The sequence below is a fragment of the Roseateles sp. FW301-B2 genome, from assembly GCF_058788955.1.
Genome location: NZ_JBYTBE010000020.1, coordinates 1 through 55,298, shown reverse-complemented (window position 1 = coordinate 55,298; position 55,298 = coordinate 1). Strand labels below are relative to the sequence as shown.

54 protein-coding genes (1 of these 54 running past the window's edge) are annotated in these 55,298 nt (G+C 68.7%); 27 read left to right on the top strand and 27 right to left on the bottom strand.

Going from position 1 to position 55,298, the window contains the following annotated elements:
- The 9 genes from AC3WQY_RS14815 to AC3WQY_RS14775 all read left to right on the top strand — a co-directional run.
- Positions 1-89 carry the 3' end of a COG3014 family protein gene (locus tag AC3WQY_RS14815; RefSeq protein WP_492709421.1) on the top strand. Its footprint begins 1,453 nt before the window's first position, so the window shows 89 of its 1,542 coding nt (coding positions 1,454-1,542); its start codon lies beyond the left edge, outside the window; it ends in the stop codon at positions 87-89.
- 16 nt (positions 90-105) lie between these two features.
- Positions 106-507: a YcfL family putative periplasmic lipoprotein gene (locus tag AC3WQY_RS14810; protein ID WP_285233330.1), complete on the top strand. Its 402-nt coding sequence runs from the start codon at positions 106-108 to the stop codon at positions 505-507.
- 40 nt (positions 508-547) lie between these two features.
- On the top strand, positions 548-1,165 hold the full coding sequence (gene lpoB, locus AC3WQY_RS14805) for a penicillin-binding protein activator LpoB (RefSeq protein WP_492709419.1): 618 nt from the start codon (positions 548-550) through the stop codon (positions 1,163-1,165).
- Positions 1,166-1,181: 16 nt separating this feature from the next.
- Positions 1,182-2,051 (top strand): hypothetical protein, encoded by an 870-nt coding sequence (locus AC3WQY_RS14800; RefSeq protein ID WP_285233328.1) that lies wholly within the window; start codon positions 1,182-1,184, stop codon positions 2,049-2,051.
- A gap of 29 nt (positions 2,052-2,080) precedes the next feature.
- On the top strand, positions 2,081-3,013 hold the full coding sequence (locus tag AC3WQY_RS14795; RefSeq protein ID WP_492709417.1) for an alpha/beta hydrolase: 933 nt from the start codon (positions 2,081-2,083) through the stop codon (positions 3,011-3,013).
- Between the two features lie 14 nt (positions 3,014-3,027).
- Positions 3,028-4,281 carry a class I SAM-dependent methyltransferase gene (locus AC3WQY_RS14790; RefSeq protein ID WP_285233326.1) on the top strand — a complete coding sequence of 418 codons (1,254 nt, stop codon included), beginning with the start codon at positions 3,028-3,030 and terminating at the stop codon, positions 4,279-4,281.
- Positions 4,282-4,373: 92 nt separating this feature from the next.
- Positions 4,374-5,582 carry a vanadium-dependent haloperoxidase gene (locus tag AC3WQY_RS14785; protein WP_492709415.1) on the top strand — a complete coding sequence of 403 codons (1,209 nt, stop codon included), beginning with the start codon at positions 4,374-4,376 and terminating at the stop codon, positions 5,580-5,582.
- A 400-nt stretch (positions 5,583-5,982) separates the two neighbouring features.
- On the top strand, positions 5,983-6,885 hold the full coding sequence (locus AC3WQY_RS14780; RefSeq protein ID WP_492709413.1) for a phosphate/phosphite/phosphonate ABC transporter substrate-binding protein: 903 nt from the start codon (positions 5,983-5,985) through the stop codon (positions 6,883-6,885).
- Entirely contained in the window at positions 6,882-9,743 is a 2,862-nt protein-coding gene (locus AC3WQY_RS14775; protein ID WP_492709411.1) for an EAL domain-containing protein, read from the top strand. The genes AC3WQY_RS14780 and AC3WQY_RS14775 overlap by 4 nt, the downstream gene beginning before the upstream one ends.
- Here AC3WQY_RS14775 and AC3WQY_RS14770 read toward each other — a convergent pair.
- The 10 genes from AC3WQY_RS14770 to AC3WQY_RS14725 form a co-directional block, all read right to left on the bottom strand.
- A complete protein-coding gene (locus AC3WQY_RS14770) occupies positions 9,697-10,215 on the bottom strand; it encodes a YcnI family copper-binding membrane protein (RefSeq protein WP_492709409.1) in 519 nt (172 codons plus the stop codon). The two genes, AC3WQY_RS14775 and AC3WQY_RS14770, sit on opposite strands and share 47 nt — an antisense overlap.
- 14 nt (positions 10,216-10,229) lie before the next feature.
- The gene (locus AC3WQY_RS14765) at positions 10,230-12,617 is read right to left on the bottom strand and encodes a TonB-dependent receptor (protein ID WP_492709407.1); all 2,388 of its coding nucleotides are present in this window, start codon (positions 12,615-12,617) and stop codon (positions 10,230-10,232) included.
- Positions 12,618-12,692: 75 nt separating this feature from the next.
- Positions 12,693-13,091 carry a DUF2946 domain-containing protein gene (locus AC3WQY_RS14760; protein WP_285233320.1) on the bottom strand — a complete coding sequence of 133 codons (399 nt, stop codon included), beginning with the start codon at positions 13,089-13,091 and terminating at the stop codon, positions 12,693-12,695.
- A 12-nt stretch (positions 13,092-13,103) separates the two neighbouring features.
- Positions 13,104-13,553, bottom strand: a complete 450-nt coding sequence (locus AC3WQY_RS14755) for a copper chaperone PCu(A)C (protein WP_492709405.1) — start codon at positions 13,551-13,553, stop codon at positions 13,104-13,106.
- Between the two features lie 96 nt (positions 13,554-13,649).
- Positions 13,650-14,060, bottom strand: coding sequence for a DUF2946 family protein (locus AC3WQY_RS14750; protein WP_492709403.1), 411 nt, complete (start codon positions 14,058-14,060; stop codon positions 13,650-13,652).
- 80 nt (positions 14,061-14,140) lie between these two features.
- On the bottom strand, positions 14,141-14,971 hold the full coding sequence (locus AC3WQY_RS14745; protein WP_492709401.1) for a substrate-binding periplasmic protein: 831 nt from the start codon (positions 14,969-14,971) through the stop codon (positions 14,141-14,143).
- 56 nt (positions 14,972-15,027) lie between these two features.
- Positions 15,028-16,260 (bottom strand): M20 family metallopeptidase, encoded by a 1,233-nt coding sequence (locus AC3WQY_RS14740; protein WP_285233316.1) that lies wholly within the window; start codon positions 16,258-16,260, stop codon positions 15,028-15,030.
- On the bottom strand, positions 16,257-18,032 hold the full coding sequence (gene uraD, locus AC3WQY_RS14735; protein WP_285233315.1) for a 2-oxo-4-hydroxy-4-carboxy-5-ureidoimidazoline decarboxylase: 1,776 nt from the start codon (positions 18,030-18,032) through the stop codon (positions 16,257-16,259). Before uraD ends, AC3WQY_RS14740 begins: the two co-directional genes overlap by 4 nt.
- Positions 18,023-18,970, bottom strand: coding sequence for an allantoinase PuuE (gene puuE / locus AC3WQY_RS14730; RefSeq protein ID WP_492709398.1), 948 nt, complete (start codon positions 18,968-18,970; stop codon positions 18,023-18,025). The genes uraD and puuE overlap by 10 nt, the downstream gene beginning before the upstream one ends.
- Positions 18,967-19,647: a GntR family transcriptional regulator gene (locus tag AC3WQY_RS14725; protein ID WP_492709396.1), complete on the bottom strand. Its 681-nt coding sequence runs from the start codon at positions 19,645-19,647 to the stop codon at positions 18,967-18,969. Before AC3WQY_RS14725 ends, puuE begins: the two co-directional genes overlap by 4 nt.
- Before the next feature lie 50 nt (positions 19,648-19,697).
- Here AC3WQY_RS14725 and uraH point away from each other — a divergent pair, with 50 nt between their 5' ends.
- Both uraH and xdhC read left to right on the top strand, forming a co-directional pair.
- Positions 19,698-20,054, top strand: coding sequence for a hydroxyisourate hydrolase (uraH, locus tag AC3WQY_RS14720; protein ID WP_492709394.1), 357 nt, complete (start codon positions 19,698-19,700; stop codon positions 20,052-20,054).
- Complete coding sequence (xdhC, locus tag AC3WQY_RS14715; RefSeq protein WP_492709392.1) at positions 20,054-20,881, top strand: xanthine dehydrogenase accessory protein XdhC; 828 nt, start codon at positions 20,054-20,056, stop codon at positions 20,879-20,881. Before uraH ends, xdhC begins: the two co-directional genes overlap by 1 nt.
- 15 nt (positions 20,882-20,896) lie before the next feature.
- Here the strand turns inward: xdhC and AC3WQY_RS14710 are convergent, their stop codons facing one another.
- From AC3WQY_RS14710 to AC3WQY_RS14685, 6 genes are all read right to left on the bottom strand, one after another.
- Positions 20,897-21,883: an NADPH:quinone reductase gene (locus tag AC3WQY_RS14710; RefSeq protein ID WP_492709390.1), complete on the bottom strand. Its 987-nt coding sequence runs from the start codon at positions 21,881-21,883 to the stop codon at positions 20,897-20,899.
- Between the two features lie 175 nt (positions 21,884-22,058).
- The gene (locus tag AC3WQY_RS14705) at positions 22,059-24,164 is read right to left on the bottom strand and encodes a copper-transporting P-type ATPase (protein WP_492709388.1); all 2,106 of its coding nucleotides are present in this window, start codon (positions 24,162-24,164) and stop codon (positions 22,059-22,061) included.
- Positions 24,161-24,826, bottom strand: a complete 666-nt coding sequence (locus AC3WQY_RS14700; protein WP_492709386.1) for a methyltransferase family protein — start codon at positions 24,824-24,826, stop codon at positions 24,161-24,163. The genes AC3WQY_RS14705 and AC3WQY_RS14700 overlap by 4 nt, the downstream gene beginning before the upstream one ends.
- Positions 24,823-25,068, bottom strand: a complete 246-nt coding sequence (locus tag AC3WQY_RS14695; RefSeq protein WP_492709384.1) for a DUF2933 domain-containing protein — start codon at positions 25,066-25,068, stop codon at positions 24,823-24,825. Before AC3WQY_RS14695 ends, AC3WQY_RS14700 begins: the two co-directional genes overlap by 4 nt.
- Positions 25,069-25,095: 27 nt before the next feature.
- Positions 25,096-25,644: a hypothetical protein gene (locus tag AC3WQY_RS14690; RefSeq protein ID WP_492709382.1), complete on the bottom strand. Its 549-nt coding sequence runs from the start codon at positions 25,642-25,644 to the stop codon at positions 25,096-25,098.
- 72 nt (positions 25,645-25,716) lie between these two features.
- Entirely contained in the window at positions 25,717-26,121 is a 405-nt protein-coding gene (locus tag AC3WQY_RS14685) for a hypothetical protein (RefSeq protein WP_492709380.1), read from the bottom strand.
- A gap of 306 nt (positions 26,122-26,427) precedes the next feature.
- Here AC3WQY_RS14685 and AC3WQY_RS14680 point away from each other — a divergent pair, with 306 nt between their 5' ends.
- Both AC3WQY_RS14680 and AC3WQY_RS14675 read left to right on the top strand, forming a co-directional pair.
- Positions 26,428-26,700, top strand: a complete 273-nt coding sequence (locus tag AC3WQY_RS14680) for a YkgJ family cysteine cluster protein (protein ID WP_285233305.1) — start codon at positions 26,428-26,430, stop codon at positions 26,698-26,700.
- Positions 26,701-26,754: 54 nt separating this feature from the next.
- Positions 26,755-27,195 (top strand): DUF2703 domain-containing protein, encoded by a 441-nt coding sequence (locus AC3WQY_RS14675; RefSeq protein WP_285233304.1) that lies wholly within the window; start codon positions 26,755-26,757, stop codon positions 27,193-27,195.
- Between the two features lie 177 nt (positions 27,196-27,372).
- Here AC3WQY_RS14675 and AC3WQY_RS14670 read toward each other — a convergent pair whose 3' ends face one another.
- On the bottom strand, positions 27,373-28,110 hold the full coding sequence (locus tag AC3WQY_RS14670) for a hypothetical protein (protein ID WP_492709377.1): 738 nt from the start codon (positions 28,108-28,110) through the stop codon (positions 27,373-27,375).
- Positions 28,111-28,395: 285 nt separating this feature from the next.
- Here AC3WQY_RS14670 and truD point away from each other — a divergent pair, with 285 nt between their 5' ends.
- Positions 28,396-29,421 (top strand): tRNA pseudouridine(13) synthase TruD, encoded by a 1,026-nt coding sequence (gene truD / locus AC3WQY_RS14665; RefSeq protein ID WP_285233302.1) that lies wholly within the window; start codon positions 28,396-28,398, stop codon positions 29,419-29,421.
- Between the two features lie 197 nt (positions 29,422-29,618).
- Here the strand turns inward: truD and AC3WQY_RS14660 are convergent, their stop codons facing one another.
- The 5 genes from AC3WQY_RS14660 to AC3WQY_RS14640 form a co-directional block, all read right to left on the bottom strand.
- Complete coding sequence (locus AC3WQY_RS14660; RefSeq protein ID WP_492709375.1) at positions 29,619-31,295, bottom strand: M28 family peptidase; 1,677 nt, start codon at positions 31,293-31,295, stop codon at positions 29,619-29,621.
- 73 nt (positions 31,296-31,368) lie between these two features.
- A complete protein-coding gene (locus AC3WQY_RS14655) occupies positions 31,369-32,406 on the bottom strand; it encodes a Cj0069 family protein (RefSeq protein WP_492709373.1) in 1,038 nt (345 codons plus the stop codon).
- 15 nt (positions 32,407-32,421) lie between these two features.
- A complete protein-coding gene (locus AC3WQY_RS14650) occupies positions 32,422-33,606 on the bottom strand; it encodes a chromate transporter (RefSeq protein ID WP_492709371.1) in 1,185 nt (394 codons plus the stop codon).
- Positions 33,603-34,523 carry a Fe-Mn family superoxide dismutase gene (locus AC3WQY_RS14645; RefSeq protein ID WP_285233300.1) on the bottom strand — a complete coding sequence of 307 codons (921 nt, stop codon included), beginning with the start codon at positions 34,521-34,523 and terminating at the stop codon, positions 33,603-33,605. Before AC3WQY_RS14645 ends, AC3WQY_RS14650 begins: the two co-directional genes overlap by 4 nt.
- Positions 34,520-35,464 carry a chromate resistance protein ChrB domain-containing protein gene (locus AC3WQY_RS14640; protein WP_285233299.1) on the bottom strand — a complete coding sequence of 315 codons (945 nt, stop codon included), beginning with the start codon at positions 35,462-35,464 and terminating at the stop codon, positions 34,520-34,522. The genes AC3WQY_RS14645 and AC3WQY_RS14640 overlap by 4 nt, the downstream gene beginning before the upstream one ends.
- Positions 35,465-35,685: 221 nt before the next feature.
- On the opposite strand from AC3WQY_RS14640, the gene AC3WQY_RS14635 reads away from it, so the two are divergent.
- Positions 35,686-36,867: a urate hydroxylase PuuD gene (locus AC3WQY_RS14635; RefSeq protein WP_285235511.1), complete on the top strand. Its 1,182-nt coding sequence runs from the start codon at positions 35,686-35,688 to the stop codon at positions 36,865-36,867.
- Here AC3WQY_RS14635 and AC3WQY_RS14630 read toward each other — a convergent pair.
- Both AC3WQY_RS14630 and AC3WQY_RS14625 read right to left on the bottom strand, forming a co-directional pair.
- Positions 36,860-37,744, bottom strand: a complete 885-nt coding sequence (locus AC3WQY_RS14630) for an SMP-30/gluconolactonase/LRE family protein (protein WP_285233298.1) — start codon at positions 37,742-37,744, stop codon at positions 36,860-36,862. The genes AC3WQY_RS14635 and AC3WQY_RS14630 overlap by 8 nt on opposite strands.
- Positions 37,741-38,562, bottom strand: a complete 822-nt coding sequence (locus tag AC3WQY_RS14625; RefSeq protein ID WP_285233297.1) for an NAD-dependent epimerase/dehydratase family protein — start codon at positions 38,560-38,562, stop codon at positions 37,741-37,743. Before AC3WQY_RS14625 ends, AC3WQY_RS14630 begins: the two co-directional genes overlap by 4 nt.
- A gap of 79 nt (positions 38,563-38,641) precedes the next feature.
- Here AC3WQY_RS14625 and AC3WQY_RS14620 point away from each other — a divergent pair, with 79 nt between their 5' ends.
- The gene (locus AC3WQY_RS14620) at positions 38,642-39,613 is read left to right on the top strand and encodes a sugar kinase (protein ID WP_285233296.1); all 972 of its coding nucleotides are present in this window, start codon (positions 38,642-38,644) and stop codon (positions 39,611-39,613) included.
- Positions 39,610-40,926, top strand: a complete 1,317-nt coding sequence (gene pelA, locus AC3WQY_RS14615) for a pectate lyase (protein WP_285233295.1) — start codon at positions 39,610-39,612, stop codon at positions 40,924-40,926. Before AC3WQY_RS14620 ends, pelA begins: the two co-directional genes overlap by 4 nt.
- Before the next feature lie 30 nt (positions 40,927-40,956).
- On the opposite strand, the gene AC3WQY_RS14610 is transcribed toward pelA, so the two are convergent.
- From AC3WQY_RS14610 to AC3WQY_RS14600, 3 genes are all read right to left on the bottom strand, one after another.
- The gene (locus AC3WQY_RS14610) at positions 40,957-41,661 is read right to left on the bottom strand and encodes a rhamnogalacturonan acetylesterase (protein WP_285233294.1); all 705 of its coding nucleotides are present in this window, start codon (positions 41,659-41,661) and stop codon (positions 40,957-40,959) included.
- Positions 41,662-41,666: 5 nt separating this feature from the next.
- Positions 41,667-44,603 (bottom strand): TonB-dependent receptor, encoded by a 2,937-nt coding sequence (locus AC3WQY_RS14605; protein ID WP_285233293.1) that lies wholly within the window; start codon positions 44,601-44,603, stop codon positions 41,667-41,669.
- A 151-nt stretch (positions 44,604-44,754) separates the two neighbouring features.
- Positions 44,755-45,087, bottom strand: coding sequence for a cupin domain-containing protein (locus AC3WQY_RS14600; RefSeq protein WP_285233292.1), 333 nt, complete (start codon positions 45,085-45,087; stop codon positions 44,755-44,757).
- Positions 45,088-45,273: 186 nt separating this feature from the next.
- Between AC3WQY_RS14600 and kduI the strand changes: the two genes are divergently transcribed.
- From kduI to AC3WQY_RS14550, 10 genes are all read left to right on the top strand, one after another.
- A complete protein-coding gene (gene kduI / locus AC3WQY_RS14595) occupies positions 45,274-46,110 on the top strand; it encodes a 5-dehydro-4-deoxy-D-glucuronate isomerase (protein ID WP_492709366.1) in 837 nt (278 codons plus the stop codon).
- 15 nt (positions 46,111-46,125) lie between these two features.
- Positions 46,126-46,887 carry a 2-dehydro-3-deoxy-D-gluconate 5-dehydrogenase KduD gene (gene kduD, locus AC3WQY_RS14590; RefSeq protein WP_492709364.1) on the top strand — a complete coding sequence of 254 codons (762 nt, stop codon included), beginning with the start codon at positions 46,126-46,128 and terminating at the stop codon, positions 46,885-46,887.
- A 33-nt stretch (positions 46,888-46,920) separates the two neighbouring features.
- Entirely contained in the window at positions 46,921-47,805 is an 885-nt protein-coding gene (locus tag AC3WQY_RS14585; protein ID WP_492709362.1) for a carbohydrate ABC transporter permease, read from the top strand.
- Positions 47,802-48,668 (top strand): carbohydrate ABC transporter permease, encoded by an 867-nt coding sequence (locus tag AC3WQY_RS14580; RefSeq protein WP_285233288.1) that lies wholly within the window; start codon positions 47,802-47,804, stop codon positions 48,666-48,668. The genes AC3WQY_RS14585 and AC3WQY_RS14580 overlap by 4 nt, the downstream gene beginning before the upstream one ends.
- 4 nt (positions 48,669-48,672) lie before the next feature.
- Positions 48,673-49,794, top strand: a complete 1,122-nt coding sequence (locus AC3WQY_RS14575) for an ABC transporter ATP-binding protein (RefSeq protein WP_285233287.1) — start codon at positions 48,673-48,675, stop codon at positions 49,792-49,794.
- Positions 49,791-51,077, top strand: a complete 1,287-nt coding sequence (locus AC3WQY_RS14570) for an ABC transporter substrate-binding protein (protein WP_492709360.1) — start codon at positions 49,791-49,793, stop codon at positions 51,075-51,077. The genes AC3WQY_RS14575 and AC3WQY_RS14570 overlap by 4 nt, the downstream gene beginning before the upstream one ends.
- A 9-nt stretch (positions 51,078-51,086) precedes the next feature.
- Positions 51,087-52,238 carry an oligogalacturonate lyase family protein gene (locus tag AC3WQY_RS14565; protein ID WP_492709358.1) on the top strand — a complete coding sequence of 384 codons (1,152 nt, stop codon included), beginning with the start codon at positions 51,087-51,089 and terminating at the stop codon, positions 52,236-52,238.
- A complete protein-coding gene (locus tag AC3WQY_RS14560; protein WP_492709356.1) occupies positions 52,238-53,338 on the top strand; it encodes a pectinesterase family protein in 1,101 nt (366 codons plus the stop codon). The genes AC3WQY_RS14565 and AC3WQY_RS14560 overlap by 1 nt, the downstream gene beginning before the upstream one ends.
- A 78-nt stretch (positions 53,339-53,416) precedes the next feature.
- Complete coding sequence (gene kdgR, locus AC3WQY_RS14555; RefSeq protein ID WP_285233283.1) at positions 53,417-54,247, top strand: DNA-binding transcriptional regulator KdgR; 831 nt, start codon at positions 53,417-53,419, stop codon at positions 54,245-54,247.
- Positions 54,244-55,298: glycerate kinase type-2 family protein (locus AC3WQY_RS14550; RefSeq protein WP_492709354.1), on the top strand; the 1,055-nt coding region annotated here is incomplete at its 3' end. The genes kdgR and AC3WQY_RS14550, both read left to right, overlap by 4 nt.

Genomic DNA, 55,298 nt, shown 5'->3' with positions numbered 1-55,298 from the left:
CCGCGGCCAAGCCGGCCGCCAAGCCCGTTGCCAAGCCGGCCGCCGCCAAGCCCGCGGCAGCCGCCACCGCCACGCCGACGAAGAACTGAAGTGAGGATCAAGAAGATGCAACGCAAGGCAATCAAACCCGTCAGCGCCGCCCTGTTCGCCCTGGGCCTGCTGCTCGGCACCGGCGCCCAGGCCCAGAAGGCCGACGAAACCTCGCCCGCCATCGCCGCCAAGCTGGACCTGCGCGGGTCGCCCAAGGGCATCAAGGTGGCCGAGATGCGCATTCAGCGCAAGAACGACACCCTGGTGGTGCAGGCCGATCTGCAGAACGTCGAGAACAAGGACCGCGTGGTGTTCCACCGCTTCCGCTGGCTCGACTCGGTGGGCAATCAAGTGGGCGATGGCGAGGGCTGGAAGCAGACCACCGTGCTGGGCCTGCAGACCGTCACCCTCAAGGGCGTGGCCCAGCATCCCTCGGCCGTGGACCTCAAGCTCGAGATGAGCGTGGAAAGCAAGTGAGCGCCCGGCGCGCACAGACAGAACAAGGAAGGACAAGAACATGAAGACCAAGCTCACGATCCGTACGACCCTCACGCTCGCCGCCCTGATGGCGAGCGCCGTCCTCGCCGGCTGCGAGACCCATGTTTCCTCACCGGTGGTGCGCTTCCAGCGCCAGGTGAACTATGGCGACTCCAAGGCGGTGGAACTGGTCACCAACGAGTTCGGCTCCACCGACCTGCAGATGATTGCCGAGAAGATGGTGGGCAGCCTGCTCGAGACCGGCATCTTCCAGGGCCGCCCCACGGTGACCATCTCGACGGTGAAGAACAAGACCAGCGAATACATCGACACCACCAATGTGATGAACTCGATCCAGACCGCCCTGGTCAAGTCGGGCAAGGTGCGCTTCACCCGCTCGATCAACGAGATGCAGCAGGGTGTGGACGAGTTGCAGCGCCAGAACCAGAGCGGCCTCTACAAGCAGAACACCACCGCCAAGGTGGGCCAGATGACGGCCGCCAAGTACAGCCTGGAAGGCGAGCTGACTTCCATCGTGAAGCAGAATTCGCAGACCAAGGACGTGTACTACAAGTTCACGCTGAAGATGTTCGATGTGCAGGAAGGCACGATCGAATGGCAGGAAGAAAAAGACATCCGCAAGACCAGCAAGCGCTGAGCAGGGAGAAGAGCATATGAACCGTCGCAACATCATCACCGGCGCCTGCCTGGCCGCGCTGGCCGCTCTGGCCGGCGTGGCCCAGGCCCAGCAGGGCCAGCCGCCCAAGGTGGCCGTCACCGACCTTGCCTACACCCAGGCGGTGGCCCAGTACTTCGAAGCCGGCACCGTCAAGAGCAGCGGTGGCGTCACGGCCAACCAGCATGGCATCGTCGCCACCCAGCAGAGCTCGGGCACCTATGTCTCGGGCACCTACAGCTATATGGAGCAGCGGGAGCTGGGCTCCTTCAGCAACGACATTCGCGGCGCCATGCTCAAGGGCGGCCAGTTCCGCCTGGTGCAGGGCAAGCGCTTCGATGCCGGTGACCCGCAGCCTACCAAGGCCGAACAGGCGCTCAACCAGATCCAGACCGGCAAGATGGCCAAGCCGGTGCGCCAGCCCGAGGTCAAGGACGTGATCGCGCGCATCAAGAAGGGTGAGTTCAACGGCGCCGACTATGTGCTGTTCGGCACCCTCACCAGCCTGGAGTTCCGCGATTCGCTCTCGCCCCTGCAGGGCACCACCAGCGCCTCCTACCAGTTCAGCCTGGACCTGGTGGCCGACTTCTCGCTCATCAGCACCAAGACCTACGAGATCAAGGCCTCGTTCTCGGCCCAGGGCGCCGGCAACGACACCAAGCTGCTCTCCAACCGCGGCGACGTGCAACCGCCCAACCGCGGCAAGGTGATACGCGAGACCTCCAAGAGCTTGGCCGAGAACGTCTACGAGCAGATGGCCGACCAGTTGGGCCTGCCGGGCCTGCCCGAGAGCGGCAACACGCCGCGCCGCAGCGGCAATGCGATGCCGCCGCCGGCCTCCAACGAGGGCACCGTGATCCTGAAGTGATCGTTGCGCGCGCATTGCGCCGGGCTTGCATGGCCTGGCTCCTGCTGCTGGGCACGCCCGGCTGGGGGGCCGGGCCTTCTGCTTTATTCACGCCGCTGGAATTGCCGACGGCGCGTGCGGCTCAGGTCTTGCTGGCCTGGCACCGGCCGGCCCTGCTGGCGCCGGCGCGCTACCAGGTGCTGGTGCTGCCCGGCTCGGGCTGCAGTGGCTGGGCGGCGGTGGCCGAGCCGATGTTCCGTGGCCTTGGCCATGCCGAGCTGCTGCTGCTGCACAAGCCCGGCGTGCAGCCCTGGGAGCGCCACGCTGCGGAGGATTGCCCCGCCGATTTCGTGCGGACCGATCGCCTGAGCACCTGGCTCGCCGACGCGCGCGCGGCCCTGCAGGCCTGGGTGCGCCGGCCCCAGTCCGAGTCTGGCCCCGCAGGCCTGCCGGTGCTGCTGATCGGCGTCTCCGAGGGGGCCGAGTTGCTGCCCGAGCTGGCGCCCGAGATTCCCGGGCTGCGCGGACTGGTGATGATTGGCGGCTCGGGCCTGGACCCGGCCGAGGCGGCCGAGCTGCAGGCTCGGCGCCTGGGCGAGGTGCGCGCCTGGGCCAGCCTGCGCGCCGCCGCACAAGGGCCGCTCGCTGACGCCACGCTGCGCGATGGCCGCAGCCTCGGCTACTGGCGCGACCTGCTGGCCTGGCGCGTGGCCGAACCCCTGCTGGCCGGCGACGCAGACCTGTTGCGTGCCTGGGGCGGCCACGACGCGCTGGTGCCGCCGCTGGCCTACCAGCGCTTTGCGGCGCTGGCCGCTGTGCGCCGTCCCGAGTCCTTCTGCGACTGGCCGGTGCCCGAGGGCGATCATGGCCTGCAGTCGCCGGGGGGCGACCATCTGCAGCGCCTGTGGGCCGGGCTGGAGCGCTGGGCGCGCGAGCCCGGGCAGCGCCTGTGCGCGATGGCGGACAATCGGGACCCGCCCTAGCACCAGCACCGCCCGTGTCCCCTTCCTTTTTCCAGCAACTCCTGCGCAGCGAAGCCCCTGCCGCCCCGGATGCCCTCCAGCGCTTCATGCATCTGCTGGCCCTGTCCCTGCAGACCGGCAGTTTCGGCAAGCTGATGCTGGGCAAGCCGCAGGGCGGCGATGCCGATCTGGAGCGCCTGCTGGTGCGCGAGGTGCAGCTGCGCGGCGAGCGCCAGCTCTCGATGGTGTGGCGCCATCGCACCAAGGACGTCACCAAGAACCACGGCTTCGACGAGGGCCTGGCGTTGCTGCATGGGCTGCTGGGCCGGCAGTTCCTGCATGCCCATCTGCTGACCCAGGGCGAGGACGTGCAGCTGAGCTTCAGCCGCAAGGGCAAGGCCAGCTTGCGGGTCGGCAAGCTCAGCGCAGCGGCCGATGCCAGTGCTGCCGAGGCCGGCACCGACGAACACAACCGCGACAAGCAGCGCTACCTGGATCTGCAGCGCCCGTTCTGGGCCGATCTCGGCCTCACCCATTCGGTCAAGGGCGATTTGCAGCTGGTGCCGGCGATGTCGCGCAAGTGGAAGCAGATCAACAAATTCATCGAGGTGTTCGCGGCCGCGCTGAAGGCCTCGCGCCTGGCGGACAGCCCGGACGTGCATGTGGCCGATTTCGGCTCGGGCAAGGGCTATCTGACCTTCGCCACCTACGACTATCTGCGCGGCCTGGGCAAGGACGCCCAGGTTACCGGTGTCGAGCTGCGCGACGACATGGTGAAGCTGTGCGGCGCGGCCGCGGCCCGCCATGGCCTCGCGGGCCTGCGCTTCGACCAGGGCGATGTGCGCAGCTACACGCCGGCGCGGCTCGACGTGATGATCGCCCTGCATGCCTGCGACATCGCCACCGATTACGCCATCCACCTGGGCCTGCGCGCCGGCGCCGCCATCATCATGTGCTCGCCCTGCTGCCACAAGCAGCTGCGCCCGCAGCTGAAGTCGCCCGCGCTGTTGCGGCCGTTGCTGCAGCATGGCATCCACATGGGCCAGGAGGCCGAGATGGTGACCGACGGCCTGCGCGCGCTGCTGCTCGAGGCCGAGGGTTACGACACCCAGGTGTTCGAGTTCATCTCGCTGGAGCACACCAGCAAGAACAAGATGATTCTGGCGGTCAAGCGCGCCGTGCCGCTGCCGGCGGCGCGGCGCCAGGAGCTGCTGGACCAGATCGCCGAGATCAAGCGCTTTTACGGCGTGCGCGAGCAGGCGCTGGAGAGCCTGCTGTGCGCGGCCTAGGCGGCGGGCGGCAGAAGAAGGGACAAGCAGGGTTTTGTCGCGACGCCGCCAGGGTTCCATGATCGAAGCTCCTTCGTAAACCGGGAGCGACCATGAACACCTTGCTGCGTCTGAGTGTTGTTGCCATGCCCGTCCTGCTGGCTGCGGGCGCGCGAGCCGATGTGGTGACGGACTGGAACCAGAGGGCCAGCGAGATCACCGTGGCCCACCAGGCCGGGCCCTGGGGCCAGGCGCCGATGGTGCTGATCCAGGCGGCGGTGTTCGAATCCGTGAATGCCATCACGCGGCGTTTTCCGCAGGCCGGCTACCTGAAGCTGGAGGCGCCGGCCGGGGCCTCGATCGACGCCGCCGTGGCCGCGGCCAACCGCGTCGTGCTGAACCGCATGGCGACGACGCAGACCGCGGCCATCGAGGCGGCCTACCAGGCGGCGCTGGCCGCGATCCCGGACGGGCCCGCCAAGGCGGACGGCATCGCGCTGGGTGAGAAGGCCGTGGCCGGCATCCTGGCGCTGCGGGCCCCCACGGGCGCGTCGCCGGTGTTCTACCGCCCCGTCACCGGCCCCGGCCAGTATGTGCCGACGGTGCTGCCGGTCATGGCCGACCTGCCGCCCGGGAAATGCTGGCTGCTCGAGCGGCCCGATCAGTTCCGCCCCGGGCCGCCCCCCGATCTGAAGAGCGCGGTCTGGGCGCGCGACTACAACGAGGTCAAGGCCTTCGGTGCGCGCACCGGCAGCCAGCGCGATGCCGAGCAGACCGAGATCGCCCGCTTCTGGGCCGCGACGACGCCGACCATCTACTACCCGATCGCCCGCTCGGTGGCGAACCAGCCCGGGCGCGAGCCGACGCAGAACGCGCGCCTGCTGGCTGCCAGCGGGCAGGCCATGGTGGACGCCATCGACGCCGTCTTCGACGCCAAGTACCACTACCACTTCTGGCGCCCCTTCACGGCGATCCGCAACGGCGACCGGGACGGCAACGACGCCACCGAGCGCGATGCCGGCTGGCTGCCCCTGATCGACACGCCCATGCACCCCGAGTACCCCTGCGCGCATTGCACCATCGCCGGCTCGCTGGGGGCGGTGCTGAAGGCCGAGATCGGCAACGGGCCGACGCCGCGCCTGTCCACCACCAGCCCGACCCTGCCCGGCGTGACGCGCTCATGGACCAGCATCGACGCCTTCATGCAGGAGGTCATCAATGCGCGCGTCTATGACGGCGTGCATTACCGCAACTCGGGCGAGGTCGGCCGCGCGCTGGGCAACAAGGTCGGCGAGTTGTCGGCGGCCAAGCTGCTGCGCTGAGCGCTGGCCAAGCAAAAGAAAGAAGGGCGGACCCGGTGAGGGGTCCGCCCAAATGCGCTGAATAAGACACCGCCCGTGGACATGGCAAAAGCCTGTGGGGCTGCGGTGTGGAGGCGAGCGCAAATGCGCAGGCAAGAGCGAGCCGCCGGGCGGCACGCGGCCCGGGCGCTATGAAATCAGTGGCATGGCCGGCACAGACGCCAGACCGCGACGTGGAGCGGGCCGGTGATACGGCACGCGGACGGGGGCGGGGCGGCTGTTGCGAAAGCGCATGAGGCTATCATCGGCCAAGGGCAAGCGGGGTATTGCGCCGAAGAAGGCACCACTATCGAGGCAATCTTGATGGTCTGTTTTTCCCGCTATTTCGACCGATCCTGACCAGAGGGGCGTGATTTTGCGGATGTGGACGAGGCGCGCCTGCCTGGCCGGCCTGACGAGCCTGGCGGCCTGCGGCCGCGATCCCGCGCCGGCCGGCGACTACCAGCCCAGCTATGCCGATGCGCCGGCGGGGGCCAAGGGCGAGCTGCTGTTCGCGGTCCATCCCCTGCACAACCCGGCCAAGCTGTTCGAGGTCTACGGGCCGCTGGTGGACTGGCTCAATCGCCAGCTGCCCGAGGCCAGGCTCAAGCTGCAGGCCTCGCGCAACTACGAGGAGTTCGAGCGCCAGCTGCAGCAGCGGCGCTTCGCCTTCGCCCTGCCCAATCCCTACCAGACCCTGCTGGCCAGCCGGCATGGCTATCGCGTGTTCGCCAAGATGGGCGACGACGAGTCCTTCCGCGGCATCCTGCTGCTGCGGCGCGACGGGCCGGTGCACGCGATTGCCGATCTGCGTGGCCGCGCCATCAGTTTCCCGGCGCGCAGCGCGCTGGCGGCGACCATGATGCCGCAGTACTTCCTGCACCGCCACGGCCTGCCGTTGGCCGCCTATGAGCAGCGTTACGTCGGCTCGCAGGAGTCGGCCATCATGAACACCGTGCTGGGCAACACCGCGGCGGCGTCGACCTGGCCGCTGCCCTGGCGCGCCTTCCAGCGCGAGCATCCCGACGAGGCCGCCCGGCTGGTGCAGGCCTGGCAGACCGACACCCTGCCCAACAACGCCCTGGTGGCGCGCGACGACGTGCCGCCCGTGCTGGTGGCGCGGCTGCGCCAGCTGCTGCTGGAGCTGCATCGTCACGCCGAGGGTCAGGTCTTGCTGGCGCGCATCCCGTTGACGCTGTTCGAGGGCGCCGACGAGGCGACCTATCGGCCGGTGCGCCAGTTCATGGACGAATTCGAGCGCTCGGTGCGCGGGGTGCAGGGATGATGCGACTGTTGCGGCCGCTGCTGGCCTGGTGGCGTGGCATCTCCATCCGCATGCAGCTGATGCTGGGCATGGCGGCCAGCCTGGCGCTGTGCGTGAGCCTGCTGGCCTGGCAGCAGCTGCGCACGCAGAGCGAGCTGCTGCGCGCGCAGCATCTGGCCCAGGCGCGCGACCTGGCCGGCGCGCTGGCGGTCAGCGCCGCGCCCTGGGTGATGGCGGACGACCTGGCGGGCATGCAGGAGGTGATTGCCTCGGTGGCCCAGGCCTCCGAGGTGCGCTATGCCATGCTGGTGTCGCTGCAGGGGCGCGTGATGGCGCACAGCCAGGCCGGCCATACCGGCCGCTTCATGAGCGACGCCGCCAGCCGGGCCTTGCTGGCGCAGCCGGCGCGGGTGCAGATCGTGGCGGCCAGCGAGACCTTCACCGACATGGCGGCGCCGGTGATGGCGGGCGCGCGCCAGCTTGGCTGGGCGCGCGTGGGCATGGGCAACGAGGCGGTGCAGCGCGGCGTCGAGCAGGCGCGCACCCAGGCCCTGTGGATGCTGCTGCTGGCCCTGCTGCTGGGCGGCGTGGTGGCGGTGCTGATCGCCGATGGGCTGACGCGCGGCCTGCAGCGCCTGGTGGATGCACTCGACCAGGTCAGCCTGGGCCAGCGCGGCTTCCGCCTCGGCGCGCAGCGCCATAACGAGCTGGGCCGCCTGGGCGAGGGCTTCGACAGCATGCTGGGCGCGCTGGAGCGCCGCGAGACCGAGAGCCTGGCCGCCGGTGCGGCGCTGGCCGAGAGCGAGCAGCGTTTTCGCGCGCTGTTCGAGCTCGCCGCCGTGGGCGTGGCGCAGACCGACGCGCAGGGGCGGGTGGAGCGCGTCAACCAGCGCTGCGCGCAGATCCTGGGCTGGAGCCAGGCGGACCTGTGCGGCAAGGCCTGGCGCGAGCTGGCCGACCCGCAGGACCTGGCGCGCCTGCAGCCGCAACTGGAAGCCCTGCGGGAGGGGCAGATCCACGAGTTCGAAACCGAGGCGCGCTTTGTGCGCGCCGATGGCACGACGATCTGGCTGTCGCTGACGGTGGCCAGCATGGGCGCCGAGGGCGTGCCCGCGCCCGGCATCGTGACGGTGATCCAGGACATCAGCAGCCGGCGCGCCGCCGAGGAAAAGCTGCGCCAGGCCGCGAGCGTGTTCGAGAGCACCAGCGAGGCCATCATGCTGACCGATGCGCAGGCCCGCATCGTCGCGGTGAACCCCGCCTTCACCCAGATCTCCGGCTACGCCGAGGCCGAGGTGCTGGGCCGCAATCCACGCCTGATGCAGTCGGGCCGCCAGTCGCCCGGCTTCTACCGCGAGCTCTGGACCAGCCTGCTCCACACCGGGCGCTGGCATGGCGAGATCTGGAACCGGCGCAAGAGCGGCGAGATCTTCCCGGCCTGGGTCACGCTGAGCGTGGTGAAGAACGAGCGCGGCGAGGTCACCAACTATGTGAGCGTGCTGAACGACCTCAGCCTGATGCGCGAGGCGCAGCAGCAGCTGGACTACCTGAGCGGCCACGACGCCCTCACCAGCCTGCCCAACCGCACCGTGTTCCGCGAGGGGCTGCAGCAGGCGATCGAGCGTGCCCGCCGCGACGGCCGGGTGCTGGCGATGATCTTCGTCGACCTCGACCGCTTCAAGAACGTCAACGACACGCTCGGCCATCCGCTCGGCGACGAGCTGCTGCGCTCCGCCAGCCAGCGCCTGCGCGCGCTGCTGCCGCCCACCACGCTGCTGGCGCGCCTGGGCGGCGACGAGTTCGGCCTGGTGCTGGACGACGATGCCAGCGTGCATGGCTGCCTGGCCTGCGCGCAGCGCCTGCTGCTCGATTTCGAGCGCGCCTTCCATATCGGTGGCCATGCCCTGGTGGTGACGCTGAGTCTGGGCATCAGCCTGTTCCCCGAGGACGCCAGCGACGCCGACACCCTGGTGCGGCATGCCGAACGCGCCATGTACGAGGCCAAGACCAAGGGGCGCAATGCCTACCAGTTCTTCGAGCCCGGCCTGGCCGCGGGGGTGCTGGAACGCCTGATGATGGAAACGGCGCTGCGCGGCGCCGCCGGGCGCGGCGAACTGCGGCTGCATTTCCAGCCCCAGATCGATCTGCGCAGCGGCGCCCTGGCCGGCGTGGAGGCACTGGTGCGCTGGCAGCACCCGCAGCTGGGCCTGGTGTCGCCGGCGCAGTTCATCGCGCTGGCCGAAGAGGTGGGCCTGATCAGCGAGATCGGCGACTGGGTGCTGCAGCAGGCCTGCGCGCAGATGGTGGCCTGGGAGGCCCAGGGCCTGCGCGTGCCGCGCATCGCCGTCAACCTCTCGGTGCAGCAGATCGAGGACCCGCAGCACATGGCGCGGGTGGCGCAGGCGCTGGCACACAGCGGCCTGGCCGGCGCGCGCCTGGAGCTGGAGGTCACCGAGTCGCTGATCATGCGCCAGCCCGAGCAGGCGCAGCGGCATCTGCAGGAGCTGCTGAGCCTGGGGGTCGAGTTCGCGATCGACGATTTCGGCACCGGCCATTCGAGCCTGGCCTATCTGCGCCGGCTGCCGCTGCACCGGCTCAAGATCGACCAGTCCTTTGTGCGCGACATCGGCGAAGACAGCGGCGGCGAGGCGATCGTGCACGCCGTCATCGCGCTGGCCCGCGCGCTGGGCCTGCACACGGTGGCCGAGGGCGTGGAGCAGCCGCACCAGGCCGAGTTCCTGCGCCAGGCCGGCTGCGACACCGTGCAGGGCTACCATTTCGGCCGGCCGATGCCGGCGGCGCAGCTGCTCGAGCGCTGGCTGGGCGCGCCCGCTAGGGCGCCGTCGGACGCAGCTCCAGCCGCACCGCCGGGGCCTTGAGGCCTTTGGTGCTACTGCCGCTGGCCGGTACCTCGCTCCAGTCCCATTCGCCCTTCACGCAGGTCTGCTTGACCTTGAACCAGAGCGTGCCGGGCGTGGCCGGCAGGCTGCCGCGCAGCGCGAACTCGTCGTACCAGTCGTCCTGCAGATAGGACTCCTCGCTGCTGGCGGTCCAGCTCACCTCGGCCAGCTCCTCGGTGACGCTGCGCCCATGGCTCTCGTAGGGCGTGGCGAGCTTTTCGCGGCGCAGCGCCAGCGTCCAGCCCGGCTTGGGGATGGGTTTGGCGCCGCGGAAGCCGGGCGGCAGGATCACGCTCACGCGCGTGGTGGCCGAGCCCTCGCAGCCATGGCCGATGCGCAGCACCGCCTTGTAGGGGCTGCCGGCCGGGGCCTCGGGCTGCTCCAGCGTGACATGGGCCTGGGCGGCGGCGCTCAGCAGCAGGGCGCTGAACAGGATGGGTTTGATTCGCATGGTGCTTGCTCCGTTCAAAGGCTGAAGCTCAGTTCCGCATGGAAGGTCCGCTGCGGATAGGGGTGGAAGTTCCAGTACTGGTAGTTGTTGAGGTTGTCGATGCCGCCGGCCAGGGTCCACTGCCTGTTGATCTGCCACTGCATGCGCAGGTCGGTGGTGAAGAACTTGGAGAAGCCCTGGTAGGCAAAGCCGTTGGGGTCGCTGTTGTTGAGCGTGCCGTACTGGCGGCCCGAGTAGCGCAGGCCGTAGGCGGCCGAGAGCGCCGGCGTCAGCGCGTAGCTCAGCAGCGCGGTGGCGCGCCACTTCGGCACGCGCGGCTGCTGCCGGCCGATGGTGTCGCCCGGCTGCGCGACGAAGCCCTCGTTGGCGAGGATCTTGGAGTCCGCGTAGGTCAGGCTGGCGGCCAGCTCCAGGCCTCGCGTGAACAGATCACTGCCCTGGTAGGACAGCTCCATGCCCAGCGTGCGCATGCGGCCGATGTTCTGCGTGCTGCTGACCGACCTGCCCTCGATCACAGCGGCCTGCGCGTACAGCGCGTCGCGCGTGTCCTCATGGAACAGCGTGCCGCGCAGCTGCTGCCGCGTGCCGTCCGACCAGCCCAGGCTGAGCTCGCTGGTCCAGCCCCGCTCGGGTTTCAGATCCGGGTTGGTGACGGGGTCGTTGGGCACATAGGCGCCGCCGGCGCTCACGCCGCCCTGGTAGAGCTCGCCCGCGGTGGGGAAGCGCACGGCCCGGCCGGTGGAGAGCTTGGCGGTCCAGTCGGCGTTGATCTCGACGCCCAGCGCGGCCTTGGGCGAGAGCGCGCGCGCCACGCGCGTGGCGAAGCCCAGGGTCTTGCCGTCCGAGGCCGGCGCTGCCGTCTTGCTGCCCTCGCTGGCGCGCCATTCCTCGGCGCGCAGGCCCAGCACGGCCTGCAGCGCCGGGCTCAGCTTCCAGGCATCCTGGGCGTAGGCGCTGCGCAGCTCGGTGCGGCCGCTGAAGGCGGTGAACAGCGCCGTGGGTGCGCCGCCGAGCCAGTCGGCCAGCTCGCTGACGCGCTGGCGCCAGCGGTAGCTGTCCTGCTGCAGGCCGAAGTCCAGCACATGCCCGGCGCCGGGGCGCAGCACGCCCTTGGCCGCCAGCGTGGACCAGCCGGTGCCGCCCTGGTCGGTGAGGCGGCCGCTGCCGCCTGCATCGGCGCCGGGGCGCGCCAGCAGCGGCGCGCGCGACTCGTCGCGGTCGTACTGGTAGGCGCTGGCGGCCAGCTCGAAGTCGAACGCGCCGCCGCCGTGGCTCTTGATCGAGAGGCCCTGCATCAGGTGCTGCAGCGCGTCGCGCGACTGGCCGAAATCGTTCGCACCCAGGCTGTAGCCCTTGCCATCGAGGCTGACGGGCGTGGCCTTGGCCGTGCCGCTGTTGGCGGCCGCGGCATAGAAGGGCATGCCGGCGGCGTCGCGCAGATAGCTGAGGCTCTGGTTGCGCGTCTCATTGCCCCACCAAGCCAGGGTGTAGCTGGCGCGCAGGCTCGGGCTCAGCGCGTAGGCGAGCTTGAGCTTGGCGTGCTGCTGCACCGTGTGCATCTGGGTGCCGGCGCCCAGCAGCAGCCAGGGCGTGTTGCTCTTGTCGGCGTTCAGGATGCTGCCGCTCAGTGGCGGGGCGCCGGCGGCCGGTGCGCTGCTGGAGAGCGGCTTGGTGATGAAGGTGAGCGGCTGGCCATCGCTGTCGAGGCGGTTCACATTGATCCACCAGGAGAAGGCGCCGGCGCGGTCGCCCAGCGAGGCGCTGGCATGCTGGCCACCGTAGGTGGCGTCGCTGCCGTAGAGCTTGAAGGGCTGGTGGAACAGGCCGAGCTTGGCATGGGCCTCGAAGGCCTTGGGGCTGCGCGTCTGGTAGTCCACCACTGCGCCCACCGAGTTGCCTGCATAGGCGGCCGAGAAGGGACCGTAGAGCACGTCCACGCGCGCGATCTCCTCCGGCGTCACCAGCCCCCAGCGCGGCGTGAAGCTGGCGCCGTTGCCGAGCAGGTTGGAGAGCTGGATGCCGTCGGCAAACACCAGCGAGCGCGCGCTGTTGCCGGTGCCCGAGGCGCGGGTGGAGAGCACGGCGTGGTTGTAGTCGCCGATATAGCGCTTGCGCACCAGCAGGCTGGGCAGGTACTTGAGGGCGTCCTGCGCATCGGTGGCGTTGATGCTGCGCGCGATTTCCTCGGCCGTGATGCCCTCCATGGTGGTGGGGATGTGGGTCGGCAGCGAGCTGGGCGCCTGGCCGACGATCATCACGATGCCGAGCTTGGCGGCGGGGGAGGCGGAGGGCGTGGCGGCAATTTCCACGGCGTCATCGCCGCAGTCTTCGCAGGCCTGGGCGGTGGACAGGGCGGCCGTGATTGCCAGGCACAAGAGCCTGGGCATGGAGGGAAACTTCATGGCGATTCGAATGTGCGTCGACCTATCGGCCGAGCGGATGTGGGCCCTGGCAACTTGCCAGGGATTGCTGGTGAATCAGGCCAGCAGAGACGGAGGCGCGCGCGATTGCGCCGGGCGCCAGGTGAAGGGGGTTCTTGGCGCGCTGTAGAAGCGTGCCGGCATCTCGAAGTGCAGCGGCAGCAGTTGCAGCGCCGGCAGCGCGGCCGCGGGTGGTGGTGCCAGGTCTTGCGCCTGCAGGCCGCAGAACGGGCAATGCGCCAGCAGCCCATGGGTGGGGTCCTGTTCGCGCGCGCCGGCAGGGTCGCGCTTCTCGGCGCGCGGCGCCACCACGCTGCTGCGGCAGACCTGGCTCCAGGCCAGCGCATCGCCGCGCGCCCAGGCCAGCGCCTGCGAGGCGGCCGGGGCCAGCATCGCGAACAGCAGGCACAGATTGACCAGCCAGCGGCTCGTCAACCCGGGGCGGCGCAGCAGCATGGGCTTACTTTTTCAGTGCGCGGGCATGCCCAGCTGGCGCGCCTCGGCCTGCACCTCGACGCTCTCGCGCTGCTTGCTGGCCTTGTCCTCGAACACCAGGGTCAGCACCAGCTTGTCGCCGGCCTTGATGGGCTGCTTCAGGTCCATCAGCATGACGTGCAGGCCGCCCGGCTTGAGCTCCACCAGCTGGCCGGCCGGCAGCTCCAGCGCCGGCACGGCGCGCATCTTCATGGTGCTGCCGTCCATCACCATCTCGTGCACCTCGACCACGCCGGCGGCCTTGCTGTGCGCCTCGACCAGGCGGCTGTCGCGCTTGGCCTTGAGCTGGAGAAAGGCGCCGGTGGCCTTTTGCTGGGCCACGGTGGCGCGCACCCAGGCCTGGCTGACGTCAACCTGAGCGAGCGCATGGCCGGCGAGGGCCAGGCTGGCGATGGCGAGCGAAATTTTGAAGATGGATTTCATGAGCGGAGGCTCCTGGCAAGCGAGAGGGGACTGAGCACTCGGAGGCGGGCGCGCCCGAGCGGAGCTTGCGGGCATGGACGCCCGCGCGAACGGATCTCAGACGCCTTGCGGTGGCGCACGCGCCGGCGCACTGGGCCAGGGAGCCGGCCGCATGGCCATGCCCAGGCCCAAGGCGGGCAGGGCCCCGCGCAGATCCTGGCGCAGGGTCAGGGCCGGCGCGGGCGGCGGCGGCAGGCTCAGGTCCTGCACATGCAGGCCGCACCAGGCGCAGCCGGCGAACAGGCCATGGGTGCCGGTTTGCGCATCCGGCTGGATGGCGGCGGCCGCGGGCTGGGCGCGCGGGCCCACCAGGCTGGCGCGGCACAGCTGCGTCCAGGGCGGCAGATCGCCGCGCTCGGCCGCCAGTGCCAGCGATACCGCGGGCACGCAGGCCGCCAGCCAGAAGGTCAGGACGACCAGCCAGCGTGACAGCAGCGATGCGGGGCGGTGGGAGCGGCGAGGGGGCACGGCGCGATTCTAGCGAGGCCCCGGCGCGCGGCCGCTTGACCAAGGTCATAGACGATGGGGGCCGCGCGGCGGCTTCGGCTTCAATGCGTTGGCGCCGTCATCACGACCGGCTTGCTGCGCCAGGCCTCGAGGTTGCTGCTCAGGATGCGCTCGGCGGCGCCGGTGCGCAGCAGCAGGCGCAGCTCGCGGTCGAAATCGAGCAGATGCACGGCGCAGGGGCTGGCCTTCACAAAGGGGGTGTAGTTGAAGGACTCCTGCAGATAGGGGCGCAGCGCCATGAAGTCGGCGCCGTCGGGGCGGGTCGACAGCGTCGCCAGGCCGGTGTAGAGCCCGGTGATGAAATAGTCGATGCGGCCCAGCTGCAGCTTGCGGAAATTGGCGGAGGCGTCCAGCGCCTGCTCGATCTTGAGTTCGTCCATCAGGCGCTGGCCCTCCGCGCCGGCCATGCGGTTGCCCGCCGCCATGCCACCGGCCCGGCCGCGCAGGTCCTCGGGCCCGTGGTAGCTGAAGCTGCGCGCCCGGTGCACGAACACCGCAATCGGATTCACGAACGCGGGCGTGGCCGGATAGCTGAGGAACTCGCGCCGCTCGGGGGTGTCCTTGAGCGTCACCACCATGTCGACCTCGCCGGCCTGGGCGGCGCGCATGACGCGGTTCAGCGGGCCCAGATAGCGCACCTCATAGGGCAGCTTGAGGCGCTGCAGCACCTCCACGGTGAGGTCGATGCTGGCGCCGCGCAGGGTCTGGCCGTCGTACCAATGCAGGGGCGGATAGGCCGGATCGGCCGTGATCAGCACGCGCTCGCATTCGCGCGCCGCCGCCGGCAGGCTCGCGCCCAGGCAGGCCAGCAGGCAGGCGGCCGCGCGCAGGGCATGCGCCAGCGCTGACAGCGGAGCCGGATGGATGGACATGGCTGGCTCAGCTTAGCGCCTTGCGGCGCGCTTGCGCGGCCGCGCCTTGCCTTTGCTCAAGCGTGCAACAAATCCAGCAGGGTGCGTGCCACCACCTGGGTGGCGCGGCGCAGGTCTTCCAGCACGAGGTGCTCGTCGGCCCGCTTGGCATTGCTTTCCAGCACGGTGCGCGGGCCGGCGCCGTAGATGGCGGCCGGGATGCCCTGCTCGCCATAGAGCCGCACATCGGTGTAGAGCGGCGTGCCCGAACTCGGGATGGGCTCGCCGAACAGCGCCTCGCCATGCTTTTGCAGCGCCGCCACCAGGGCCGCGTTGCCGGGCAGGGGGGTGAGGGCGCGCGCCAGCAGCAGGCGCTTGATCTCGACCGTGATGCCGGGCAGGGCGGCGGCGGCCTGCGCGATCACCTCGCGCAGCGCCGCCTCGACGGCTTCCGGCTGCTCCTCGGGGATCATGCGCCGGTCGAATTTGAAGCTGACCTTGCCGGGCACCACATTGGTATTGGTGCCGCCCTCGATGCGGCCCACGTTCAGATAGGGGTGGGTGATGCCGGCCACCTGGCTGCTCACTTGCCGGTACAGCTGGTTCTGCGCGTACAGCGCATTCAGGATCGCCACCGCGCCCTGCAGCGCGTCCACGCCGGTGTGCGGGATGGCGGCATGGGCCATGCGGCCATGCACCGTGACCTCCATCTGCAGGCAGCCGTTGTGCGCCGTCACCACCTGGTAGCTGAAGCCGGCTGCGAGCAGCAGATCGGGCTTGGTGAGGCCCTGCTGCAGCAGCCAGCCGGGGCCCAGCTCGCCGCCGAATTCCTCGTCGTAGGTGAAGTGCAACTCGACGCCGCCCTTCAGCGGCACGCCCAGCGATTCGAGCGCGCGCAGCGCGAAGGTGTAGGTGGCGAAGTCGCTCTTGCTGACGGCGGCGGCGCGGCCGTAGAGCCGGCCATGGTCCACCTCGCCGCCATAGGGGTCGTGACTCCAGCCCTCGCCGGGCGGCACCACGTCGCCATGGGCGTTGAGCGCGATCACCGGGCCGCCCGCCTGGAACTTTCGGCGCACGATCAGGTTGGTGATCGAGGCCATGCCCTGGGCCCTGACCGCATCGGCGGGCACCACATGCTTCTCGGTGGCCAGGCCCATGGCCTCCAGCAGCTCGGCGGTGCGCTCGGCATGCGGTGCGTTGTTGCCCGGCGGGGTGTCGGTGGGCACCTGCACCAGGGCCTGGAGAAAGCGCGTCTCGGCGTAGAAATGGGCGTCGATCCAGGCATCCAGCGCTGCGTAGGAGGAGTTCATCGGAGTGCTTCCAGAAGGTTCATGAAGGCCCGCACGCACAGCTCGGTGTCGTCGTTGCTGATGGCTTCCAGGGGGTTGTGGCTGATGCCGGCGTTGGCGCCGCGCATGAAGAGCATGGCCTGCGGCACGGCCTCGTGCAGCTTCATCGCGTCGTGGCCGGCGCCCGAGGGCATGCGATGCAGGGGCAGGCCCAGCGCCTGCACGGCGGCCTCCCAGCGCTGCTGCCAGGCCGGGTCGCTGGGCGCGGCATCGGCGGCCAGCGTGGGCGTGACGCTGCACTGCAGGCCGCGGCGCTCGCAGATCTCGTCCAGCCTGGCCAGCACATCGCGGCCCAGCGCATCGCGCGCGGCGTTGGTGGTGGCGCGCAGATCCAGGCTGAACTGGCAGCGCCCCGGCACCACATTGATGGAGCCGCCGGGCACCGTGAGCATGCCCACCGTGCCCACCACATCGGGCGCAGCGGAAGCGGCGCGCTGCTCCACGTAGAGGATCAGCTCGGCCACCGCAGCGGCGGCATCGCGGCGGCTGTCCATCGGCGTGGTGCCGGCATGGCTGGCCATGCCGCTGACCTCGCACAGATAGCGCAGGCTGCCGTTGATGGAGCTGACGATGCCCAGCGGCAGGTCCAGCGCATTCAGCACCGGCCCCTGCTCGATGTGCACCTCCACGAATGCGCGGTAGCGCGCCGGGTCGCGCCTGAGGGCCTGGATCGCGTCGAGGCTGCCGGGCAGGCCGGCGGCCCGCATGGCGTCCTGCATCGTGATGCCCTCGGCATCCTGCTGCGCCAGCCAGGCCGGATCGAAGCGGCCCACCAGCGCGCCCGAGCCCAGGAAGGTGGCGTTGTAGCGCTGGCCTTCCTCCTCGGCAAAGGCCACCAGCTCCAGGCCAAAAGGCAGGCGGCGGCCGGCGCGGTGCAGCTCGCGCACGCAGGCCATCGGCACCAGGATGCCCAGCCGGCCGTCGTACTTGCCGGCATTGCGCACGGTGTCGTAATGGCTGCCGGTGAGCAGGCGCGGCGCGCTCGCGTCACTGCCGTGATAGAGGGCCACCACATTGCCCACCGCGTCGATGTGGACCTCGTCGAAGCCGCAGTCCTGCCGCATCCAGCCCATCAGGCGCTGTGCCACGGTCTGGTGCGCCGGCGTGAGGTAGGTGACGGTGAGCTGGCCCTGCTCCTTGTAGCCGGGGTCGGAATGCACGGCCAGCTGCTCGGCCCAGTCCCACACCAGATTGCCCAGGCTGGGCGCGAGGCCGAACTTGTCGTTGAGCCGGATCTCGGCGATGCGGTGGATGTTGCGCAGGCATTCCGCCAGCTCGAAGTCCGGGTGGCCCTGCAGGCGGCGCGCAAAGGTCTCGATGATCTCGCCGCGCGTGAGACCCAGGCCGCGCGGGCCGCGCACCGCCAGGATGAAGGGCCAGCCGAAGCGCGCGTTGTAGTCGCGGTTGAGCTGCTGCAGGCGCTCGAACTCGGCGGCCGAGCAGTCCGTCAGGCCGGCCTTGCTCTGCTCGTTGCGGGACTCCTTGGTGAGCGTCTTGCTGACCATGGCCTTGCCCGCGAGTTCGGGGTGGGCGCGTATCAGGCCCAGCTGCTCCTCGCGCGTGGCGCTGCGCACCACCGTGGCGAGCGCATGTTTGAGCTGGGCCAGGCTGCTGAAGGGTTGCTGCGCCGCCGCGCGCGCGGCGATCCAGGGCGAGTGCTCGTAGACGCCGTCCAGCAGGGCGACGAAGCCGGCTGGGTCCGCCGCGTTGAGTTGTTCGATGCTCATTCCCATACGAAGGCCTTGCTTGCGTCGAAGGGATGGGTGGCGCGCCAGTGGCGCGCGATGTCCACGCGCCGGCACACCCAGACGCGCTCGTGCTTCTCGACATGGTCCAGAAAGCGTTGCAGCGCGCGCATCCGGCCGGGCCGGCCGAGCAGCCGGCAGTGCATGCCTATGCTCATCATCTTGGGGGCCTCATCACCCTCGGCATAGAGCACATCGAAGCTGTCGCGCAGGTACTCGTAGAACTCGTCGCCATGGCTGAAGCCCTGGGGCAGGGCAAAGCGCATGTCGTTGCAGTCCAGCGTGTAGGGCACCACCAGATGCGGGGCCAGCGCGCCATCGCTCTTGCGCACCTGCAGCCAGAAGGGCAGGTCGTCGCCGTAGTAGTCGCTGTCGTACTCGAAGCCGCCGTAGTCGGCCACCAGGCGGCGCGTGTTGGGGCTGTCGCGGCCGGTGTACCAACCCAAGGGGCGCTCGCCGGTGAGGCGCTGCATGATGTCCATGCCCGTCTCCATATGCTGGCGCTCCTGGTCCTCGTGCATGGACTGGTAGTGGATCCAGCGCCAGCCATGGCAGGCGATCTCGTGGTTCAGCTCCACCAGGGCCCGGGTCAGCTCGGGGTGGCGCTGCAGCGCCATCGCCACGCCAAACACCGTGAGCGGCAGGGCGCGCTTCTCGAACTCGCGCAGCAGCCGCCACACGCCCACGCGCGAACCGTATTCGTAGATGCTCTCCATGCTCAGGTGCCGCTCGGGGTAGGCCGTCGGGTTGAACAGCTCGGAGAGGAACTGCTCACTGCCGGCATCGCCATGCAGCACCGAGTTCTCGCCGCCCTCCTCGTAATTCAGCACGAACTGCAGCGCAATGCGTGCCTGGCCGGGCCATTGCGCATGCGGCGGGTGTTCGCCGTAGCCGATCAGGTCTCTGGGGTAGCGAGGGGTGTTCATGGCTTGAGTAGCGCTTTCAGGTCGTCCCGCAGGCGCGGCCTGAGCCGCAGATTGGATTCAACATGGCCCAGATGGGCCTGCATCAGCTTGAGCAGGGCGCGCTGATCGCCGGCCTCCAGCGCGTCGACGATGGCCTCGTGCTCGGCCTGCGACTCGGCCGCCGAATGGGCGCTCTGGTACATCAGCGCGATCAGCGAGCAGCGCGAGAGCAGCTCGTTGAGCAGCTGGGCCAGCACCTCGTTGCCCTGCAGGCGCGCCAGCAGCACGTGGAAGTCGGCCAGCAGGCGCGTGCGCCCGCTCACATCGGTGCGCGCCACCGCGGCACGCTCCTGCTTCAGGTGGGCGCGCAGCTGCTTGATCTGCGCCGGTGTGATGCTTTTGCAGAGGCTGGCCAGCATCTGCGTCTCCAGCATCTGGCGCACCTCGAAGACCTGGCGCGCCTCTTCCACGCTGGGTTCGGCCACATAGGCGCCGCGCGCCGGCGTGAGGGTGACGAGGCGGTCGCGGCTGAGCTGGTTGAGCGCCTGGCGCACCAGGGTGCGCGAGACCTGGAAGACATCGGCCAGCTTCTGCTCGGCCAGCTTGGTGCCGGGCATCAGGCGGCGCTCGACGATGGCCTCGGTGATGGAGGCGGCGATGCGGTCCGTGCTGCTGTCTGGCGTGGGGGCGGCGCTCATGATGTGTGCAGAAGTGTATACACTTTGTGCAAACCTGAATGGAATCCACCATGGGAAAACTCACCACCCACGTGCTCGACACCATGCATGGCAGCCCGGCCGCGGGCATGTCGGTCATGCTCTACCGGCTGGAAGCCGGCCAGGCCGGCCGGCTCATCAAGCAGCTCACGCTCAACCACGACGGCCGCGCCGATGCGCCGCTGCTGGAGGGCGAGGCCCTGCAGCCCGGCCGCTACCGCCTGGTGTTCGGCGTGGAGGCCTATTTCCGCGGGCGCGGCGTGGCCCTGCCGGAGCCGGCCTTTCTGGGCGAGGTGCCGCTGGACTTCGGCATTGCCGACGCGGCCTCGCATTACCACGTGCCGCTGCTGGCGAGCCCCTGGTCCTACTCGACCTACCGAGGCAGCTGATGCGCGATTGGCAGCGCCTGGCCGCCACGCTGGCGCGCGAACCCGCCGTGCTGGTGACGGTCGCCCAGGTGCAGGGCAGTGGCCCGCGCGAGGTGGGGGCCTGGATGGCCGTCACCGCGGCGGGCTTCATCGGCACCATCGGTGGCGGGCATCTGGAGTACGAGGGCCTGGCGCAGGCGCGCGCCCTGCTGGTGCGCGGCGCCGTCGGGCCGGCGGAGGAACAGCGCTATGCCCTGGGCCCCAGCCTGGGCCAATGCTGCGGCGGCGTGGTGCGGCTGCGCTACGAGTGGCTGGGCCCGGCCGACATTTCAAGCCTGCGCGAGCGCCTGGGCGGCGAGCAGCATTGGATGCCGGTGGCGCTGTTTGGCGGCGGCCATGTCGGGCGAGCGATCGTCGAGGTACTGGCGCGCCTGCCGATGCGGGTTCATTGGGTAGACAGCCGAGGTGATGAGGTCTTTCCGGCCGAGCTGCCCGAGAACTGCCGCGCCGAATACTCCGACCCGGTGCAGGCCGCCGTGCAAGACCTGACCCCCGGCTCGCATGTGCTGATCATGAGCTTCAGCCATGCCGAAGACCTGGACGTGGTGGCGGCCTGCCTCGCGCGCCAGCGCGAGCGCGGCGATCTGCCCTATGTGGGCCTGATCGGCAGCCAGAGCAAGTGGGCCAGCTTCCGCCAGCGCCTGCAGGCGCGCGGCTTCAGCGCGGCCGAGCTGGCGCACATCACCTCGCCGATCGGCGTGCCGGGCATCGCGGGCAAGCAGCCCGAGGTGATTGCGGTGGCGGTGGCGGCGCAGCTGCTGACGTTGATGGCGCCAGCGCGGCCGTAACCGCGCTCTGAGAGATCAGTCCAGCGTCACCACGACGTTGCCGATCAGGCGCCCGGCCTCGACGGCCTCATGCGCGGCCGCCATCTCGTCGAGCGCGAAGCGCGCGCCGATCGTGTGCGACAGCCGTCCGGCCGCCAGCAAGTCGCTCAAGCCATCGAGCGCCGCGCGCCGGTCCGGCGGCGTCAGCTCGTAGACCAGAAAGAAGCGCAGGCTCAGCGAGTTCCACAACAGCGGGCGAAATGGCACCGCAATGTCGCCATAGGCGTTCGAGCCATAGCAGACCAGCGTTCCGTGCGGCGCCAGCCCGTTGGCAGCAAGCAGTTGAACCGTGGTCGAGAAATCCATGTCAACGATCGCGTCCACGCCGCGGCCGGCCGTCAGCTGCCGCACGCGCTCCGCCACCGATTCCGTCTTGTAGTTGATCGTCGTCGCCACGCCCGCAGCGAGCGCATGGCGGGCCTTGGCCTCGGAGCCCACCGTGCCGATCACCTGCGCGCCCCGGAGGGCGGCGAGCTGCGCCGCATAGTGGCCGACGGCGGACGAGGCGCCGATCACCAGCACCGTCCTGCCGCCGATATCGCCCAGCAGGCGAATGGCGTGAAACGCCGTCATCGCCGGAATGCCGAGACAGGCGGCCGCGTCGAAATCGGTCGATGCGGGCAGCCTCACCGCTTGCGCCTGGGGCAGGGCGATGAACTGCGCCGCGGTGCCCATGGTGCGCTGCCATTGGCCATTCCAGATCCAGACCCGTTCGCCGATGCGCCCGGGCGACACGCCATCGCCCACCGCATCGATCACCCCGGCCCCGTCGCTGTGCGGGACGATGCGTTCGACGCCCTCGCCGAGCGGGCGCGCGCTGCGCGACTTGACATCGGAGGGGTTGACGCCCGAGACCGCGAGCCGGACGCGAACCTCACCCTCGCCGGGCGTCGGCGTGGGCAGTTCGCCGATGACCAGGACATCACGGGCGGCGCCATTCTTCGAATACCAACTCGCGCGCATCTCGACCTCGCTTTGCCGGCGGGCATGGTGGTGATGGTGACAAATGAGGCCCTGCCAGGCCCGCGCAGGTTACGCCCGCGCCGCAGCGCGGGCAAGCGCCCAGCCGGTCCGTGCCGTGCGCGCATGACCCTGCCGCCGCGCCTCGGCGCGGTATTGATCGCTGTAGCTCATCGCGTCAGCCGCGCCGCAGCCGCAGCGCGTTGCTGATGACGGAAGCGGAACTCAGGCTCATGGCCAGCGCCGCGATCATCGGCGAGAGCAGCCAACCGGTGAAGGGATACAGCAGGCCGGCCGCCACCGGGATGCCCAGCGCGTTGTAGAGGAAGGCGAACATCAGGTTCTGCTTCATATTGCCGACCGTCGCCTCTGACAGCGCGCGCGCTGTCGAGATGCCCCGCAGGTCGCCCTTGACCAGCGTGAGCTGGGCGCTGTTCATCGCCACATCGGTGCCCGTGCCCATGGCGATGCCGACATCGGCCTTGGCCAGCGCCGGTGCGTCGTTGATGCCGTCCCCGGCCATGGCGACGATGCGCCCTTCGGCCTGCAGCCGCGACACCAGGTCCAGCTTGTCCGCCGGCTTGACCTCGCCATGCACCTCGTCAATGCCCAGCCGGGCGCCGACGGCCTTGGCCGTGGTGAGGCCGTCGCCGGTGGCCATGATGATGCGGATGCCGGCGGCGCGCAGCGAGGCCAGGGCCTCGGGCGTGCTGGCCTTGACCGGATCGGACACGGCCAGCAGCCCGAGCAGCTGGCCATCGGCGGCCAGGTACATCACGCTGGCGCCCTCGGTGCGCAGGGTTTCGGCCTGGGGCAGCAGCGCGTCCGCCGCCACATCCAGCTGCCGCATCAGCGCCGTGTTGCCCAGTGCGAGACTGCGCCCGGCCACCACGCCGCGCACGCCGATACCGGTGCTGGACTCGAAGCCTTCGGGCTTGGCGAGCTGCAGGCCGCGCTCGCGTGCTGCCTTGACGATGGCCTCGGCCAAGGGGTGCTCGCTGCCCTGGTCCAGGCTGGCGGCCAGGCGCAGCAGCTCATCCGGCTCGACGCCGGGGGCCGGAACCACGCGCTCGAACACGGGCCGCCCTTCGGTCAGGGTGCCGGTCTTGTCGACGATCAGCGCATCCACCTTGCGCAGGTTTTCGATCGCGGCCGCATCGCGGAACAGCACGCCGCTGGTCGCCCCGCGGCCGGTGGCCACCATGATGGACATCGGCGTCGCCAGGCCCAGCGCGCAGGGGCAGGCAATGATGAGCACGGCCACCGCATTCACCAGGCCGTAGACCCAGCTCGGCGAGGGGCCGAAAAAGCCCCAGGCGAGCAGCGTCAGCACGGCAATGGCGACGACGGCGACGACGAAGTAGCCCGCCACCCGATCGGCCATGCGCTGCATCGGCGCGCGGGAGCGCTGGGCCTGCGCGACCATCTGGACGATCTGCGCCAGCATGGTGGCCGAGCCGACGCGCTCGGAGCGCACCACCAGCGCACCATTGGTATTCAGCGTCGCGCCGATCAGCTTGTCGCCGGGGCTCTTGACAACCGGCACCGGCTCGCCGGTCAGCATCGCCTCGTCGACCGCGCTGCGGCCCTCGACGACGACGCCGTCCACCGGCACCTTCTCGCCGGGGCGCACGCGCAGCAGGTCGCCCACATGCACATGAGCCAGCGGCACATCGCTTTCCTGGCCCTGCGCGTCGATGCGTCGCGCCGTCTTGGGCGCCAGGCCCAGCAGCGACTTGATCGCCGCCGAGGTCTGCGAGCGTGCCTTCAGCTCCAGCATCTGGCCGAGCAGGGTCAGCGAGATGATGACGGCCGCGGCCTCGAAATAGACGGCCACGCGGCCCATGGCGCGGAACGAGGCCGGGAAGGCCTGCGGCGCCACCGTGGCGACGACGCTGTAGACGAAGGCCGCGCCGGTGCCCAGGCCGATCAGCGTCCACATATTCGGGCTGCGGTGCAGCACCGACTGCGCGCCGCGCTGGAAGAACGGCAGGCCGGCCCACAGCACCACGGGCAGGGTCAGGGCCAGTTCGATCCAGCTCTGCGTGCCCATCTCGAACCATTGCAGCCGGTGGCCGGCCATGGCCAGCACGGTCACGAGCACGGTGAGCGGCAAGGTCCACCAGAAGCGCCGCTGGAAGTCTCGCAACTCGGGGTTCTCGTCCGCCTCCAGCTCGGGCAGCAGCGGTTCCAGCGTCATGCCGCATTTGGGGCAGTTGCCCGGCCGATCCTGGCGGATCTCCGGATGCATCGGGCAGGTGTAGAGCGTCGGCGTGTCCATCATCTGGCCTCCCGATTGGGACGGTCGGCGTTCGCCGACCGGCGCGGCAGGAAGCGCGGCGTGCGCTCGGCGTAATGCCGGTACTCGGCACCGAACTGACGGGCCATCTCGCGCTCCTCGTTGACGGCGAGACGGCCATACATCAGCAGCAGGACGGGGAACATCAGCAGGGTCAGCAGCGTCGGCCACTGCACGAGGAAGCCCAGCAGGATCAGCACGAAGGCGACGTACTGCGGATGGCGGATGCGCGCATAGGGCCCGACGGTGGCCAGGCCGCGGCGGCGTTGCGCGTGGTACAGCACATGCCAGGCGCTCGACAGCAGCCAGAAGCCACCGCCCAGCAGGATGTAGCTGGCGATGCGCAGGGCACCGAAATGCGGGTCGCCCTGCTCGCCCAGCAGCGTCGACCACAAGTGGCCGGCATTGTGAGTCAGCGGGTCGAGCCCGGGATAGCGCGTCTGCAACCAGCCGGACAGCAGATAGATGGTCAGCGGGAAGCCGTACATCTCGACGAACAGGGCCACGATGAAGGCGGCAAAGGCTCCGAAGCTGCGCCAGTCCCGCGCCGTCTGCGGCTTGAAGAAGCTGAACGCGAACATCAGGAACACGGCCGAGTTCAGGATCACCAGGGACCAGAGACCATAGGCCGGGGCGTCGTGTGTCATGGCCGATCTCCTTCGCCGTGCTCGTCCCGATGGGACGGGTGGCCGCCGCCATGATGGTGCCTACGATGCATGAACACATGCATCAGCGGGCAGGCCAGCAGGAACGCGTAGGGCAGGAAGCCCAGCAGATGGGCGCGGTGCTCCTCCCAGAGGAACCAGCCTGCCACGGCTGCCATGACGATCCAGCCGATGCCGAAACGCGAGCGCCAGAAGGGCGGGTGTTGCGGGTCGCGATGATCCATGATGATCTCCCGATGCAGCTGAGCGGCTCACTTGCCGCCCTGGGCAGGCGCGGCCGGCATCCGATCCAGCATCATTTCCATCATCGTCTGCATCATGTCCATGCGCTGCTCCAGCGCCTGCATGCGGGCCTTGGGGTCGGCCGGCATGCCCTTCATGCCGCCAGCGCCGCCCGCGGGCTGTTCGGACATCTGCTTCATCGTGCCCATGCCGGCCTGCATGGCCTTCATGTGCTCGGCCATCAGAGCCTGACGCTCCTCGGGCGTCTTCGCGGCCATCATCTTCTGGTGCATGTCCTTCATGGCCTTCATGCTGGCCGCGACTGCGCCGGCCTTGACGGGTGCATTCAGGGGTGCCTTGACGGGTGCCTTGACGATGGCGGCCGAGGCCGCGCCGTCCGGGTGATGGGCCTGGTGATCTTCTTCATCCTTGGACTGGGCGGTGGCGATGCCGGCTGCGATGAGCAGCGCGGAAGCAGTGACGACGAGCTTGTTCATGGTGCGCTCCGATGGGCTGCGGCGAAGAGAAGGAAAGAACCTGCAAATTCCAGGTCGAATGCACGCGCGCTGTTTCGCCATCCAGCACGCGCCTGCACGGGCGTGCGATACCGGCAGCTCCGGGCGCGGCCCGGCGTGCCCGGTGGATGGTTGCTAAATCGTCAGTCTCAGGAAGCGGATCGGGATAGGCGGCCCCATCTCACGCACCGGCATCGCACGGGCAGGGGCCGCCGGCGCCAGGACCTGTTCCGACGTCCAGACCAAGGTGGTCGACTCGAACAGCAGCGGGAGCATGCTGGCCGGGCTGCCCAGGTCCTTGGAGAGTGGATTCAGCGTCGACCATTCGTCGTCGCAGAAGCGCTGGCAGGCATCCTCGTGATCGCTTGAGCGCGGGGCGGTGGAACCCGCCGCGCCGTGGTCATCATGCTCATGCACGCCGGCCGCGTCGTTGTGGCGATAGGTCGCCGTGATCGGGCTGCTCTCGAGGGGACTCCCCTTGCCGAGGGCGCAAGCATTGGCCATGCCGCTGACCAGCGCAAACATCCAGACGAACAGCATGGCTGTGGCTAGGCCTTGCCTGGTGGTTCGTCTCAGCATCGTGGTCATGATGGGCTCGCGCTGCCCGGCCCCGGTGGGGCGTGCAAGTCCATCTTGCGACTCGAGGGCAAGGCAAACCTTGATCCCCGTCAAACTGACGATGCGCCGCGACGCTCGTCGGCAGCACGGCCCGCCTGTCGATTTTTCTAGAATCTGCCCGCCAGGTGTGTGGACGCCTGATGAGGCCGGCGTCAAGGGCGCGGCCAACGCTTGCTCATGGCTGATGCGAACGCTTGCCGCCCCCTTGCCGCTGCCGTCAATCCCTGCATGAGTTGCGGCGCCTGCTGCGCCAGCTTCCGTGTCTCGTTCTACTGGGCCGAGGCGTCGGACCTGCCGGATGCGCTCACCGAGCGCGTGAGCCCGCTCTACAGCTGCATGGCGGGCACCCACAGCAAGGCGCCGCGCTGTGCCGCCCTGCAAGGCGAGATCGGCGGCGCGGTGGCCTGCAGCGTCTACGCGCAGCGCCCCTCGCCCTGCCGCGAGGTGGTGGCCGGCGATGCCAAATGCCTGGCGGCGCGCCAGCGCCATGGGCTACCCTAGCGGCGGGGCCTTGCGCTTATGCTGGGGGTCGATCGCACGCAGCGGGAGTCTCAGATGCAGCCATTGCCCATCGTATGGAAGCGCCTCGTCACCGAGGGCGAAACCTGCCCGCGCTGCGGATCCACGCAGCAGAACCTGGCCGCGGCGATGACCAAGCTGCAGGCCGCACTCGGCCCGCTGGGGATCGCGCCGGCGCTTGAAACCCAGACCCTGGACGAGGCGGCGTTCCGCGCCCATCCGGCCGAGTCGAACCGGATCTGGATCGGCGGCAAGCCCATGGAGGAATGGCTGGGTGCCCGCGCCGGCAGCAGCCCCTGCTGCGAGGTCTGCGGCGACCTGCCCTGCCGCACCATGGAGGTCGATGGCGTCAGCTTCGAGGCCATTCCCGAAGCGCTCATCGTCAAGGCAGGCATCATCGCGGCGTCGACGCTGCTGGGGCAGGGCGCAGGCGCCACGGAGTCGGGGTGTTGCGCGGCGGGAGGGCGCTGCTGCTGAGGGGCGCGACTGGACTGCCAGTGTCGAGGGCACGGGGTCGGCCAGGAGCCGACCCTCGGCCCAGTCAGTTGGGTGACTGGCTCCTGAGGCCGGTCCGCACGATCGTGGGACCCATGGTGCTTCGCCTCACTGTAGGAGGGCGGAGCCTCTCCTCTGTGCCGTGCCCTGATATGGGTTTCACGGTCGAACCCATTCGAACGGAACCGCCATGTTGGCCTTCTTAGTCACGAACGTGCCGACGAGCCGCTGTTCATCTTGCGACAGTCGCATCGTCACAGTCCCTACCATGGTTCGCTCTGCGACAACGAAGGTCTTGTTCCCTGGCTGCGTCGGCTCTATGAAATACATGCCTTCGACATTGCCCTCCGCGACAACGGCATCAATGGAGCCGGTCGGCTGACCAAATCGGTTGTACTCGATTGAATGAAAATCTCGGCCGCGAACGACGACATTTATGAAGACCTTATCGTCCGTGCCGTCGCGCCATCGGCCAGCCATCCTGGCTGCGGACGCACTTGGGGCTTGCGCCGGTAGCAGGCGATTCCCTAGCAGTTCCAAAACCGCCATTCGACAACGGTTCGTGTCCTGATACGCGGCGGCAAGGTCCTTTTGCAGGACACCTTCTGTATTTGTGTCGATGTACTTGCCGCCGCCGCCGATTTCGAGGCCCACTATCTTGCTGATTACGGCGTTGAGCTTGACCTTCGCATCACCAGAGAGCTCCACAGAGGTGCTGCGGGAGGTCGAATCGGCGGAGAGGCAAAACTCTCGCGCAAAACCGGAAATTGTCGCAAGCGCCTCATTGGATGTAGCACCGCTATCAGCCTGCGCAACGGCCGCACCCGCTTGGAAAAGCAGCAAACAAAGCAGTGAGAATGAAGTGCGAATGTCGACACGTACCATGTTGACCTCCATTCAGTTGGCAAGTAGGCCAGGTAGGGCATGCTCAGAGGCGGTGAACCACCGAGGTTGGGCACGGGTACCATCGAAGCGACCGGACGCCCCGGGGTCATCCTACGTCTTTCGGGGACGCATCGACCAACAGCCTTCCCGGTACCTCGATGGCGTGGCGGGCATCGCCTAAGCGGTCAGGCCTGACGCTCATCAAGGCATGCGGGCAGGGCGAGAATCACGGTCTGGACTGCCCCTGGTCGGTTTGACAGCCTGTCCCGACCTACAACTGCTGCCCTCAGACCGCTCATGACCGACGCTTATCAATACACGACCTTGCCGCAGTGGCCCCACGCTTATCCGGCCAGCGGCGCCAGCGCCACCCTGAAAGGCCACAACGAGGATTTCGGCGTGACCGAACTGCCGCTGCAGCTGCCCTCCGGTGCGGGCGAACACATCTGGCTGGAGATCGAAAAGAACGGCGCCAACACCGCCTTCGTCGCCCAGCAGCTGGCCGAGGCCGCCGGCGTGCAGGAATGGGACGTGGGCTATGCCGGCCTCAAGGACCGCTACGCCATCACCCGTCAGTGGTTCAGCATCTATTTTCCGAAGGGCGAGACGCCCGACCTGACCCTGCTTCAGCATCCGGAATTCAAGGTGTTGAGCCAGAGCCGCCATGTGAAGAAGCTGCGCCCCGGTGATCTGCAGGGCAACCGGTTTCGCATCGTGCTGCGTGAGCTGAGCGGCGGCCCCGATGCCATTGCCGCCATCGAGGCCAATCTGAAGGCTATTTCGTCACAGGGTGTGCCCAACTACTTCGGCGCCCAGCGTTTCGGCTTTGAGGGCGGCAACGTCGAGCAGGGCCGCGCCATGCTGGCGCGCGAGATCCGCGTGCGCAACCCGAAGAAGAAGGGCATCTACCTGTCGGCGGTGCGCTCCTTCGTCTTCAATGAAGTGCTGGCGCTGCGCATTCAGCAGGGACTCTGGGGCAAGACCCTGCCCGGTGACGTGATGGACGAGGCGGGCCGACCCACCGGGCCGCTCTGGGGCCGTGGCCGCGTGATCACCACCGATCAAGCGCAGGCTCTGGAGAACGGCGTGGCTGAACGTCACGCCACCCTGTGCGACGGCATGGAACACGCCGGCCTGGATCAGGAGCGCCGCGCCCTGGTGGCGAGCCCGGTGGACATGTCATGGGAATGGCCGCAAGCCGATCAACTGGTGCTCACGTTCTCCTTGCCCGCCGGGACTTACGCCACGTCCGTACTGAATGAAATCCTCCGCACCACGGAGCCTGAGCGGCACACGGAGAACGAGCCTGCGGCAGTCGAATGACGCGATCCACCAGATGGACGTCGGCGTCGGACGCCCACTAGAAATAACGCTCCGGATATTCGGTCGTGGGCTCGCCCAACATGAAGTCGCAGTTCCACAGCATCGGCGCACAGCGTTAGCGTTCCCACCAATCGGCCAGTCGCGACATTTGGCGTCAACGGACCCCGGCCGAAGGGGCATGCACATGGCAATGGTGTCTACTTGCCACGGACGGCAGGCGCTGGCGGCCAAGCCCCAATGCGCATGCGCTGTTCGTCATCGCCATCGTCGCGGCTGGCGCCACGGCCAAAGGTCTCGCCGAAGAAGTTGCCTGGTTTCCATTGCGGACGTGTCGGCGTGTTCGCCAATTCGACGAGCATGGCCGCGGTCAGGTCGGCGAATCTGGCAGCTGCGTCGTAGTTGATGGGCAGGGTGCTGTCGTCGCTGACGCGGTGATAGTGTTTGGACTCTATCTCGTCGCGGGCGCGTTGGCCGGCGCCTTGTTCGCTGCGCGAGTGCAGGCCGGTGTTGAGGAAGGCGGCCGGGATGCCTGCCTTGACGAAGGAGTACTGGTCCGAGCGCGTGAATCGGCGCCGCTCCGGTTTGGGGTCCAGCGAGACCGGTACACCATGTGATTGCGCGACGCTGAGCAGCAACTCGCCCATGCTCGAGTGCTCCGCGCCAAAGGCGCAGACGTCGAGGAAGTCATAGGTCAGTATCGGCATGTCGACATTGAGATTGGCCACCAGCGTCAGCCCTGCCGCCTGCGCCTGGTTCACGAAGTACTCGGAACCCAGCAGGCCGGCCTCCTCTGCGGTGCTCGCGACAAACAGGATTGAGCGCCGTGGCCGGGCCGGCAGGGCGGCGATCAGGCGGGCGGCCTCGCTGATCACGGCCACACCCGTGGCGTTGTCCAGCGCGCCGTTGTAAACCTTGTCACCCGTCGCGCCGGGCGCCGTGCCCAGATGGTCCAGGTGCGCCGTCACGACCACATGCTCGTGCTTGAGCAGCGCGTCGCTGCCTTCGATGCGGCCCAGCACATTGGCGCTGGCCATGTCCTGCAGCTGGCTCTTGCGCGCGATGCGGAGCTTGGCGCCAAACGCCAGACGTGGCGGGGGCAGGCCCTGGTCGGCGCGCGCGATCAGCTCCGCCAGCCGCATGCCCGCGCGGTTCAGCAGCTTTTCGGCCCCGGTGACAGACAGCGTCGCCAGGTGCGGCACGGCGGTGGCGCCGCCCTGCGGCTTGCCGCTGGCGTCCAACCAGGCGTAGGAACGGAAGTCCTGCAGCGTCCGCAGCAGTTGCGCGAAACCAAACTGCGCTTCGTTGGCCGGGGTCTGCAGCGTGATGAGACCGATGGCGCCGTGTGCGGCGGCGAGCGCCTGCTTCAGTCGCGGGCTCGCGAAGTGGGCCGCCTGGTCGCCCGACATCAGGCGTGGGCTGCCTGCCAGGACCAGCACAAACTTGCCCTTGGCATCCAGCCCGGCATAGTCGTCCAGGCCCAGATGGGGCGCCACGATGCCATGCCCGGCATAGACGATGTCGGCGCTGGCGTCGGTGCTGCCGGCATCACGGCTGGGGAGCGGCACAAAGTCTGCACCGTAGCTGTAGCGCTGCGGCTCGCCCGGCCCGGCCAGTTCGAATTCGGCCGCGTCCGGCAGCAGCCGCGTGGCGCGCAATCGCAGGCGCTGCAGAAAGCCGCCCGCGTCGCCAGCCGGCAGCAGCCCGCTGCGGGCAAACTGGCTCGCCACATAACGCGCCGCAATGTCGTGGCCACGCGTGCCCGCCTCACGGCCTTCCAGCAGGTCGTCTGCCAGGAACTCGACATGCGACCGGATCGCGAGCGCGTCCGCGCCGGTGGGGGCAGCCACGGCGCTGGCCGCCAGGGTGACGGCCATCAAGCAGCCAGACAGGCTGGCAAGCAGGCATGCCAGCGGGCGTGAGCTCGGGTGAGTGCGCATCGCGGCAGCCTCAGCGCGGGGCCCTGGCGAGCCTTGCCTTGACGGCCGCCACCAGCGGTGCAATCGCCGATGGCGGGAAGGGCGACACGCTGCTCACATTGATCTCGCAGAGCACGTAACGCTCCGGCTGCTCGGCCGTGGGCTCGCCAAGCATGAAGTCGCAGTCCCACAGCATCGGCAGCTGCTCGCGCGCCAGCCCGACGCAGGCGCGCAGCTGTTCGACCCATCCGGCCTCCAGCAGGTGCCGCAGCGGCTGGAATTGCGGCAGGTCGGCCGGGTGGTAGATGCGCGGGCCGGGCGTGGGCGCGGGCTCGCCGGGCTTGCCCGGGTAGAGCGCATTGATGGCTTGGTGGCCAAAACCCGCGACGCGGTCTTCGACCAGGTAGGCGCGCACCATGCCCTCCACCAGGCGCGGCTGCCAGGCCTGGTCGATCATGTGGCCGCCGTTCTCGGGCTCGAAGTAGCCGGCCAGCCGCTGCAGCAGGGTGGCGAGGTCGAGCTGCTCTTCCTCGCTGCCGCGCAGCGCGTGCCTGACCTGCAGCAGCGACGAGCCCGCCGGCTGCTCGACGCGCTCGACACGCCAGATGCCCATGCCGCTGTGCCCGCGGTACTGCTTCAGCACGCGCGCGCCGCGCTGCAGGCGCGTCGGCAGCTCGGCGGCCAGCTGGGCGAGGCTGTCCACGCGCACCGCATCGCTGCCGAAGGGCAGCTCGCGCACGTCCAGCAGCACATCCTTGGTGCCCAGTTTCAGGATGGTGTCCGGGTGCGTGCTGACGAAGACGCCGGCCGCGGCGGCCTCCCTCAGCAGGGCGTCGAGGCGCTCCCGCCGGTGCCCCGACTCGATCGGATTGCACCAGACCAGCACGCCGTCGACCCCGCGCAGCTGCGCGGCGACCTCGGCTGCGAACTCGTCGCTGTAGACCGCCGGCTGCGCCGCGACACCGGCCTTGGCGAAGGCCTCGAAGAGCGCGGCGAAGCGGCTCTCCTTGGGGGCGCTGCGATCCCGTGCGGCGCGGTCCCCGGGGTAGAGCAAGGCGATGGATGGCATGGCGGACTCCTGGTTTCAGGCATGACTCAGCGGGTACAGCAGCAGCCCGGCCACGGCGGCGACCAAGACGATCAGCGGCTCGGGCAGCTGCTTGAAGCGCCAGAGCAAGGCGACGGTGAGGATCGCCAGCGCGGCGGTCGGCCCATCGGTGATCGAGCGCTGGCCGATCACGATGACGGCGCCGGCGATGGCGCCGATGGCCGCGGCCGTCACCCCATCGACGAAGGCGACGATGCCGGGCCGCTTGCCATGCTTCTTGAAATACGGCGCCGGCAGGATCGTGAACAGATAGCAGGGCACGAAGGTGGCCAGCGCGGCCACCACCGCACCCCAGAAACCCGCCACCAGATAGCCGATGAAACCGGTGGTGATAACGACAGGGCCGGGCGTGATCATGGCAACGGCCACCGCATCGACGAACTGCCGGTCATTCAGCCAATGGTGTTCCTGCACCACGCCGCCGTAGAGAAAGGGCACGATGGCCAGGCCGCTGCCGAACACGAAGCTGCCCGCGTAGGCGAAGAAGGCGCCGAGCTCGACCAGCTTGGGCCAGTCCGCGCCGGCGAGCAGTGCGGCGCCGGCCATCGGGGCCGAGGCCGCCCAGCCGTTGAGCCGACCGGTGAACCGGGGCGGCGCGCGCAGCAGCCAGACCAGCACGCCGGCGCCGAGGAACAGCCACACCAGCTCCGACTTGGTGATGACCGTGACGCCGGCGCTGAGCAGGAAGATCGCCCATAGCAGGCCGTCCTTGCCGATGTTCCTGCTCGTCAGCTTGTAGGCGCTCATCGCGATGATGCCGATGACGGCGGCGCCAACGCCGTAGAACACCGCCTGCATCCAGCCGATGCCGCCAAAGGCCCTGTACGCGGCACCCAGCGCCAGCACCATGCAGAAGGAGGGCAGCACAAAGGCCAGCCCGGCCGCCGTGGCGCCCAGCACGCGGTAATGCACATAGCCGAGGTAGATGGCCAGCTGCGCCGCCAGGGGCCCCGGCATCAGCTGCGCCAGGGCCAGGCCCTCCTTGTAGTCGGCCTCGCCTATCCATTGCCGGCGCTCGACGAGGTCGCGGTACATGAAGCCGACCAGGGCCACCGGGCCGCCGAAGCCCCAGCTGCCCAGGCCCAGCATGTAGGCGAGCAACTGCCACAGCGTGTAGCGCGGTGAAGAGGGCGCAGCGCCGCCCGGCTGTGCGTCGCTCATGCCGCGGGCTCCTTGGCCTGCAGGGGCTTGCCGGCCGTGGCCCAGGCGTCGATGCCGCCGGGCAGGTAGCTGGCCTTGAGGCCCAGCGCGCGCAGCTTCAGCGCGGTGGCGCGGCCGACCTCGTGGCCATAGATGCAATAGACCAGCACCTCGGCGTCGCGCGGCAGCTCGTCGGCCCAGTCGGCCACGCTGGCCGGATCGCGCCAGCGCGCGCCGGGCAGCATGGTCTGCGCCTGCTCGAACATGGCGTCGCGCCGCACGTCGATGACGACGAGCCGGCCCAGCTCCAGCCCTGCCAGGTCGGCGGCGCAGGCCGCGCTGCCGGCGTGGACGGCCTGCTGGTAACGCTGGTAGACCTTGCCCCAGTCGATCTGCGCCATGAAGGCGTCGACGTAGGCGCCCGCCGCCGCGCCGTGGTCCAGGTGGTAGGCATGCTCGTACATGTCCAGCGCCAGCACGGGCGTGCCGCCGGCCAGCGCATGGCCGTGATCGGACGCCCATTGGTTCACCAGCGTGCCCTCGCGCGGCTGAAAGCTCAGCAGCACCCAGCCCGAGCCGCCGCCCAGCGCCTTGCCCATGGCCACGAACTCCTCGCGCCAGCGTTCGACGCTGCCGAAGCTGCCGGCCAGGGCCAGCGCCATCGCGGGCGCCATCGGCTGACCCGCCGCGCCCAGGCTGTCGAAGTAGAGCTCGTGCAGCAGCATCGAGTTGCTGGCGATCAGCTCCTCGCGCTTCAGGCCATTGAGCTGGAAGCCGGCCATGGCACCGGGCCGCGCCTGCCGCAGCTCGGCGCGGATGGCATTGAGCCGCTTGACGGCGCCGCCGTAGTTGTTCTGGTGATGGCTGCGCAGCAAATGCTCCGACAGGCCCTGCAACTGGCTGGGGTCGAAGGGGAGGTCCTTGGGCAGGGCGTTCATGTCTTGTCCTCTGTTTGCTTGAAGGCGGTCAGCAGCCCCTCGAAGACGCCCGCGGCCACCAGCAGCAGCTGGTCGTCGTCGGTGATCGCCTCCCGCATGCCGGCGAGCACGCGCTCGACGCCGGCCGCCTCGGGGGGCTGCACCCCGCCGGCGTCCAGGCTGTGCACCAGCAGGCCCAGACGCAGCAGGGCCGGCGTCTCCAGGCCGAAGCTGGCCAGCAGCGTCTCGAAGGTCACCCGCGGGCCCACGTGGGTGAATGTGGCGCCATCGAAGTCGAAGCCCAGCGCCTTCCTGGGGCAGTCCGCCGGCGCCTTGAGCCAGAGAAACCGGGCGTCGGGGTCGATGAAGCGCCGGATCAGCCAGGCACTGGCAAGGCGATCCACCCAGGGGCGCGCGCGCGTGGCCCAGGTGCGGCCGCGATAGTCCTCGATGTTCAGCAGGGCAATGCCTTGCTGCGTGCTGTGGGGCTCGTCGGGGGAGAGCACGCGCATGGCGTCGTGCTCCAGCGCCTGCAGGGCGGCGTCGGCCTGCCGCTGTGCCTCGCCCGGAAAGAAATCGATGGCCACCCACTGCTCCAGGCTCTTGCGCAGCTTGCGGCATTGCTTGAGCACATCGAGCGCGCTGCCGTCGTCGTCCTGCTTCAGCCCGGCCCGGCATGTGGCGATCTGCTCGAACAGTGCGCCGAACTCGGCGCTGCGGTCGAACAAGGCCTTGAACTCGGGCTCCTCGCTCTGCGTGGGCAGCAGGTGCGCGGTGCCGGCGTTGTTGCGCAGATCCTCGGCAATCGCGGCCAGCGTGGCCGCGTGCTCGCCCTGCTCGGGCAGCAGATAGACGCCGTCGCGCAGCACCGCCGCGCCGCAGGCCTTGAGCGCGCGCCAGCAGCGCATGCGCGCGGTGGCGTTCTCGGTGGGGAGCGAAAGAATCAGTAGCAGCCATTTCATGAAGTAGATATTACTACGTCATGTAGCAATATCAACCAAATTGCCGGCGCTGACACCCGAGGGCCGGACGCAGCCCGCATCGCCCGCCTGCCTGCTTGCTTGCGGCAAAACTGTATACACTTTGCCCGTCGCAGCGGCGCCCGCGTCCAGCACCGGGAAGGCGCGACCCCTACCGCAGCCCACAGCGCCCGCCTGTGGTGGGCCGCATGGAAAGGATGCGCTTGGAAGCCTATCTGTTCGACTGGGCCAATCTGCTGCTGCGCTGGCTGCACCTCGTCACCGTGATCGCCTGGATCGGCGCGTCGTTCTATTTCGTCTGGCTGGACAACCACCTCACCAAGCCCGAGGCGCCCGACCTGAAGGCACGCGGCGTGGACGGCGAGCTGTGGGCCGTGCACGGCGGCGGGTTCTACAACCCGCAGAAGTACATGGTGGCGCCGGCCAATCTGCCGCAGCACCTGCACTGGTTCTACTGGGAAAGCTACTGGACCTGGATGAGCGGCTTTGCGCTCTTCGTGGTGCTCTATCTCTTCAATGCGGAGAGCTTTCTGATCGACCGCCGCGTGCACGACTGGAGCGCGCCGGCCGCGGTGGCCGGGGCGCTGGGCTTCCTCGCCGCGGGCTGGATCTTCTACGACCAGATCTGCCGCCGCTTCGGCCACACCAAGAACGGGCAGATCGGCAACGACGGCCTGGTGCTGGGCCTGATCTCTGCCTTCGTGGCCGCCGCCACCTGGGGCGCCTGCCAGCTGTTTGCCGGCCGCGCCGCCTTCCTGCTGATGGGCGCCATGATCGCGACCATCATGAGCGCCAATGTGTTCTTCTGGATCATCCCCGGCCAGAAGCAGGTGATTGCCGACATGCGCGTCGGCCGGCCGGTGAACCCGATGTTCGGCCAGCGCGGCAAGCAGCGCAGCGTGCACAACACCTACTTCGGCCTGCCGGTGCTGATCGCGATGCTGAGCAACCACTACGGCATGCTCTTCAACCACCCCCAGAACTGGTTAACGCTGATCGTGCTGATGGCGGTGGGCGTGCTGGTGCGCACCTGGTTCGTCAAGCGTCACAAGGGCGTCAACGCCTGGGGCCTGATCGTCGCCGCGCTGGCGCTGCTGGCCGGGCTGATCGCCTGGATGGCGCCGGCACCGCGGCCGGCCGTGGCGGCGGCGCCCAGCCTGGCCCAGGTACAGGCCATCGTGCAGCAGCGCTGCGTGCTGTGCCACAACGAGCAGCTGGCGCAGAAGGGCATGCAACTGCACACGGCCGCGCTGATCGAACGCAACGCCGCCGCGCTCTACCAGCAGGCGGTGCTGCAGAAGACCATGCCGCTGGGCAATGCCACCGGCATCACCGAGGATGAGCGGGCCCTGCTGGGCCGCTGGTTCGAGGCACGCGTCAGATAGCGCTGGCCTCGGGCAGGCCGCACACGCCTGGCCGCAGCGCGCATAGGCGGCCATCGTGCTCCGAACCGGGCCCGCACGCGGGTCGCATCGAGGTGATCAGCAAGGTCGCCAGGTCATGGCCGCCAAAGGCACACATGGTGGGCTTGGCCATGGGCAGCGCGATGCGCCGGTCCAGTTGGCCATCGGGGGTGTAGCGCAGCACGGCCGCGCCATCGTTGGCGCAGATCCAGTAGCCGCCTTCGGCGTCGACGGCGGCGCCGTCCGGGCGGCCTGCGGGCAGGCGTTCGATGAAGCGGCGTGGCGGGCCGGCCTGGCCGCTCTCTACCGCGTACTCGCAGACCCAGACGATGGCTTGCGAGGCATGTGAGTCGCTGAAGTAGAGGCGTCGCCCGTCAGGGCTGAAGGCCAGGCCATTGGGTACGCGCAGATCGCCGCGCAAGGGGGGCTGCCATTGGCCGCCGGCTTCGCTCGCGCTGCTGAGCCGGGCCAGGCTGCCGAGGGGCGCGGCGGCCCCGCTGCTGTCGTCCATGCTGCCGACCCAGAAGCGACCCTGACGATCGCAACGCCCGTCGTTGAAGCGCAGGCCCGGGCCGTGGCGCGCGGCGGCGATCCGTTCGGCATGGTGGCTGCCGTCGTCCTGCAGGCGCAGCGCATAGACGCCGTCGCGCAGCGCCGCGAGCAGGCCGCCGCCGGTGCGCAGGGCGATGCAGCCCACCGCTTGGTCCAGTTGCCAGCAGCGCGCCGGGCGCGTCGAGCCATCATGGCGCCAGATCTGGCCGCGCTCGATGTCCACCCAGTAGAAGGCCGCTTCGGCCGGCGCCCAGAGCGGGCTCTCGGCGAGGTCGGCCCGGCCGGACCAGAAGCGCTCGATCCTCATGGCTCACGCGGGAAGGGTCCCAGGCCGAGAAAGCTGCCGCCCTGCAGGCGCGCCATCGGTGAGTCGGGCGCTGGGGTCAGGTCTTGCAGGGTCGCGCGCCAGGGCTCGGCGCTGTCCTGCGGCGCGTAGCCCAGCTGCGCCCAGCCCGCCTCGCTCCACCAGCGGCCAGGGTTGGCCGAGACGCCATAGACGGTGAGGCAAGCCACCGCGGGCGCCTGCAGTGCGGCGCGCACCAGGCGCAGCAGATCGCCATGGCTGAGCCAGGTGGCGAGTGCGCGCCTGTCCTCGGGCCGGGCCGTCACCGAGCCCAGCCGCAGGCACACGCTTTCGATGCCGTAGCGGTCCCAGTAGAGCTGCGCCATGGCCTCGCCGAACAGCTTGCTGACGCCGTAGAACCCGTCGGGCCGTGGTGGGCTGGACGGGTCCAGCATGTCGCCCTGTGGGTAGCAGCCGGTCACATGGTTGGAACTGGCGAACACGATGCGGCGCGTGCCGGCCAGGCGTGCCGCCTCGTACAAATGGAACACGCCGCGGATATTGGCATCGCAGATGCCATCGAAGGGGCTCTCCAGCGCCACCCCGCCCAGGTGCACGACCGCGGCCACGCCTTGCAGCAGCTGCTCGGTGGCGGCGCGCTCGCCGAGGTCACAGCGCTGCCATCCGGGCGTGGCGGCTTCAGCGCCCAGATCGCTCAGGCGCAGGCCGGCATAGCGCTGTGCCGGCCCGCACAGCGTGGCCAGCGGCTCGCGCAGGAGACGGCCCAGGCTGCCGGCGGCACCGGTGAGCAGCAGCAGGCCAGGGGCGGGTGAGGTGGGCATCAGGGTCACTACCGTTTCGGAAAATCCGCTGGGAAAAATAGAATAACGAAACAGTGTTTCAAAACAACTAGGTGATTGCATGGAGGCAGGCATCCCAGCCGATCGCGTCAAGCAGGTGGCCCTGGTGGGCGAGTGCATGCTGGAGCTGCAGGGCCAGGCCCTGGGCACGCTCACACAAAGCTATGGCGGCGACACCTTCAACACCGCGGTCTACCTGGCGCGCTGTGGTGCCGCTGCCGGCCTGCGCTGCCACTACGCCACCGCGCTGGGCGACGATCCCCTCAGCGCCAAGCTGCTGCAGCGCTGGGCCGGCGATGGACTGGCCCTGGATCTGGTGTTGCAGATTCCCGGCCGCCTGCCAGGCCAGTACCTGATCGAGGTGGACGAGCGCGGCGAACGCAGCTTCAGCTACTGGCGCGAGCACAGCGCCGCCAAGGCCTACTTTGACGGCGGCATCACGCCGCTGGAGCAGGGGCTGTACCACTGGGATGCGCTCTACCTCAGCGGCATCAGCCTGGCCATCCTGCCGCCAGCCGGGCGCGAGCGCCTGTTCATGCTGATGCAGGCGCTGCGTGAGCGCGGCGCCGCGGTGGTGTTCGACAACAACTACCGGCCGCGGCTCTGGCCCGATGCGGCGCAGGCGCGCGCGGCCTTCGCTCGCGCCTTCGAGCTGGCCAGCATCGCGCTGGTCACGGCCGACGACCACCAGGCCCTGTTCGGCCTGCCCAACCTGGAGACTGCCGTGGCAGCCGCGCAAACGCTGCCCAGCCCCGAACTGCTGATCAAGCGCGGTGCTGCCGCCACCTTGGTGCGCGGCGCTGCGGATGCCGGCTGGCAGCAAGCTGCCACCGAACCGGTGGCCCAGGTGGTGGACACCACCGCCGCGGGCGATTCCTTCGCCGCCGGCTACCTGAGTCGGCGCTTGCTGGGGCGTTCGGCACTGGAGGCCGCCCGGTTCGGTAACCGCCTGGCTGCGCGCGTCATCCAGCACCGTGGCGCCGTGATTCCCCTCGCGGCGATGAGCGACCTGATGCAGGAGGCTTTGACATGAGGGCTGCGCGCCTGGTGCTTGCGGGCCTGTTCGGCCTGAGCCTGTTGCAGGTGGGCGCGGTGCGGGCCGCCGTCATCGGCATCAATGTGCCCGCGAACTCGCTGACGGTGGCGCGCGTCGAAGCGGCGCTGGCGCCTGATCAGCGTGCGCCCTGGCTGGACTATCTGGCGCGCTCGCAGCAGCAGCGCGAGGCCGACCGTGCGGCGCTGGCCGCCGAGCGCGCCGCCTTGCCGAGCGGCACCCCGGTGCCGCCCGCACCCGAGGGTGGCCATGCTGACAAGAGCATGCCGCTGAACCAAAGCCCGGACTGGTACGCCAGCGCCGCGGCGCGCCAGGTGGCGGACAACATCGTGAGCTTCCAGACCCCGGCGGGCGGTTGGGGCAAGAACCAGCCGCGCGACCGAGCGCCGCGCCTGCCCGGCCAGGACTACGTGGCCGACAACAACTCGCTGCGTGCGCTGTCAGGCGATTTCGATCTGGCCGAGAACCCGCGCTGGAGCTATGTGGGCACCATCGACAACGACGCCACCATCAGCGAGATCCGCTTCCTGGCCAAGGTGGCGGCACAATTGCCCGATGCGGCCGCTGCAGCCGCCTATCGGGCCAGCGCGCTCAAGGGTCTGACCTACCTGCTGGCAGCCCAGTTCCCCAACGGCGGCTGGCCGCAGGTCTGGCCCCTGCAAGGCGGCTACCACGACGCCATCACCCTGAACGACAACGCCGTGGTGGAGGTGGCCGAGTTGCTGGGCGAGGCCGGGCAGGGGGCGGCCGAGTGGCGCTTTGTGCCAGGCGCGCTGCGCGCGCAGGCGCTGGCTGCCGAGCAGCGTGCCATCGCCTTGCTGCTGGCGGCGCAAGTGCGCGGCCAGCGCCGCAAGCTGATCTGGGCACAGCAGTACGATGCCCTGAGCCTGGCGCCAGTGGCAGCGCGCAACTACGAGCCTGCCTCCTTGTGCAGCGGCGAGAGCGCCGATGTGCTGCTCTACCTGATGCGCCAACCGCAACCGTCGCCCGAGTTGAAGCAGGCCGTCGAGGCCGGCATCGCCAGTTTGCGTGAGCTGGCGCTTGCCGATGTGCAGTGGGCCCGGCAGGACGACAGCCAGGGCAGGCGCCTCAGCCACAAGTCGGGCGCCAGCCCGCTGTGGGCACGCTATTACGACGCCAGCACGCTCAAGCCGGTGTTCGGCGACCGCGACAAGACCCTGCACGACGACGTCAACGAGATCAGCGCGGAGCGCCGCAATGGCTATGCCTGGTTCGGCACCTGGCCGCTGAAGGCCTTGGCGGCCTACGAACGCTGGTCGTCGCGGCACTGAGGCGGATGGCGCGCGGTGGGTGGCTGGCGCTCACGGCGCCGTGCTGAGCGCCGCCCGCAACTCGGGATGCAAAGCCAGCAGGGCCTGCAACACCTGCTCGGCGAACAGGGCGGAGCCCTGCCTGCCCAGATGGGTGCGGTCGAACTGCGGCGGCGCCATTGCCAGTGCGTCGGCGCCGGCCTGCCCCAAGGCCTCGACGGCGGCGGCGCTGACTGCGTTCAGGTCGATCACGGGAACATCGAGCTCTGCCGCCACGCGCAGGCAGGCTTCGGCCCAGGGGCGCAAGTCGTTCTGCAACACGCCCTGGGCAAAACTGCGCCGTGTGAGCGGCGTCAGCAGCACCGGATGGGCGCCCAGGGCGCGCACTTCCTGCACATAGGCGGCCAGGTTGGGGCCGAACTCGGTGGCCAGATCGGTCGAGCGACCGGGCTTGCCGGCTTGATCGTTGTGGCCGAACTGGATCAGCACGAGATCGCGCTGCCCGCCGTCGCGCAGCAAGGTGAGCACGGCGCCCCACAGGCCCTCGGCGCGGTAGCTCTTGCTGCTGCGGCCACCGCGCGCGAGGTTGAGGCAGGCGAGCTGGTCCAGGCTTTGGCACAGCGCATTGCCGTAGCCGCTGCGCGGCGCCATGGTGGAGTCGCCCACCAGGAGGATGCGCAGCCCCAGCGTCTGCGCGTGGGCGGGAAGCGCCACGCTGCAGAGCAGGGCCGCGGAGAGTGCCAGCCTGCGGATCACGCGGCTCAGAACTTGTAGCGCAGGCCGATCAGGTACTCGCGCCCGGTGACGTTGTTGACCACCACGCTGTCGCGGGCCCGGCTGATGAACTGGTCGTTCGGCTGGTTGGTCAGGTTCACGCCCTCCAGGGTCACGTCCAGCTGCGGTGTCACCTTGTAGGAGATCGAGAAGTCGACGTTGAAGGTTTTGTTCTTGCCTTCGACATCGTTGTTGTTCTGGCCCGGCACGCGGGTCAGATAACTCGATCGTTGCGAGCCCGACAGGCGCGCGCTCAAGGTGCCGTCGTCGTAGTACAGCGTGGCGTTGTAGGACTTGGGCGAGAGGTTGATGAGATCGTCGGTGATGGTGGTGTTGCTGGTGGGCGATACCACGTACTGGATCTTGGACTTCACATAGGTGTAGTTCAGCAGCGCACCGAAGTTCTTGCCCCAGCCCGGCAGGAAGCTGAAGGGTTGCTGCACGTTCAGCTCATAGCCGCTGAGCTTGCCGCCATCGGTGTTGATCGGGGCCGAGACCTGGAACACCTCCTCACCCGTGAAGCCGGGCGGCAGCAGGGCCATCGGCAGGCCGGTCTGGCTGTAGGGGATGTTGGTGCGCAGGGTCTGGATATAGGTCTTGATGTTCTTCTGGAACAGGCCAAGGCCGACGAAGGCATTCTTCGCGTGGTACCACTCCAGGCTGGTGTCGTAGGTGGTGGCGCGAAAGGGCTTGAGCAGGGGGTTGCCGCCGGTGTAGGAAAGCGTGCCGGTGGTGTTGAGCGTGCCGCCCGGGCTCAGATTGCCCAGCTGCGGCCGCGACATCACCTTGGCCACCGCGCCGCGCAGGATCAGGTCCTTGCTCAGCGTGGCGGCCACATTCACCGCAGGCAGCACGTCGCTGTAGCTGTTCTCGGCGGTGACGGCGGTGCCGCCTGCGGTGGCCAGGTAGCCATCGGCCGTCATATTGGTCTTCACATAGCGCACGCCGGCATTGCCGCGCAGCGGCACGCCGGCCAGGCTGGTGTTGAAGTCGGCCTGCAGGAAGCCACCGGTGTCCGTCTCCACCACGGCGCGGTTGTTGCCGCGCGCGTTGCCGTTGGTGATGGAGGTGAGAGTGAAGTCGCCCGGGCCGCCGGCCGCACCGGTCTTGAGGCAGTTGCAGTAGATGTCGTAGGCGGCGGCGATGGCATTCAGGTCGGGGATCAGCCAGGCCGTGGCGGTGCCGGCCGGCAGGCTCTGGCCCTTGCCGAAACCGTTGAGTGCGGTGACCAGGCTGGCCTGGCTGACGCCGGCCGGCAGGGTGTTCATGGTCTCCACCGTGCGGCGCGACTCGAAGGTCGTGAAGCTGAACTTCTTGTAGTCGGCGCCGCCCTTCAGGGTGAGCCGGTCGGGGATCAGCTCCCAGGCCAGGTCCAGGTGCGCGATGTCGTTGATATTGGTGGCACCTTGGGGCCGGATGCGGATCTCGCTGGGGGTGAAATTGGTGATGCTGCTGGAGCCCACCGGCACGCCCAGGATCTTCAGCGGGCCGTTCGGATCGGTGGGGCTGAAGGGATAGGTGATGGACGGCGCGCGGTCATTGGCGCGGAAGTCGATCTCGTAGCCATTCACGTTCGCCGCATCCAGGGTGGTGGTGGTCTGGATCGGGTTGCTGAACTTCGAGGTCGCGCGGCCCACGCGGGCGGTGAGCTTGAGCGAATCACCGATGTCCTGCTCGAGCGTGAGCGTGGGCTGGGTGAAGGTGGTGGAGAGCTCGTCGAAGCGCGATTCCGAGCGGATGTCCACGCCGTTGTACTTGCCATAGAGCAACTCGCCGTTCGGGCCGTATTCCGTGGCCAGCACGCTGGTCTGTGGCTTGCCGCCCTGCGAGAGCGTGCGGCTGAAGGAGATCGCTTCCAGGAAGTCTTCCTGCCGCGTCGCCTTGAGCTTGGAGTACAGCATGTCCAGCGTCAGCAGGGTGCCCTCGGCCGGCTTGACCTGGATCGCACCGGTCAGGCCCAGGCGGTCCTGGTCGTGGGTGAGGCGGCCATAGCGTGGCAGGCGCGGGTGGAAGTTCTCTGCCTTGCTGGCGGCGTTGAAGGCGGCGATGTTCTCCGGCGTGTTCGGCAGGCGTGTCACGCCTTGGGCGGCCGGGCCGCAGGTGGTGGCGGTGGAGCCGGCCGGCAAGCCTGTGGTGATGCCTTGCGGCGGGCACCAGCCTCCCGAGGAGGGGCCGTTGTCCCAGCGCACCGTGCTGAAGCCTTCTTCCAGCAACTGGCGCTTGGATGACGCACCCGAGAGCAGCACGCCCACCTTGTTGTCGGCGAAGGTGTTGGAGACCAGGAAGGACGCCTTGGGATTGGTCTTGCCCGAGAGATCGTTGTACACGCCCTTCAGCGACACCGCGGCGGTGAAGCCTTTCAGGTCGAAGGGGCGGGCGGTCTGCAGGTCGACCGTCGCACCCAGCGAACCTTCGTCCACATCGGCCGAGCTGCTCTTGCGCACCGTCAGCGAACTGAACAGATCGGCGGCGAACACATTGAAATCGAAGCCGCGCGAACGGTTGGCGCCACCCGAGCTGTCGGTGCCGCCGGTGGTGGCCAGGGCCTCCACCCCGTTGATGCGCACGCGGGTGAAGTCCTGCCCCAGGCCGCGCACCGTGATGCTGCGGCCCTCGCCGGCATCCCGGTCGATCACCACGCCGGGCACACGCTGCAGCGATTCGGCCAGGTTGGTGTCCGGAAACTTGCCCATGTCCTCGGCCTTGATGACATCGACGATGCCGCTGTCATCGCGCTTGGTGCGCAGGGCGCTTTCCAGCGAGGCGCGCAGGCCGGTGACGACCACCTGGTCCAGCGCAGCAGGTTCGCTCTTGGCGGTCTGCTGGGCCTGTGCGGCGGACGCGATCAGCAGGCTGCTGCCGGCCAGCAGGCAGGCGTTCAGTTTGGAAAGGCGGGGCGGGGTGTGGCGTTGGCGGGTCTGCATGTGCGATGTCTCCGATTGTTTTGCAAGTCTTGCCCTGGCCCGGTTTCTGTGTCCGTGGCTCGGTCGGGTTGACCATGGGGGCGCGCGCAGGGCGCCTGGGGTGACTCGGAGAGCTGCTGCAGTGCCGCCCGCCGCTGTGTGGCTAGGAGGGCTAGAGGTAGTCCTCGCGGCGGGGGGTGAATTGGTCCAGCAAGGTGCTGCCGGCTTCCAGGGCCACCACGCCATGCGCGTGCAGGCGCGGGGCAATGAAGGCGTCGCCGGCACGCAGCACGCGCTTCTGGCCGGCGACCTCGGCTTCGAAGGAGCCGCTGATCACGTAGGCGATCTGGTCGTGCTCGTCATGGGCATGCGGGGTGCCGATGGCGCCCTGGTCGAACTGCACCAGCACCGACATCAAGCCGGGCGTGTGGCCCACGATCTTGCGGCGGATGCCGTCGCCCAGTTCTTCCCAAGGGGTGGTGGCGGCGTCGAAAAACGGGTTCATGCGGGCACTCCTGGCGCTGCGATTTCGAATCACTATAGCGGCTGCGCAGAAAAATGAAACAGTGGTTCACTAAATAGAAACCATAATTCCGGGAAAGTCCCGAGCTGTCTAAGCTTGCGTCCAATCACCCCGTCCTGCCGCCTCGGCAGGGCCGCCAAGAACCCTGCCAGAGCAAGGAAAAGCACGATGGAAATCCGCCAACCCATCCACAGCGAACATGCGCGCACGCTGGACACCGAAGGCCTGCGCCGCCACTTTCTGGTGGAAGACCTGTTCAAGCCCGATGCGGCCACGCTGACCTACAGCCAGATCGACCGCATCATCGTCGGCGGCATCATGCCGGTGACTCAGGCGGTGAGCTTTTCGCCCGAGCTGGGGCGCCACACCGGCACCGAGTTCTTCCTGCAGCGCCGTGAGCTGGGCCTCATCAATATCGGTGGCGCTGCACGCGCCACGGTGGACGGCCAGGTGTTCGAGATCGGCCCGCGCGAAGCCCTGTATGTGGGGCAGGGTGCCCGGCAGCTGAAGTTCGAAAGCGTGGATGCCGCCGTGCCCGCCAAGCTCTACTTCAACTGCGCGCCGGCACACACGGCCTACCCGCACCGCAAGGTGACACTGGCCGAGGCCTCGCCCGAGACCCTGGGCGCCGCCGAAACCAGCAACCGCCGCACCATCTACAAGTTCCTGGTGCCCGATGTGCTGCCCACCTGCCAGTTGCTGATGGGCATGACCCAGCTGGAGCCCGGCAGCCTCTGGAACACCATGCCCTGCCACACGCACGATCGGCGCATGGAGGTCTACTTCTATTTCGACATGAGCGAGAACGCCGCGGTGTTCCACATGATGGGCGAGCCGACGCAGACACGCCACCTGGTGGTGCGCAACGAACAGGCCGTCATCAACCCGAGCTGGAGCATCCACTCGGGCGTCGGCACGCAGGCCTACACCTTCATCTGGGGCATGGTGGGTGAAAACCAGGTCTTCAAGGACATGGACCATGTCCCGATGACGGCCTTGCGTTGAGAGAAGGGCCGCAGCATGATCCTCGACAACTTCCAACTGCACGGCCGCGTGGCCATCGTCACTGGCTGCAACACCGGCCTGGGCCAGGGCATGGCCCGCGCGCTGGCGCAGGCAGGCGCCGACATCGTGGGCGTGAACGTCTCCGAGCCGGATGAAACCCGTTCCCAGGTCGAGGCGCTGGGCCGCCGCTTCCTGGACCTGCGCGCGAATCTCTCCGACATCAGCTGCCTGGAGGGCCTGGTGGAGCAGGCCAAGAGCCTCAGCGGCCGGGTGGACATCCTGGTCAACAACGCCGGCATCATCCGCCGCGAGGACGCCATCAAGTTCAGCGAGAAGGACTGGGACGACGTCATCGACCTGAACCTGAAGACGGTGTTCTTCTTCTCGCAGGCGGTGGCGCGCCAGTACCTGGCCCAGGGCGGTGGCGGCAAGATCATCAACGTGGCCTCGATGCTGTCCTACCAGGGGGGTGTGCGCGTGCCGTCCTACACCGCCAGCAAGAGCGGCGTGATGGGCATCACGCGCCTGATGGCGAATGAGTGGGCGGCCCACCGCATCAATGTGAATGCCATCGCGCCAGGCTATATGGCCACCAACAACACCGCGGCGCTGCGTGCCGATGAGGGCCGCAATGCCTCCATCCTGGAGCGCATCCCGGCCGGGCGCTGGGGTGTGCCCGATGATCTGGCCGGGCCGGTGGTGTTTCTGGCCTCGCAGGCCTCCGACTACGTGAACGGCTACACCGTCGCCGTCGACGGCGGCTGGCTTGCGCGCTGATCACACCTCTTGAGGCGGCCGAGGCCGCATGCCATGTACGAGAACAAACGCCTCGGCTTCCTGTTCGTCCTGCCCTTCGTGCTGGGCGTGCTGCTGTTCAAGCTCTTTCCCTTCGTGGCGAGCTTCGCGCTCAGCTTCAGCCAGTACGACCTGATCGACCCGCCGGAGTTCGTGGGCCTGGCGAATTACCATGAGCTGGCCACGGGTGACCCGCTGTTCCGCAAATCGCTGGGCGTGACGCTGCTGTTCGCAGCGCTGGCCGTGCCGCTGCGCGTGGGCTTTGCGCTCTTCATCGCCCATGTGCTGAACTTCAAGATGCGCGGCATCAACTTCTTCCGCGCGGCCTTCTACCTGCCCTCCATCCTGGGCGGCTCGATCGCGGTGGCGGTGCTGTGGCGCTTCATCTTCTCCAAGAACGGCCTGGTCAACCTGCTGCTCTCGCAGCTCGGCATCGAGCCCATCGCCTGGCTGGCCGACGAGCATTACTCCATGTGGACCATCGTGCTGCTGTTCACCTGGCAGTTCGGCTCGGCCATGGTGATCTTTCTGGCGGCGCTGCAGAACGTCTCGGTCTCCCTGTACGAGGCGGCGGAATGCGATGGCGCGAGCAAGTTCCAGCAGTTCTGGCGCATCACCGTGCCATTGATCACGCCGGTGATCTTCTTCAACCTCATCATGCAGATGGTGCATGCCTTCCAGGAGTTCAACGGGCCCTACCTGATCACCGAGGGCGGCCCGCTGAGCTCCACCTATGTGCTGGCGCTCTACATCTACGACCAGAGCTTCCGCTTCTTCAATCTGGGCTACGGCGCGGCGCTGTCCTGGGTGCTGTTCGCCCTGGTCGGCGGCCTGAGCGCCTTCTCCTTCTGGAGCTCCAAATACTGGGTCTTCTACGCCGGTGAGAAGGAGCGCAAATGACGAGCAGCACAGAGACGCTGGTGCTCAACCGCGAGCGCGGCCGCCCCTGGTTGCGCTACCTGGCGCTGGGCCTGGTGGCCTTGGTGATGCTCTACCCCTTGTTGTGGCTGGTGGGTGCATCCTTCAAGAGCAATGGCGAGATCTTCAGCGAGATCGGCTTCTGGCCCAGTCGTTTTGATTTTTCCGCCTATGCCAAGGGCTGGAAGACGAGCACGGAATACAGCTTCGCCACCTACTTTCTCAACAGCTTCCTGATCACCATCCCACGCATCATCGTCACGGTGATCTCCTGCGTGCTGGTGGCCTATGCCTTCGCGCGCTTCGAGTTCTGGGGCAAGAAGTTATTGTTCTCCGTCATGGTCGGCACCATGATGCTGCCGCTGATCGTGTTACGCCTGCCGCAGTACCTGCTGTTTCGGGAGCTCGGCTGGCTGGACAGCTACCTGCCCTTGATCGTTCCCTCCGCCTTTGCCACCGACACCTTCTTCGTCTTCATGCTGGTGCAGTTCCTGCGCGGCATCCCGCGTGACATGGAAGAGGCCGCGCAGATCGACGGTTGCAACGCGCTGCAACTGCTCTGGCACATCATCGTGCCCTTGCTCAAGCCGGCCATCATCTCGGTGGTCGTGTTCCAGTTCATCTGGACCATGAACGACTTCATGGGCCCGCTGATCTACCTGGCCTCGGTGGAGAAATACCCGGTCTCGCTGGCGCTGAAGATGAGCATCGGTGCCACCGAGGAAGTGGAGTGGGCGAATGTGATCGCGATATCGGTGGTGGCGCTGATCCCTTCGGTCACCGTGTTCTTCATGGCGCAAAAGCACTTCATCGAAGGCGCCTCCAGCAGCGGAATCAAAGGATAGAGTCGTGGCCCATCTGAGCCTGAAGAAAATCGAGAAGGTCTATGCCAATGGCTTCAAGGCCGTGCATGGCGTGGACCTGGAGGTGCGCGACGGCGAGTTCATGGTCTTCGTGGGCCCCTCGGGCTGCGCCAAGAGCACCCTGCTGCGCATGATCGCGGGGCTGGAGAGCATCACCGGCGGTGAGCTGCACATCGGCAGCAAGAAGGTCAATGAACTCGCACCCAAGCAGCGCGGCATTGCCATGGTGTTCCAGAACTATGCGCTGTACCCGCACATGACGGTGTACGAGAACCTGGCCTTCGGGCTCAAGCTGGCCGGCACGCCCAAGCCAGAGGTGGCGCAGCGCGTGCGCCATGCCGCCCAGCTGCTGGAGATGGAGCATCTGCTGGAGCGCTATCCCAAGCAGCTCAGCGGCGGCCAGGCCCAGCGCGTGGCGGTGGGGCGCGCCATCGTCAAGAAGCCCGAGGTGTTTCTGTTCGACGAGCCGCTCTCCAACCTGGATGCCAAGCTGCGCGCCTCGATGCGCGTGCGCCTCACCGAACTGCACCGCAATCTGCGCGAGTCGGGCCAGCCCGCCACCGTGGTCTATGTGACGCACGACCAGGTGGAAGCCATGACCATGGGTGAGCGCATCTGCGTGCTCAAGGAGGGGGTGATCCAGCAGGTGGACACGCCCACCGCGCTCTACGACCATCCGGCCAACGCCTTCGTCGCCAGCTTCATCGGCTCGCCCGAGATGAACATCCACGAGGCGCAGCTGCAGCCGCAGGGCGAGGGTCTGGCTGTTGTGCTCGGGGGCCAGGTCTTGCCGCTGCCGGCTGCCAAGGCGCAGCCACTGCGCAGCCGCAGCGGCGCCGTCAAGTTCGGCCTGCGGCCGGAGCATGTGACGGCACTGCCGCGCGAAGGCAGCCTGGCCGTGCCTTGCAGTCTGCGCTTTGTCGAGCACATGGGCAGCGAGGTGTTCGTGCATTTCAGCATCGGCGAGACCGCCATGACGGCGCGTGTGCCGGCCGATCAGCTGGGCGAGCTGGCCGGCAAGACGCGCGGTGCAGCGCATGTGTTCCACCTGCAGCTCGAGCGCTGCCATCTGTTCGATGCCGAGACCGGCGCGAACCTCTTGCTGTGAAGCGCCGACAGTTCAGCGCCGCGCTGGCGCTCAGCCCCCTGCTGGTGCGTGCCCAGCCCGAACCCACCGTGCTGCGCTTCGCCTGGTGGGGCGGCGCCGGTCGGCACGAGGCCACGCTCAAGGCCATCGCCGCCTTCGAGCGCCAGCATCCCGGCCTCAAGATCAAGGCCGAGTACATGGGCTTCAACGGCTATCTGGAGCGGCTCACCACCCAGATCGCGGGCGGCTCCGAGCCCGACATCATGCAGATCAACTGGGCCTGGCTGGCCATGTTCAGCAAGCGCGGCAATGGCTTTGCCGACCTGAACCGCCATGCGAACGTGCTGGCGCTGGACCAGTTCCGCGCCGACGATCTGGCCGCCGGCATGGTGGGTGGCAAGCTCAACGCCCTGCCCACGGCCTACAGCGCGCGTGTGATGCTGTGGAACGAGGCCGCCTTCCAGCGCGCCCGTGTGCCCTTGCCGCGTAGCTGGGACGATCTCTTCGCCGCCGGCCCGCTGTTCAAGCAGCGGCTAGGGGCCCAGGCCTATCCGCTGGACGGCGAGCTCTACGACATGATCCTGCTGGCCCAGGCCTGGGTGCAGCAGAAATACGGCACGCCCTATGTTGACCCGCTGAGCCCGCGCGTGGCCATGAGCGAGGCCGCGGCGCTGGACTGGGTGCGCATCTACCGCCGCCTGGTGGACGAGCATGTGGCCACGCCGCTGCCGCTGCGCGCCAGCCTGGGGGGCGCCGACAAGCCCACCGAACAGCAGCAGGACTGGGTGGTGGGCAACTGGGCCGGCAACTTCACCTGGGATTCGGCCATCCCCTTGCGTGCCGCGACGCTCAACCGCGAGCAGAAGCTGGTGCTGGGCGAGTTCCCGACCCTGCCGGATGCCAAGACCAGCGGCATGTTCGGCCGACCCACCGTGATGCTGGCCTTGGGGCGCCACAGCAAGCAGCCCGAACTGGCGGCGCGCTTCATCAACTACCTGCTCACCGACCCCGATGCCGCCCTGATCCTGGGCAAGACGCGCGGCGTGCCGGCCGCGGCGCGGCAGTTCGAGGTGCTGGCCAAGGCCCACAAGCTGCCCGCGATGGAGCTGGCTGCCCATGAACAGATCAAGGCGCAGCGTGAGGCCGGGCGCGTGCCGGTGCCGGCGCCGCTGTTCGAGCATGCGCGCCTGCACAAGTTCATGCGCGAGGTGTTCGAGACCGTCGCCTATGGCAAGACCAGCAACGAGGCCGCGGCGCGTCGCCTGGTCGACGAGGGCAATGCCCTGTTGAAGCGAATCAAATAGCGAAGCACCATGAAACACCACAGCCGACAACTCAGCTTTGAGACCCGCGAGGATCCCGACACCGGCGCACGCGTCACGCGCCTGACGCCGGCGGACGTCACCTGCCATCGCAACTACTTTTACCAGAAGTGCTTCAGCAACGATGGCGAGCGCCTGATCTTCGGTGCCGAATTCGGGCCGGGCAGCGCCTGGAACTACCACCTGCTGGATCTGCGCACCCAGGTGGCCACCCGGCTCACCGACCAGGCCGGCGAGAACACCTTTGGCGGCTTTCTCAGCCCCGACGACCGTCACCTCTACTTCGTGCGCGCCGAGCGGCAGCTGATACGCCTGGCCTTGAGTGATCTGAGCGAAGAGGTGGTCTACACCGTGCCGCAGGGCTGGGTGGGCTATGGCACCTGGGTGTCCAACAGCGCCTGCACCCGGATGGTGGGCATCGAGATCCATGCGGACGATTGGTTCCCGCTCTCCGACTGGCAGAAGTTCCACCAGATGTTCCACGCCAAGCCGCGCTGCCGCCTGATCCGCATCGACCTGGCGACCGGCGCGCGCGAGATCATCCTGGAAAAGCAGGGCTGGCTGGGCCATCCGCAGTACCGCCCCTTTGACGATCACACCGTGGCCTATTGCCACGAAGGCCCGCATGACCTGGTGGATGCGCGCATGTGGTTCATCAACGAGGACGGCACGAACATGCGCTGCGGCAAGCAGCATCTCGAGGGTGAGGCCTGCACGCATGAGTTCTGGGTGCCCGACGGCTCGGCCATGATCTATGTCTCCTACCTCAAGGGCCAGAGCGAGCGCTGGATCTGTTCGCTGGACCCGGTCACGCTGGAGAGCAAGCGCCTGGCCCTGATGCCGCCCTGCTCGCACCTGATGAGCAATTTCGACGGCACGCTGCTGATCGGTGATGGCTGCGACTCGCCTGCCGATGTGGCCGACACCAGCAGCCACCAGATCCAGACCGACCCCTACCTGCATCTCTTCGATCTCAAGGCGGGCACGGAGCGCAAGGTCGCGCGGCACGACAGCAGCTGGCGCGTCTACAAGGGCAACCGCCAGGTCACGCACCCGCATCCCTCGTTCACGCCCGACCAGCAGCAGGTGCTCTACAGCTCGGACTGCGACGGCGAGCCGGCCTTGTTCCTGGCCGATCTCTGATGCGGGCCGCCTTGGTCGCCTTGCTGGTGTGGGTCAGCCCGGTGCAGGCCCAGGAACGCCCGCAGCTGAGCGAGGCGCAGGCCGCCGCGATGCGGCTGGCCGACTACCTCGGTGATTGGCAGCCTGCCCCCTTGGACGCCAGCACCTGGACAGCGGACTTCGTGGTGGCCGCCGATGGCAGCGGCACCCACCGCAGCCTGCAGGCCGCCATCGATGCCTTGCCCGCCCAGGGCCGGCGCCACTACATCCGGCTCAAGCCCGGCCGCTACCGCGAGCAGCTGTGCATCCAGGGCAAGGCGCCGTTCACGCTCTATGGCTATCCCGGCGATGCGGCCGCGGTGCAGATCGTGCAGGGGCACTTTGCGGCGGAGCCCAAGCCGGTGGGCGCGCCCGCCAACCCCTGCACGCCGGACCTTGCCGCCAGCCAGTACGGCACCGCTGGCAGCACCACCTTGGCGATCTTCAGCGACGATGTGCAGCTGGCGCACCTGAGCGTGGTCAACGATGCCATGGACGCGGTGCGCGAGGGCCAGGGCTACCCGGCCGCGGTGGGCGAGAGCGGTGGCGCCCAGGCCGTGGCCCTGATGACCGAGGGCGACCGAGTTCAGATGCAGGACGTGCGCCTGCTGGGCCACCAGGACACTTTCTTCGTGCGTGCCAAGCCGCGGGGCGGACCGTCGCGCGTGTGGTTGCGGGCCAGCCTGATCGCGGGCGACGTGGACTTCATCTTCGGCAATGGCACGCTGGTGATCAGCGACAGCACCGTCCTCAGCCGCGCCGGCCGCCGCGTGCCGGGCAGCGGTGGCTACCTGCTGGCGCCCAGCACGGCGCCGCAGCAGCCCTTCGGCATCCTGGTAGACGGCAGCCGCCTGCTGGCCGAGCCCGGTGTGGCCGCGGCCAGCATCGCGCTCGGCCGGGCCTGGGATGCCGGCGTGGCGCGTGGCGCCTGGCAGGCGGGCGTGTCGCCGAACGGGCAGGCCCTGATCCGTGACAGCCAGCTCGGCCCGCACCTGCGCGGCTGGGGGCCCTCCACCTCGAGGCGCCCCTTTGACGCGGCGACGCAGCGCCTGAGCGAATACCGCAACCAGTCGGCGCTGTAGCGGGGCCGCACACAGTGGACAATGTCGCTCTGAATCTGACACACCCGACCGAAGCATTCAACAAGCAGCAATCAGCGCATGGACGACGATTCGATTGATTCATCCAAGCAGCAGCCCGAATCGGTGGCCGCGGTGCTCAAGGTGTTTGCCATCCTGCAGGCGCTCTCCGAGCGCAGCGAAACCGGCATCTCCGAGCTTTCGGTACGGCTGGCCATGCCCAAGGCCACGGTCTACCGCTTTCTGCAGACCATGATGACCCTGGGCTACGTGCGCCAGGAGTCGGGCAGCGAGCGTTACGGCCTCACCATGAAGGCCTTCGAGCTGGGTGCCAAGGCCTTGCAGTACCCGGATCTGGTGGACCTCTCCAAGCACCATATGCAGATGCTGGCCGACGCCACCGGCGAGACCGTGCACCTGGGCACGCTGATCGACAGCGAGATCATCTATGTGCACAAGATCGACTCGCGCCACACCCTGGGCATGTACTCACGCATCGGCCGGCGCGCGCCCCTGCACTGCACCGCCATCGGCAAGGTGCTGATGGCCTGGGAGCATCCCGAGCGGCGCGATCGGGTGCTCGACGGCGCCGAGTTCCAGCGCTTTCGTGACAAGACCATCGTGGATCGAAGCGAGTTCCTGGCCGAGTTGGAGCGTGTCAAGGCGCAGGGCTATGGCGAGGACCGCGAGGAGTTCGACGACCATATCCGCTGCCTGGGCATCCCCATCTTCGACCGCCTGGGCCAGCCGATTGCCGGCATGAGCGTGTCCTTCCCGAGCTTCCGCTACGACGAAGCCAAGGCCCCGGAGATCATTGCCATGCTCACCGCCGCCAGCCGCGACATTTCGGCGCGCCTGGGTTGCAGCAAATTCCCGCTGGACGCTGCGCCCAAGGCGCTGCCCGCCCGATGACGCTGCCGCCGCGCGAGCTGTTGCGCCGGCTCTTCGACGCCGCGGTGGCGCGCGCCCAGCCGCTACAGGTGATGGCGGGGCAACTGCCGGCGCCCCCGCAGCATGGCCGCACCCTGGTGCTGGGCGCCGGCAAGGCCGGCGGCGCGATGGCTGAAGCGCTGGACGCGCTGTGGCCGGCCGAGGCCCCGCTCAGCGGCCTGGTGGTGACGCGTTACGACCATACCCCGCCCGCCTATGCCGCCCGCCCCGGGCGCATCGCGGTGGTGGAGGCCGCCCACCCGGTGCCCGATGCGGCGGGTGAACAGGCCGCCGCGCGCATGCTGGCACTGACGCAAGGCCTGACCCCCGATGATCTGGTGATCTGCCTGATCTCCGGCGGCGCCTCCGCGCTGCTGAGCCTGCCCGCCCCGGGCCTGAGCCTGGCCGACAAGCAGGCGGTCAACCGCGTCCTGCTGAAGAGCGGCGCCACCATCGCCGAGATGAACTGCGTGCGCAAGCATCTCTCCGCCATCAAGGGCGGGCGGCTGGCGGCGGCCTGCCACCCGGCGCAAGTCCTGACCCTACTGATCAGCGACGTGCCGGGCGACGACGCGGCGGTGATCGGCTCCGGCCCGACCCTGCCCGACCCGACGAGCTGCGCCGAGGCCTTGGGCGTCTGCACGCGCTACGGCATCGCGCTGCCGCCGGCCGCGCTGGCCGGCCTGCAGAGCGGCGCGCTGGAAACGCCCAAGCCCGGTGCCGCCTGCTTCCAGGGCCAGACCCTGCGCATGCTGGCCACGCCGCGCATGAGCCTGGAGGCGGCGGCGGCCCAGGCGCGCGAGCTGGGCCTGGCGGCGCATATCCTGTCCGACGAGATCGAGGGCGAGTCGCGCGAGATCGGTGCCATGCATGCGGCGCTGGCGCGCTCGGTGGCCCTGCACGGCACGCCCTTTGCCCGGCCCTGCGTGATCCTCTCCGGCGGCGAGACCACCGTGACGGTGCGCGACAAGTCCGGCCGTGGCGGCCGCGCCAGCGAGTTCCTGCTCGGCTGCGCCCTGGGGCTGGGCGGGGT

Excerpts from the sequence above, each read along its gene's own strand:
- AC3WQY_RS14760 (WP_285233320.1), bottom strand. The coding sequence starts at position 13,091 with ATGCTGCTGCGCCGCCCCGGGTTGACGAGCCGCTGGCTGGTCAATCTG.
- AC3WQY_RS14770 (WP_492709409.1), bottom strand. The coding sequence starts at position 10,215 with ATGCGAATCAAACCCATCCTGTTCAGCGCCCTGCTGCTGAGCGCCGCC.
- xdhC (WP_492709392.1), top strand. The coding sequence starts at position 20,054 with ATGCGCGATTGGCAGCGCCTGGCCGCCACGCTGGCGCGCGAACCCGCC.
- AC3WQY_RS14645 (WP_285233300.1), bottom strand. The coding sequence starts at position 34,523 with ATGAACGCCCTGCCCAAGGACCTCCCCTTCGACCCCAGCCAGTTGCAG.
- AC3WQY_RS14700 (WP_492709386.1), bottom strand. The coding sequence starts at position 24,826 with ATGACACACGACGCCCCGGCCTATGGTCTCTGGTCCCTGGTGATCCTG.
- AC3WQY_RS14785 (WP_492709415.1), top strand. The coding sequence starts at position 4,374 with ATGAACACCTTGCTGCGTCTGAGTGTTGTTGCCATGCCCGTCCTGCTG.
- AC3WQY_RS14630 (WP_285233298.1), bottom strand. The coding sequence starts at position 37,744 with ATGAGGATCGAGCGCTTCTGGTCCGGCCGGGCCGACCTCGCCGAGAGC.
- lpoB (WP_492709419.1), top strand. The coding sequence starts at position 548 with ATGAAGACCAAGCTCACGATCCGTACGACCCTCACGCTCGCCGCCCTG.
- pelA (WP_285233295.1), top strand. The coding sequence starts at position 39,610 with ATGAGGGCTGCGCGCCTGGTGCTTGCGGGCCTGTTCGGCCTGAGCCTG.
- AC3WQY_RS14565 (WP_492709358.1), top strand. The coding sequence starts at position 51,087 with ATGAAACACCACAGCCGACAACTCAGCTTTGAGACCCGCGAGGATCCC.
- AC3WQY_RS14800 (WP_285233328.1), top strand. The coding sequence starts at position 1,182 with ATGAACCGTCGCAACATCATCACCGGCGCCTGCCTGGCCGCGCTGGCC.
- AC3WQY_RS14670 (WP_492709377.1), bottom strand. The coding sequence starts at position 28,110 with ATGGAGGTCAACATGGTACGTGTCGACATTCGCACTTCATTCTCACTG.
- truD (WP_285233302.1), top strand. The coding sequence starts at position 28,396 with ATGACCGACGCTTATCAATACACGACCTTGCCGCAGTGGCCCCACGCT.
- AC3WQY_RS14560 (WP_492709356.1), top strand. The coding sequence starts at position 52,238 with ATGCGGGCCGCCTTGGTCGCCTTGCTGGTGTGGGTCAGCCCGGTGCAG.
- AC3WQY_RS14710 (WP_492709390.1), bottom strand. The coding sequence starts at position 21,883 with ATGCGCGCGAGTTGGTATTCGAAGAATGGCGCCGCCCGTGATGTCCTG.
- AC3WQY_RS14680 (WP_285233305.1), top strand. The coding sequence starts at position 26,428 with ATGAGTTGCGGCGCCTGCTGCGCCAGCTTCCGTGTCTCGTTCTACTGG.
- kduD (WP_492709364.1), top strand. The coding sequence starts at position 46,126 with ATGATCCTCGACAACTTCCAACTGCACGGCCGCGTGGCCATCGTCACT.
- AC3WQY_RS14740 (WP_285233316.1), bottom strand. The coding sequence starts at position 16,260 with ATGAACTCCTCCTACGCAGCGCTGGATGCCTGGATCGACGCCCATTTC.
- AC3WQY_RS14685 (WP_492709380.1), bottom strand. The coding sequence starts at position 26,121 with ATGCTGTTCGTCTGGATGTTTGCGCTGGTCAGCGGCATGGCCAATGCT.
- AC3WQY_RS14625 (WP_285233297.1), bottom strand. The coding sequence starts at position 38,562 with ATGCCCACCTCACCCGCCCCTGGCCTGCTGCTGCTCACCGGTGCCGCC.
- AC3WQY_RS14650 (WP_492709371.1), bottom strand. The coding sequence starts at position 33,606 with ATGAGCGACGCACAGCCGGGCGGCGCTGCGCCCTCTTCACCGCGCTAC.
- puuE (WP_492709398.1), bottom strand. The coding sequence starts at position 18,970 with ATGAACACCCCTCGCTACCCCAGAGACCTGATCGGCTACGGCGAACAC.
- AC3WQY_RS14675 (WP_285233304.1), top strand. The coding sequence starts at position 26,755 with ATGCAGCCATTGCCCATCGTATGGAAGCGCCTCGTCACCGAGGGCGAA.
- AC3WQY_RS14660 (WP_492709375.1), bottom strand. The coding sequence starts at position 31,295 with ATGGCCGTCACCCTGGCGGCCAGCGCCGTGGCTGCCCCCACCGGCGCG.
- AC3WQY_RS14605 (WP_285233293.1), bottom strand. The coding sequence starts at position 44,603 with ATGCAGACCCGCCAACGCCACACCCCGCCCCGCCTTTCCAAACTGAAC.
- uraH (WP_492709394.1), top strand. The coding sequence starts at position 19,698 with ATGGGAAAACTCACCACCCACGTGCTCGACACCATGCATGGCAGCCCG.
- AC3WQY_RS14775 (WP_492709411.1), top strand. The coding sequence starts at position 6,882 with ATGATGCGACTGTTGCGGCCGCTGCTGGCCTGGTGGCGTGGCATCTCC.
- AC3WQY_RS14810 (WP_285233330.1), top strand. The coding sequence starts at position 106 with ATGCAACGCAAGGCAATCAAACCCGTCAGCGCCGCCCTGTTCGCCCTG.
- uraD (WP_285233315.1), bottom strand. The coding sequence starts at position 18,032 with ATGGGAATGAGCATCGAACAACTCAACGCGGCGGACCCAGCCGGCTTC.
- AC3WQY_RS14795 (WP_492709417.1), top strand. The coding sequence starts at position 2,081 with ATGGCCTGGCTCCTGCTGCTGGGCACGCCCGGCTGGGGGGCCGGGCCT.
- AC3WQY_RS14585 (WP_492709362.1), top strand. The coding sequence starts at position 46,921 with ATGTACGAGAACAAACGCCTCGGCTTCCTGTTCGTCCTGCCCTTCGTG.
- AC3WQY_RS14690 (WP_492709382.1), bottom strand. The coding sequence starts at position 25,644 with ATGGCGAAACAGCGCGCGTGCATTCGACCTGGAATTTGCAGGTTCTTT.
- AC3WQY_RS14620 (WP_285233296.1), top strand. The coding sequence starts at position 38,642 with ATGGAGGCAGGCATCCCAGCCGATCGCGTCAAGCAGGTGGCCCTGGTG.
- AC3WQY_RS14765 (WP_492709407.1), bottom strand. The coding sequence starts at position 12,617 with ATGAAGTTTCCCTCCATGCCCAGGCTCTTGTGCCTGGCAATCACGGCC.
- AC3WQY_RS14640 (WP_285233299.1), bottom strand. The coding sequence starts at position 35,464 with ATGAAATGGCTGCTACTGATTCTTTCGCTCCCCACCGAGAACGCCACC.
- AC3WQY_RS14725 (WP_492709396.1), bottom strand. The coding sequence starts at position 19,647 with ATGAGCGCCGCCCCCACGCCAGACAGCAGCACGGACCGCATCGCCGCC.
- AC3WQY_RS14755 (WP_492709405.1), bottom strand. The coding sequence starts at position 13,553 with ATGAAATCCATCTTCAAAATTTCGCTCGCCATCGCCAGCCTGGCCCTC.
- AC3WQY_RS14705 (WP_492709388.1), bottom strand. The coding sequence starts at position 24,164 with ATGATGGACACGCCGACGCTCTACACCTGCCCGATGCATCCGGAGATC.
- AC3WQY_RS14695 (WP_492709384.1), bottom strand. The coding sequence starts at position 25,068 with ATGGATCATCGCGACCCGCAACACCCGCCCTTCTGGCGCTCGCGTTTC.
- AC3WQY_RS14780 (WP_492709413.1), top strand. The coding sequence starts at position 5,983 with ATGTGGACGAGGCGCGCCTGCCTGGCCGGCCTGACGAGCCTGGCGGCC.
- AC3WQY_RS14655 (WP_492709373.1), bottom strand. The coding sequence starts at position 32,406 with ATGCCATCCATCGCCTTGCTCTACCCCGGGGACCGCGCCGCACGGGAT.
- AC3WQY_RS14745 (WP_492709401.1), bottom strand. The coding sequence starts at position 14,971 with ATGTCCATCCATCCGGCTCCGCTGTCAGCGCTGGCGCATGCCCTGCGC.
- kduI (WP_492709366.1), top strand. The coding sequence starts at position 45,274 with ATGGAAATCCGCCAACCCATCCACAGCGAACATGCGCGCACGCTGGAC.
- AC3WQY_RS14580 (WP_285233288.1), top strand. The coding sequence starts at position 47,802 with ATGACGAGCAGCACAGAGACGCTGGTGCTCAACCGCGAGCGCGGCCGC.
- AC3WQY_RS14600 (WP_285233292.1), bottom strand. The coding sequence starts at position 45,087 with ATGAACCCGTTTTTCGACGCCGCCACCACCCCTTGGGAAGAACTGGGC.
- kdgR (WP_285233283.1), top strand. The coding sequence starts at position 53,417 with ATGGACGACGATTCGATTGATTCATCCAAGCAGCAGCCCGAATCGGTG.